Annotated in this window: 42 protein-coding genes and 1 tRNA gene (1 of these 43 only partly in view); 15 read left to right on the forward strand and 28 right to left on the reverse strand. The window is 67.5% G+C overall.

Annotated features, from left to right (window positions below; translation table 11 throughout):
- From G6O68_RS15070 to G6O68_RS15115, 10 genes are all read right to left on the reverse strand, one after another.
- A protein-coding gene (locus tag G6O68_RS15070) for a hypothetical protein (RefSeq protein WP_165249167.1) crosses the window boundary here: on the reverse strand, positions 1-1,324 show its 5' end (the start). Its footprint begins 4,661 nt before the window's first position; the window shows 1,324 of its 5,985 coding nt (coding positions 1-1,324); the start codon lies at positions 1,322-1,324; the stop codon falls past the left edge of the window.
- 102 nt (positions 1,325-1,426) lie between these two features.
- Complete coding sequence (locus G6O68_RS15075) at positions 1,427-3,652, reverse strand: prepilin-type N-terminal cleavage/methylation domain-containing protein (RefSeq protein ID WP_165249169.1); 2,226 nt, start codon at positions 3,650-3,652, stop codon at positions 1,427-1,429.
- Positions 3,653-3,807: 155 nt separating this feature from the next.
- Entirely contained in the window at positions 3,808-5,292 is a 1,485-nt protein-coding gene (locus G6O68_RS15080) for a type IV pilus modification PilV family protein (RefSeq protein WP_165249171.1), read from the reverse strand.
- Positions 5,289-6,788, reverse strand: a complete 1,500-nt coding sequence (locus G6O68_RS15085; RefSeq protein WP_165249173.1) for a prepilin-type N-terminal cleavage/methylation domain-containing protein — start codon at positions 6,786-6,788, stop codon at positions 5,289-5,291. The genes G6O68_RS15080 and G6O68_RS15085 overlap by 4 nt, the downstream gene beginning before the upstream one ends.
- A 4-nt stretch (positions 6,789-6,792) precedes the next feature.
- Positions 6,793-8,472, reverse strand: coding sequence for a type II secretion system protein (locus tag G6O68_RS15090; RefSeq protein ID WP_165249175.1), 1,680 nt, complete (start codon positions 8,470-8,472; stop codon positions 6,793-6,795).
- An 82-nt stretch (positions 8,473-8,554) separates the two neighbouring features.
- Positions 8,555-9,739: a type II secretion system protein gene (locus G6O68_RS15095; protein ID WP_165249177.1), complete on the reverse strand. Its 1,185-nt coding sequence runs from the start codon at positions 9,737-9,739 to the stop codon at positions 8,555-8,557.
- 133 nt (positions 9,740-9,872) lie between these two features.
- Positions 9,873-11,117 (reverse strand): type II secretion system F family protein, encoded by a 1,245-nt coding sequence (locus G6O68_RS15100; RefSeq protein ID WP_165249179.1) that lies wholly within the window; start codon positions 11,115-11,117, stop codon positions 9,873-9,875.
- 65 nt (positions 11,118-11,182) lie between these two features.
- Positions 11,183-12,898 carry a GspE/PulE family protein gene (locus G6O68_RS15105; protein ID WP_165249181.1) on the reverse strand — a complete coding sequence of 572 codons (1,716 nt, stop codon included), beginning with the start codon at positions 12,896-12,898 and terminating at the stop codon, positions 11,183-11,185.
- Positions 12,899-13,255: 357 nt separating this feature from the next.
- Positions 13,256-14,368, reverse strand: a complete 1,113-nt coding sequence (locus G6O68_RS15110) for a type IV pilus twitching motility protein PilT (RefSeq protein ID WP_165249183.1) — start codon at positions 14,366-14,368, stop codon at positions 13,256-13,258.
- A 307-nt stretch (positions 14,369-14,675) separates the two neighbouring features.
- Complete coding sequence (locus G6O68_RS15115; RefSeq protein WP_165249185.1) at positions 14,676-16,412, reverse strand: GspE/PulE family protein; 1,737 nt, start codon at positions 16,410-16,412, stop codon at positions 14,676-14,678.
- Between the two features lie 472 nt (positions 16,413-16,884).
- On the opposite strand from G6O68_RS15115, the gene G6O68_RS15120 reads away from it, so the two are divergent.
- From G6O68_RS15120 to G6O68_RS15130, 3 genes are all read left to right on the forward strand, one after another.
- Positions 16,885-18,126 carry a PQQ-dependent sugar dehydrogenase gene (locus G6O68_RS15120; RefSeq protein WP_240911257.1) on the forward strand — a complete coding sequence of 414 codons (1,242 nt, stop codon included), beginning with the start codon at positions 16,885-16,887 and terminating at the stop codon, positions 18,124-18,126.
- 102 nt (positions 18,127-18,228) lie between these two features.
- Positions 18,229-19,803: a UxaA family hydrolase gene (locus G6O68_RS15125; protein WP_165249187.1), complete on the forward strand. Its 1,575-nt coding sequence runs from the start codon at positions 18,229-18,231 to the stop codon at positions 19,801-19,803.
- Position 19,804: 1 nt separating this feature from the next.
- Positions 19,805-21,922 carry an ArnT family glycosyltransferase gene (locus G6O68_RS15130; protein WP_165249189.1) on the forward strand — a complete coding sequence of 706 codons (2,118 nt, stop codon included), beginning with the start codon at positions 19,805-19,807 and terminating at the stop codon, positions 21,920-21,922.
- A gap of 8 nt (positions 21,923-21,930) precedes the next feature.
- On the opposite strand, the gene G6O68_RS15135 is transcribed toward G6O68_RS15130, so the two are convergent.
- Positions 21,931-23,238 (reverse strand): hypothetical protein, encoded by a 1,308-nt coding sequence (locus G6O68_RS15135; RefSeq protein ID WP_240911264.1) that lies wholly within the window; start codon positions 23,236-23,238, stop codon positions 21,931-21,933.
- A gap of 88 nt (positions 23,239-23,326) precedes the next feature.
- On the opposite strand from G6O68_RS15135, the gene G6O68_RS15140 reads away from it, so the two are divergent.
- The 4 genes from G6O68_RS15140 (at position 23,327) to G6O68_RS15155 (ending at position 27,265) form a co-directional block, all read left to right on the forward strand.
- Entirely contained in the window at positions 23,327-24,352 is a 1,026-nt protein-coding gene (locus G6O68_RS15140; RefSeq protein WP_165249191.1) for an NAD-dependent epimerase/dehydratase family protein, read from the forward strand.
- A gap of 543 nt (positions 24,353-24,895) precedes the next feature.
- The gene (locus G6O68_RS15145; protein WP_240911266.1) at positions 24,896-25,423 is read left to right on the forward strand and encodes an FHA domain-containing protein; all 528 of its coding nucleotides are present in this window, start codon (positions 24,896-24,898) and stop codon (positions 25,421-25,423) included.
- Complete coding sequence (locus tag G6O68_RS15150) at positions 25,420-25,827, forward strand: FHA domain-containing protein (protein ID WP_165249195.1); 408 nt, start codon at positions 25,420-25,422, stop codon at positions 25,825-25,827. The genes G6O68_RS15145 and G6O68_RS15150 overlap by 4 nt, the downstream gene beginning before the upstream one ends.
- Positions 25,828-26,128: 301 nt before the next feature.
- Positions 26,129-27,265: a hypothetical protein gene (locus G6O68_RS15155; RefSeq protein WP_165249197.1), complete on the forward strand. Its 1,137-nt coding sequence runs from the start codon at positions 26,129-26,131 to the stop codon at positions 27,263-27,265.
- 128 nt (positions 27,266-27,393) lie between these two features.
- Here G6O68_RS15155 and G6O68_RS15160 read toward each other — a convergent pair whose 3' ends face one another.
- Positions 27,394-29,163 (reverse strand): DUF885 domain-containing protein, encoded by a 1,770-nt coding sequence (locus G6O68_RS15160; RefSeq protein ID WP_165249199.1) that lies wholly within the window; start codon positions 29,161-29,163, stop codon positions 27,394-27,396.
- A gap of 408 nt (positions 29,164-29,571) precedes the next feature.
- On the opposite strand from G6O68_RS15160, the gene G6O68_RS15165 reads away from it, so the two are divergent.
- Entirely contained in the window at positions 29,572-30,171 is a 600-nt protein-coding gene (locus G6O68_RS15165; protein ID WP_165249201.1) for a histidine phosphatase family protein, read from the forward strand.
- Between the two features lie 103 nt (positions 30,172-30,274).
- Complete coding sequence (gene accD / locus G6O68_RS15170) at positions 30,275-31,120, forward strand: acetyl-CoA carboxylase, carboxyltransferase subunit beta (protein ID WP_165249203.1); 846 nt, start codon at positions 30,275-30,277, stop codon at positions 31,118-31,120.
- Between the two features lie 13 nt (positions 31,121-31,133).
- On the opposite strand, the gene G6O68_RS15175 is transcribed toward accD, so the two are convergent.
- Positions 31,134-31,925, reverse strand: a complete 792-nt coding sequence (locus tag G6O68_RS15175) for a PIG-L deacetylase family protein (RefSeq protein ID WP_165249205.1) — start codon at positions 31,923-31,925, stop codon at positions 31,134-31,136.
- Between the two features lie 280 nt (positions 31,926-32,205).
- Between G6O68_RS15175 and lexA the strand changes: the two genes are divergently transcribed.
- Together lexA and rnhA are read left to right on the forward strand one after the other, a co-directional pair.
- Positions 32,206-32,814, forward strand: coding sequence for a transcriptional repressor LexA (gene lexA, locus G6O68_RS15180; protein ID WP_165249207.1), 609 nt, complete (start codon positions 32,206-32,208; stop codon positions 32,812-32,814).
- Positions 32,815-32,947: 133 nt separating this feature from the next.
- Positions 32,948-33,439: a ribonuclease HI gene (rnhA, locus tag G6O68_RS15185; protein ID WP_165249209.1), complete on the forward strand. Its 492-nt coding sequence runs from the start codon at positions 32,948-32,950 to the stop codon at positions 33,437-33,439.
- 33 nt (positions 33,440-33,472) lie between these two features.
- Here rnhA and G6O68_RS15190 read toward each other — a convergent pair whose 3' ends face one another.
- The 7 genes from G6O68_RS15190 to G6O68_RS15220 all read right to left on the reverse strand — a co-directional run bounded on the left by G6O68_RS15190 (position 33,473) and on the right by G6O68_RS15220 (position 42,741).
- On the reverse strand, positions 33,473-34,978 hold the full coding sequence (locus G6O68_RS15190; RefSeq protein WP_165249211.1) for a hypothetical protein: 1,506 nt from the start codon (positions 34,976-34,978) through the stop codon (positions 33,473-33,475).
- Between the two features lie 104 nt (positions 34,979-35,082).
- On the reverse strand, positions 35,083-36,483 hold the full coding sequence (locus G6O68_RS15195; protein ID WP_240911268.1) for a sigma-54-dependent transcriptional regulator: 1,401 nt from the start codon (positions 36,481-36,483) through the stop codon (positions 35,083-35,085).
- A gap of 76 nt (positions 36,484-36,559) precedes the next feature.
- A complete protein-coding gene (locus tag G6O68_RS15200; protein WP_165249213.1) occupies positions 36,560-38,176 on the reverse strand; it encodes a sensor histidine kinase in 1,617 nt (538 codons plus the stop codon).
- A 153-nt stretch (positions 38,177-38,329) separates the two neighbouring features.
- The gene (locus G6O68_RS15205) at positions 38,330-39,802 is read right to left on the reverse strand and encodes a M48 family metallopeptidase (RefSeq protein WP_165249215.1); all 1,473 of its coding nucleotides are present in this window, start codon (positions 39,800-39,802) and stop codon (positions 38,330-38,332) included.
- A gap of 105 nt (positions 39,803-39,907) precedes the next feature.
- Positions 39,908-40,462, reverse strand: coding sequence for a hypothetical protein (locus tag G6O68_RS15210; protein WP_165249217.1), 555 nt, complete (start codon positions 40,460-40,462; stop codon positions 39,908-39,910).
- A 179-nt stretch (positions 40,463-40,641) separates the two neighbouring features.
- The gene (locus G6O68_RS15215) at positions 40,642-42,171 is read right to left on the reverse strand and encodes a helix-turn-helix domain-containing protein (protein ID WP_165249219.1); all 1,530 of its coding nucleotides are present in this window, start codon (positions 42,169-42,171) and stop codon (positions 40,642-40,644) included.
- A gap of 93 nt (positions 42,172-42,264) precedes the next feature.
- On the reverse strand, positions 42,265-42,741 hold the full coding sequence (locus G6O68_RS15220) for a hypothetical protein (RefSeq protein WP_165249221.1): 477 nt from the start codon (positions 42,739-42,741) through the stop codon (positions 42,265-42,267).
- A 475-nt stretch (positions 42,742-43,216) separates the two neighbouring features.
- Here G6O68_RS15220 and G6O68_RS15225 point away from each other — a divergent pair, with 475 nt between their 5' ends.
- Together G6O68_RS15225 and G6O68_RS15230 are read left to right on the forward strand one after the other, a co-directional pair.
- Positions 43,217-45,685: a DUF1549 domain-containing protein gene (locus tag G6O68_RS15225; RefSeq protein ID WP_240911270.1), complete on the forward strand. Its 2,469-nt coding sequence runs from the start codon at positions 43,217-43,219 to the stop codon at positions 45,683-45,685.
- A 94-nt stretch (positions 45,686-45,779) separates the two neighbouring features.
- Positions 45,780-46,391, forward strand: a complete 612-nt coding sequence (locus G6O68_RS15230; RefSeq protein WP_165249223.1) for an NUDIX domain-containing protein — start codon at positions 45,780-45,782, stop codon at positions 46,389-46,391.
- Here the strand turns inward: G6O68_RS15230 and G6O68_RS15235 are convergent.
- Entirely contained in the window at positions 46,374-47,633 is a 1,260-nt protein-coding gene (locus tag G6O68_RS15235) for an alpha/beta fold hydrolase (RefSeq protein WP_165249225.1), read from the reverse strand. The genes G6O68_RS15230 and G6O68_RS15235 overlap by 18 nt on opposite strands.
- 302 nt (positions 47,634-47,935) lie before the next feature.
- On the opposite strand from G6O68_RS15235, the gene G6O68_RS15240 reads away from it, so the two are divergent.
- The gene (locus G6O68_RS15240) at positions 47,936-48,538 is read left to right on the forward strand and encodes a LemA family protein (protein ID WP_165249227.1); all 603 of its coding nucleotides are present in this window, start codon (positions 47,936-47,938) and stop codon (positions 48,536-48,538) included.
- Between the two features lie 111 nt (positions 48,539-48,649).
- Positions 48,650-48,720 (forward strand) — tRNA-Gln (locus G6O68_RS15245).
- 3 nt (positions 48,721-48,723) lie between these two features.
- On the opposite strand, the gene G6O68_RS15250 is transcribed toward G6O68_RS15245, so the two are convergent.
- The 7 genes from G6O68_RS15250 to G6O68_RS15280 form a co-directional block, all read right to left on the reverse strand.
- Entirely contained in the window at positions 48,724-50,163 is a 1,440-nt protein-coding gene (locus G6O68_RS15250; RefSeq protein ID WP_165249229.1) for a tyrosine-type recombinase/integrase, read from the reverse strand.
- Positions 50,164-50,428: 265 nt separating this feature from the next.
- A complete protein-coding gene (locus G6O68_RS15255; protein ID WP_165249231.1) occupies positions 50,429-50,851 on the reverse strand; it encodes a helix-turn-helix domain-containing protein in 423 nt (140 codons plus the stop codon).
- Complete coding sequence (locus G6O68_RS15260; protein WP_165249233.1) at positions 50,848-51,795, reverse strand: DnaB-like helicase C-terminal domain-containing protein; 948 nt, start codon at positions 51,793-51,795, stop codon at positions 50,848-50,850. Before G6O68_RS15260 ends, G6O68_RS15255 begins: the two co-directional genes overlap by 4 nt.
- Complete coding sequence (locus G6O68_RS15265; protein WP_165249235.1) at positions 51,792-52,766, reverse strand: hypothetical protein; 975 nt, start codon at positions 52,764-52,766, stop codon at positions 51,792-51,794. The genes G6O68_RS15260 and G6O68_RS15265 overlap by 4 nt, the downstream gene beginning before the upstream one ends.
- On the reverse strand, positions 52,763-53,332 hold the full coding sequence (locus G6O68_RS15270) for a DUF669 domain-containing protein (protein WP_165249237.1): 570 nt from the start codon (positions 53,330-53,332) through the stop codon (positions 52,763-52,765). Before G6O68_RS15270 ends, G6O68_RS15265 begins: the two co-directional genes overlap by 4 nt.
- The gene (locus G6O68_RS15275) at positions 53,322-53,711 is read right to left on the reverse strand and encodes a hypothetical protein (RefSeq protein ID WP_165249239.1); all 390 of its coding nucleotides are present in this window, start codon (positions 53,709-53,711) and stop codon (positions 53,322-53,324) included. The genes G6O68_RS15270 and G6O68_RS15275 overlap by 11 nt, the downstream gene beginning before the upstream one ends.
- Positions 53,712-53,853: 142 nt before the next feature.
- A complete protein-coding gene (locus tag G6O68_RS15280; RefSeq protein WP_165249241.1) occupies positions 53,854-54,084 on the reverse strand; it encodes a helix-turn-helix transcriptional regulator in 231 nt (76 codons plus the stop codon).
- Positions 54,085-54,209 lie beyond the last annotated feature (125 nt).

Raw genomic sequence — 54,209 nt, forward strand, 5'->3', positions numbered from 1 at the left:
TCTGCAGGCCGTAGGTCGGGTCGACCTCGCTGACCGAATTGCCGAGGTTCGACGCGTGGGTGGCGTTGCTTTCCTCGCCCGTGGCCCGCCCCGCCAGGTTGCCGGCGGTGTTCAGCGGGATCCGGCCGTTGAGGCCGACGACCATGAAGGCGAAGAGGGGCTTGTAGAGCGTCCCCTGGGCGTTGCGGCGGGCGGGGTAGCCGAGGTCGACCCAGACCGAGTCGGTGATCCCGTCGCCGTCGTTGTCCACGTCGTAGGTGATCTTGCCGGTGGTCGGGCTGGGGATCAGGTCGGGGAAGGTCGCCGGGTCGTGGCCGTCGGATGCACGCGGGCGGAGGATGCGGGACAGGCTGGTGCGGTCCGGCAACTCCCAGTCGTTCAGGCCGGCCGCCGGGTAGCGGATGTTGGCGGGGCGGTGGAACGACGGGATGATCAGCTGGCCGTCGGCGCTCTGCATCGCCAGGAACCAGTTTTCCAGGTCGACGGCGTCGTAGTCCTCGTCCATCCCAACCGCGCCGGGGGAGTCCAGGTTGTACCGGAAGTTGCCGAACTTCGCGTCGACGTTCTTGCCGGCCCCGTTGAAGGCGTGCAGCCAGCGGCCGTCGAGGATGAAGCGATACTCGGTCGTGTAATTCGTGCCCAAGGTGTTCAGGAGCGCGCTGGCGGGGGTCACCGTGGTCGTGGCCACGGGGAGGTTGCTGGGGTTGAAGAGTCTGGTCGACGCGTCCGTCGGCGCGATTGCGACCGAGAGGGTGCGGGGATTGGTCGAGCCCGAGACGAAGCCGCCGTCGGCCACCACCTCGAACGTCTGGCCGATCACGCCGGTCGAGCCGGGAGGCGCGGTGCCGTTGTAGGCGACGCGGATCGTCCACCGCGTGAAGTCATACCCGTAGAAGGCCGGGTCGCCCTCGGCGAGGTTCGTCGTCAGGATGTACCGGTTCGGCAGCGCATCCGGGTCGATCCGGGTGATGTAGAACAACGCGTTGTTCCCCGGGGCGGTGCGGGCGCCGTCGGGGCGGGCCTCCAGGTAGCCGTTGCGGTTGGAGTCGTTGCCGTACATGTCGCGGGCCAGGCTGTGGCCGCGGATGGCCGAGCGGGCGTCGTTGGTGTCGCTGATGAGCTGCGACAGGGCGAAGTCCATCAGCAGTTCGCTCTGGGGCTGGATCTTCGACTGGGCGAAGCTCCGGCTGGCGATCCGCGACTGCCCGGTGAACGTGGCGAACGTCACGCCGATCACCGCCATCAGCCCCAGCACGCCGAGGACGAGGATCAGGATGACCCCCCGCCGCTCGCGACGTCGCATTCGATACGCACTGGTCGTCATGGTCGTCCCCCTTGCTCCCTCGACTCGCCGCCGTCCGGCTTCCGCCCGTGCCTGGTTTCGACGCCTTCGGGCGTCCGCGCGTTCCGAATTTCTTCGTGGACGTCAGAGCTTCTCGGTGAAGTCCTGACGGATGGTGAGGATCTTGATGCGTTGATTGGTCGGGTCGGCCACCCGCACCTGGACCTGGATCCCCCGCAGCGGGGCCGGGTACGGCGCCGGGTAGGACGGGTAGATCGGCGGCGAGAACGGCGGCCCGTGGGGGAAGCCGTCGATCGCCCGCACGCCCGTCGCCGGGGCTTTGCTGTAGGTCGTCGACCACGAGTCCCACACCCGCCGCAGGCGGATGAGGCCGGGGGCGTTGTCGCCGATGTTGCCGTCGTAGGTGGGGTACGTAGACCCGTAGAAGCCCGCCGCGACGGCCCCGTACTGGGAGTCGAACCGGTAGTCGTTGATCAGCGGCGGCATCCGGCCCTCGTGGGCGAACGTCTGGTCCAGCACGTTGTACGCCGAGCCGTTGATCAGGGCGTAGGCGTTGGGGCCGAAGGCGCCGGCGAATGCGTCGAAATTGCCGTACAGATACGGCAGGTTTTCATTCGTGCCGAGCGAGGGATTCGCCCCGACGCTGGTGGCCGGACCGGCGATCCGCAGGTCGTCGCCCCAGCCGAGGTCGGCGTAGTCGGCGAGGGCCGGGTCGAAGGCCTTCACGTCGAAGCTGCGGACGTTGGTGAGGATCAGGTCGTCCTCCCAGCTGTTGTCGGCCCAGAGGGGATTGGTCGGATCGCCGGCGAAGTAGCCCGAGTTGGCCCCGGTCCCGTCCGTGAACAGCTGCGCCTTACGCACCCCACGCCAGTCGGCCGTCATGGGGGGGAGGAGCTGGTTCCCCGCGATGTTCGCACCCCGCTCGACATGCCCGGAGAGGGTCTCGCCGGCGTTCGCCGGGATCGCGTTGGAGGGGAGCAGGCCGTTCGGGAAGGCGTGGCCGACTCCCGGCTGATTGACCTGGAAGGTCGGGTCGTTCCACTCCGGCGCCAGGGTCTCCCGCCAGGTCGGGAACTGCCACAGCGTCTGGAGGTTGCTCCAGTTCTGGCCCGTCACGGTGGGCGCCGGGGCGTTGTCGCCCAGGTCGAGCGGATTGTGGTTCAGGTTGAGCAGGTAGTTGATCGGGTCGGTGTCGAACTGGTAGATCGTCGTGCCGTCGCCGTTCGTCGCCCAGGGGGCGGGTGCGTGGATCCAGCCGGGCGAGTAGTTCGCCAGGGCCTGGGCCTGCGAGTAGGCGCCCCGGAAGACATACGGGAAGGCCAGGCTGTAGCGTCTCGGATAGAGGTTGCCGTTTCCGGTGATCGCCGGCCTGTTAAAGACGTTCCAGAGGACGCGCGTCGTCGACCCGCCCGCGACGGAATCTTCGATCATGTTGGGGTAGAGCGTCGGATACCAGTCCGGCACATTGTCGCCGTTGAAATCGTCGGGGATGCCGTCGGGGATCAAGCCGCCGGCCAGGTTCACGAAGTCGTCGGCGAACCGAGGCATGGCGAAGCGGTTGTGGCGGTCGGTCAGGTCCGCGAGCGAGTTCAGGACCACCGAGTTGTTGGCGCCGTTCGTGGACGGCAGGCCGCGTGCCGCCGGCCGAGCGGAGAGGTCGTTGACCCCCTGCCAGCTCACTTGGAGCCCACCGAGGTCGGGCGGGAAGAACGCCCAGGGAAACGTCGGCGCCCCGGAACTCGTCGAGGCCACGTAATAACCCAGATTCCAGGTGGCGGCGGCTACCTCGGAAAATGAGGGCACGATCCGGGACTGCAGCTCGGGGGCCACCAGCAGGACCCGCCTGTAGAGGTTGCCGTTGCGGAGGAAGTAGATGACCTCGGCGTACTCGCTGGTGACGGTGATCGGCCGCGAGGCGCTCCGTTCGGCCGGAGTCAGCAGATCCATGTACAGGGTGGTCGTCAGCACGTTAGCCGGCTTGGCCCACATTCGGCCCGTGAACGGGCGGCCGGCGGGGGCTTTGACGGTCAGTCGGATATAGTCGTCGATGTCCTCGCCGTCGTTGTCGGCGTACTCGTTCTCGCCGTACTCGAAGTAGCCGCGTTGGTCCTTGGGGTCGTTGGGCGGGGTGAACTTGGCCGTGGCGCCGGCGAGGTCCGAGCGCAGGGTGGAGTCGAGCCGGCGCAGGTCGTCGTCGAGCCGCTGGTACACCTGGGCGGCGTTCATCGAGCCGGTCGCGGCCTGGAAGATCTGGACGACGAGCGCCATCATCAGCAGGAGCACGGCCAGCGTGACCAGCATCTCGACGAGCGTCACGCCTCGTCGGCGGCGGCGGAGATTCGCGTTCATGCGGCGGTAGACCTTCACGACTGGGCCCCTGCACTGGGTGGCCCGCCCGTCCCCGAGGCGGGGAAGCCGCGACGGGCGGAGAGCGGGTCGGACGATCGCGGCGAAGACGAGGCGACGCGGCCGCGATCGTCGAGATCGGCGAATGGATCGATCAATCAGTGGATGACGATGGTCTGCGGGATGACGTTGACGACGTGGGGCGCGATCAGGGCCGCGTTCACGACCGCCGGGCTCGGCGTGGCGCCCGCGGTCATCGGCGTCCGGGCGCGGAGGGCCGAGTTGACCTGGACGATCATCCGGCGGAAGCCGCCGGTCACGTTGGGGTCGCCCGCGAAGCCCGGATCGACCACCGCCGGCGTCGTCTTCACGACCTGATACCAGAACGCCCGCTGCGCCGGGGTGTTGTCCCACTTGCCGCCGTTGAGCGGGTTCGGCACCCCGACGAAACGGCCAGTGTCGTCCGTCTGGACGACGGTGCCCTGGGTGTTGAGGGCGACGAGCTGCTGACGCTCGTAGGTGACGTCGCAGATCCAGTCGCCGGTCTTCACGATCGGGTCGGCCATCGTGGCGGGCCAACGCAGCAGCACGGTGCGGTCGGCCGCCGACCCATAGCCGACGGGCCCGAACGCCGCGACGTTCGTGCTGTAGCCGAAGACCGCCTCCACCACCGTCTCGTCGGCCGGCTTGACGATCGTCACGGAGGAGTCGAGCGGACTGGGCATCGATTCCAGGTCGAAGGCCCGGTTCTCATAGATCACCAGGTCCCCCTCGAAAGTGGCGGCGTTGCTGGAGCTGCCGAGCCGGCCGGTGAAGATCCAGGAGAACCGCCAGTCGTTGACCGACGCGCCGGTGCCGCTGATGGTCCGGTCTGGGAGGATCGGGCTCAGGTTCGACGGGTTGTTCATCTCGTTCCAGACCACGTCCTCCGGCGACACGAAGATCGACGGCACATTGTTGGTCGTCTGCATGAAATAGATCGGGAACGTGTTTCCAGCTCCATCGGTGTAAGTGGAGCGGACCCGGCCGTTGAAGTTCGTCAACCGCTGGAGCCCGTGGGCGCTCGGGGCGCCGCCGTCGGGATCGTTGCGGACGAAGCCGATCCCGGAGCCGAAGCGGGCCTCGGGTACCACGCCGGCCCCGGCGGGATCCTGCGGATACAGCGTCATCTTGTATCGCCAGAGCGGATCGTAGGCGAATGGGAGCCCGGCGCTGCCGCGGATATGGAAGAGGGAGTTGCCCGCGTCGAGCCCCACCAGGTCGGTCAAAGCGGCACCGGCGTAGACGTCCCCGCCGTAGCTCGCGGCGTCCTGCAGGAGCGGGTTGAAGAGGCCGTCCGGCGTCCTGACGCTGACCTGGCAAGGGTACCAGGAGCTGAAGCCCGCATAGAGGTTCAGCAGATCGGCATAAACGAACGACTGCGCGTTGACGAGGTTCCGCGCGGCCATGTCGGCGGCGGCCGACTCGAACAGGAGGGCCGAGCGTGACTGCCTCTGGGCCTCGCGGAGCCGCAGCAGGCCGATCGGGAACAGTGTGGCGATCGAGACCAGCCCGACCCCCAGGATCATGATCCCGATCAGGATCTCCGTCAGGGTGATGCCCGACCGGCCCGGCCGGTCGCGATGGTCGCCGGGGCGGATCATGGTGCGTCTCCCTGTTCGCCGAGCTGGGGCGCGTGGTAGGGCTGGTTCACGTTTGCCACGTTGAACAACGGGCGGTCGGTCGTGATCAGGTTCCCCGTCCGGGTGAAGAGCGTGAGCAGTCGCATCTCCCCCTTCAGGGACGGCAGCGTGGGATTCGAGCCCATCAGGACGTCGTACGCGTTGGGGGTGCCCCCGGCGTTCTGCCCCACCGGCATGGGGAGCAGGAAGGGGTAGCCGGAGACGAGGGGGACGGCCGACGGCGGCGTGGTCGACGTGTCCACCACCACCTCGGCCAGGTCGCTCCGCTCCGCCAGCCAGATGTGATAGAACGACGCCGCCATCCCATACGACGAGGGGCTCGAATACTGCATCGCCGGCACCACCTTCCCGGTGGAGTCGAGCAGGATGTCCACGGTCCCCGAGGAAGGGTCGACCGGCAGCCGCGAGCGCTCGCGCGTCGATAGGAATGAAGTCGTCAGGTCCACGACCACGTTCGAGGGAAGCACCGTCTCCCGCGCCCCCGGCGAGGGGACCGGGCGGCGGATGATCGTGTAGGGCACGCCGCCTTCGTGGAGGTCGCCGAATACCCCTCGAGTGACGGGGAGTCCCGCCGAATCCGCCGTGAACCCCGACGGCCAGTATTCCGGCTCCGACCATTCCCCGAGGTCGTCGATCAGGCCGTTGAGGTTGTTGTCGACGCCGTCCTGGCCGTTGTCGATGTAGCCGTCCTTGTCGTCGTCCACGCCGTTCACGACGAAGAGGATCTCGGGCTTGAAGGTGCTGGCGCCGCTCGGGGGGGTGCCGAACGTCGGTCCGTTGGCAGGGTCCATGTTGATGAACCCCTCGGGATTCGGCACGTCCACCGGCCCCACGACCGTGAAGAACGGCCCGGTGTTGTTGACCTGGATCTTGTCCCCCTTGCGGACGTTCCAGTACCAGGACGTCGGATTCTCATACGGATAGGTGTCTGAAATCGGCTCGTGAGTAAAGACGCCCTGGACGATCATCAGGACGTTGCCGTTGGGATAGACGTCGAACGAGGAGACCCCGGGGAAAGTCCCGTCCGGCGAGGGCGGAGTCACCCACGGCCACCCGCCCGTGAAGGCCGTCTGGAATCCCTGCCGGAACGCCAGGACGACCGCCCCCTCGCGGTACCCCGGCGGTTGCTCGATCGGGATGAACCGGTTCGAGGCCAGGGTTCGGAAGCGATTGATGCCGCCGGGCGAGCCCGGATCGATCCCGTTATAGGTCGTGTCCGGGAGGAAACGGATGCCGTGCGGCGTGTTGCTCCGCAGGGCCGAGTCGCGGGCGGCGATCAGGCCCCCCTGGACGATCCGGGCCGACTCGCTGACCTGGCGGTGGCTGATCGCCGGGATGATCACCGGGAGGGCGACCGCGGCGATGATGCCGACGATCAGCAGCACGACGAGCAGTTCGACCAGCGTGAAGCCGGGACGGGGCCGACGATCGGACGGCGGCGTTGTGGGGCGGTTCATGATCTCAGCCTCCCGATCCGGCGCTGGCGGTGACGGTGTGGTTGCTCACGTCGTCCTGGCCCGCGTCCCAGATCTGGAACGAAGGCCCGGTCGGGTTCAGGTTGAGGGTCGCCGGGATCGTCGGCGGCGAGCCGGTGAAGACTTCGCTGGGCTGGAACTGCGCGGCGTTGTTCTCGAACGAGATCAGGCCGGCGACCGCGTCGCGGACGGTGCCCAGGGAGAGCGGGTTGGGATACATCGCCACGCCGAGTTGCTGGTCCGGCCCCCCCGAGAGGATCAGGGGCTTGCTGGAGAAAGCCCGACGATACCCGAGCCCCGGGATGCCGCCGCGATCCCAGTACTTGCCGCCGTCGGTCGGCGAGGCGGTCGAGTACTCCATCGGCTCGGTGAGCCTGTGGAAGTAATGCTCGAAGCTCAGGACTCCGAGGCTGGAGTTGATCGGGCTCCCCGGCGGCGTGAGGGCCGGGCCGGTGAGCTGCGGATACGCGGCGTTCTGCGATTCCAGCCACCACGAGGGGGACATGAGGTTCTGGTTCGGGTCGAGCGCGTCCTGCTCGCGGGACTCGAAGATCGAGGCGTAGGGGCGGAGGAACCGGAGCGGGGCGGTGGAGTCGGTGAGGTCGGGGCCGATGTTCTGGCCGCGCTGGGAGTCGGAGTGGTAGAAGAGCGGCCAACGGAAGAACTGGAGCGGCTTGCCCCAGGCGTCGACGAACTCGGGCAGGCCGTCACCGTCGGTGTCGCGGACCTCGCGGTCGCTGAAGTCGTCCGCGTTGAAGATCGAGCCCAGGGGCCCCTGCCCCTCGACCAGCAACGCGTAGAGCATCTCCGAACGGGCCGTCTCGTGCGTGTGCTGGCTCAGTCGGGCAAGGACGTCGGCCTCGTTCGAGGAGTCCACGCCCTCCCCCCACTCGTCGATCAAGCCATTGCCGTTGTTGTCGACCAGGTCGTAGCCCGCGGGCAGGTAGCCGAGATTCTTGTAGATGCCCGCCGCCACCGCGTAGGAGGCCCCGTAGATCCCCCGGCCGGTCAGGCCGAGCTGGGGGTTCGATGAGTAGAAGACTCCGTTGTCCAGATTGCCGTCGCCATAGCCGGGCACCCACGCGCCCGCACCGTTGCGAGGCCCCTGCACCGCATGGCCCAGCGGCAGGATGAAGTTGCCCTGGGCCGTGATCGGGGTCCCCGGGTAGGGCTGCGAGGCGAAGTCGATGGGATAGTCCGTCGCGGCCGGCGTGCCCGAGAGCCCGGCCTGGATCACGAACACGTCGGGCATCTCGCTCTTCATGTAGTCGGCCGTGGCGAACGCCAGGGCTCGGCCGGTGGTCCGGACCTTCGTGGAGGGGTACTCCGAAGGGAGCAGCAGGGCCGGCGGGGTCATCCGCGGGAGGCCGTCGTCCTCGGTCCCGCCGAGGTACACCCCGCCCAGATAGCCGTGGCTGAAGTTGGGGTCGGGACGGAGCTGCATGAGGGCGTCGAGGCGGTCGTTGAGGCCCGACTCCAGCTTCAGGATGAGGGCCTGGGTGGCTCGGACCTCGGCCTGGCGGATGCCGTCGCGCGAGGCGATCAGGATGAACGTGACGAGGATCCCGATGATCGTCATGACGATCATCAGCTCGATGAGCGTGAACCCGCGCCTCGGGGGGGCGCCCCGCGGGTCGAGGATCGTCTGTCGGGGAGGGGTCGTCATGTTCGCATCCATCTCCGGCCTTCGCGACGGGCCCGGGACGTTCCCGAGCCCGCGTGGGGATCCAGTAAGCCAGGTCCGCCGATCAGTCGAGCCGGCCGCCGTGGAAGTTGGTCAGGTTGTCCTTCTCGCGGCTCCGAACGTTGGCCTCGTTGAGCGGCGTGCCGTCGGACTTGACGGTGTTCGCCGCGTCGTAAGGCAGCACGCCGGTCGTCGCGTTCGGCTTGTACTGCCCCCCCGGCCCGAACTGCCCGTCGACCCCGGAGGAGATGAGCTGATAGGTCTGGGGGTTGACGTAGCCCACCGTCGCCGCGTTCGTGGTGGAGGTCGTGTACGGGTTCGGCGACGGCGAGACCGCCAGGTTGGAGGTCGTCGGGCTCGCCGAGGTCCGCACGGGGAACCGGACGTTGAACCGCGAGAGGATCGGCGCGACCAGGTTGCCGTCCGCCTCGGTCGGGAAGTTGACGTCGTTGGGGTCGTAGGCGTTGTTGCCGTAGGAGCTGAAGTAGGCGATGAAGTTGATCTGGTCGTTCCCCAGCGAGTTCCCGAGCGAGTCCAGGTAGCCCGGGAACGCCAGCGGGTCGGCCGGGTTCACCGCCTGGAGACGTTCGGCGGAGAACTCGAAGGTCGGCGTCTCGCGATTGGCGCTCACGAAAGAGGCGGGCTGGGCCGCGTCGACGCGCGAGGCGGGGATGAACGGGTTCGTGGGGTTTTTGGCGAATCCGGTCATGCTGAAGCCGGTCTCGGTCTTCTGGGGGAGGCCGCCGAGGAAGAAGACCAGGGCCTGGTGGCCTTCGAGGATGTAGGGGGTGGCGAAGTCCCGGACGCCGTTGCCGTTGAAGTCGTACCACTGGCTGTCGGTGGCCGTCCACACGGCGCCCGAGGTGCTGAAGTTGACCTTCGGGAAGAGCTTCCGCATGTACATCAGCGAACGCTGGGCGAGCTGGCCGCGGGTCATGTCGGCCGAGCCGTTCGCCGGGGCAAGGGCGGCGGCGTCGCCGGTCTGGAAGTAGCCATTCTCGTACAGGATCACGCGGCTGGGGGGGTAGTCGCCCCTCGCCGACTTGAACGACGCGAGGGCCTGGTCGATCTGCTTGATGTTGGCCGAGGCGGCGGTGTTCTTGGCCGTCCGGACCGCCCCGTTGATCGCCGGCAGGAGGAGGGCGATCAGGATCGAGAGGACGACGAAGACGACCAGCAGCTCCACCAGCGTGAAGCCGCGCCGGTCGGGGCCGGTCGGGGTGCGTCGGCGGGTCGAGGGGCGAGTCATCGGTCCGGGCCTCCGGGGAGCCGGGGCGAGGGCGAAGGCCGTCGCGGCGGGTCCGTTCTCATATCAAAGTATGACGCTTCGCGAAAGTTTCAAGCGTCGGGCCGGATCCGCCGGCCCGACGCGGGGCCCGGCCTCAGCCCGAGAGCTTGGTGATCAGGGTGATCAGCGGGAGGAACAGGGCGATGACGATGAAGCCGACGATGCCGCCGAGGACGACGATCATGATCGGCTCGAGGAGGCTGACGAGCGACTCGACCGCCACCTCTACTTCCTCGTCGTAGTTGTCGGCGATCTTGTTGAGCATGGTGTCCAGGTCGCCCGTCTCCTCGCCGACGTCGATCATGTTGACGACGATGTCATCGACGATCCGCGCCTCGCGGAGCGGCTGGGCGATCGTCTCGCCCTCGCGGATGCTCTCGTAGATGCGGGTGAACGCCCGCTCGAACACGGCGTTGCCGGCCGTCTCGCGGACGATCGAGAGCGCCTCCAGGATCGGCACGCCGGACTGGACGAGGGTGCCGAGGGTCCGCATGGTCCGGGCCACGGTCGACTTCTCGGCGATCGTCCCCATGACCGGGATCATGAGCAGGACGCGGTCGCAGACGTAGGCGCCGGTCTTGTTGCGGTAGAGGAGCTTGATGAACATCCAGATGAACAGGGGCGTCAAGAACACGATGTAGAAGTACTTGATCAGGAAGTGGCTGGCCTCGATCAGGACCTTCGTCATGTTCGGCAGGGGGACGCCGAAGTCGTTGAAGATGGCCTCGAACTTGGGGATGATGAAGTAGAGGATGAAGCCCACGATCACGCAGGCGACGAAGATCACGACGATCGGGTAGACCATCGCGCCCTTGATCTTCCGCTTCAGCGACTGGGCCTTCTCCTTGAAGTCGGCGAGGCGCTGGAGGATGGCCTCGAGGGCGCCGCCGGCCTCGCCCGCCTTGATCATGTTGCAGTAGAGCCGGTCGAAGGCCTTGGGGTGCTTGGCGAAGGCCTCGGAGAGGGTCTGGCCGCTCTCGATGTCCTCCACCACGTCGCCCAGCGCGTTCTTGAGCACGCCCGGCTTGCACTGGCCTTCGAGGATCTTGAGGCTGCGGAGGATCGGCAGGCCGGCGTCCTGGAGCGTGGAAAGCTGCCGCGTGAAGGTGCAGAGCTGCTTGGTCGAGATCCGGCCGATCGTGAACGACTTCTTCTTCCGCCGGCCCCCCTTCTTGGCCGTCGCCGACTTGCGGGTCTTCTTGGCCTTCTCGGAGATCTTGGTGACGAAGAAGCCCTTCTGGCGGATGAGCTGCTGGGCCTCTTCCTGGGTGGCGGCGTCGATGGCGTCCTTCACCTCGCGCCCGGTGTGGTCCATCGCTTCATATTGGAACGTCGGCATCGGCTTTCTCCTGCCGCGGGCGTTGGTGCGTGGTTCGTCGTGTCCGCGTGGGGTGGTTCGGGGCGTCAGACCTCGGTCATCGTCTCGCGCATGATCTCTTCGATGCTGGTCCGGCCCTCGTGGATCGCCTCGAGTCCGGCCTCGCGGAGGGTCTTCATGCCGTACCTGCGGCAGGCCTCGCGGAACTCGTCGAGCGAGACCTCGGCCACGATCATCTCGCGGAGGATGTCGTTCATGACGATCAGCTCGTAGATCCCCTGCCGGCCCTTGTAGCCTGTGTTGTTGCAGCGGTCGCAGCCCTTGCCGTAGAACCATTTCTGGCCCGCGGCCTGCTCCGGCGTCAGGCCCAGCTCCATGATCACCTCGGGGCTGGGCATGAACTCGGTCTTGCAGTTGACGCAGAGCCTCCGCACGAGTCGCTGGGCCAGCACGGCCTCGACGGTGGCGGTGATGAGGAACGTCGGCAGCCCCATGTCGCGGAGCCGAGTGACGGCCGAGGGGGCGTCGTTCGTGTGCAGCGTGGTGAAGACGACGTGGCCGGTGAGCGACGCCTGGATCGAGATCTCGGCCGTCTCCAGGTCGCGCGTCTCGCCGACCAGGATCTTGTCCGGGTCTTGCCGCAGGATCGACCGCAGGCAGGCCGCGAAGGTCACGCCGATCTCGGGATTGATCGGGACCTGGACCAGGCCCTCGATCTCGTACTCGACCGGCTCCTCGGTCGTGATGATCTTGTCCTCGATCTTGTTCAGCTCGTTCAGAGTGGCGTAGAGGGTGGTCGTCTTGCCCGAGGAGGTGGGCCCCGTCACCAGGATGATGCCGTTGGGCTTCTCGATGACCTCCAGCCAGCGCGTCAGGGTGTCGCCCGGCATCCCCAGCCGCTTGAGGTCGAGCTGCACGACCGAGCGGTCGAGGATCCGGAGCACCACGCTCTCGCCGAACATGGTGGGCAGGGTCGAGACCCGGATGTCCACGCTGTTGCCGCCGAGGGCGAGCTGGATCTTGCCGTCCTGGGGGAGCCGACGCTCGGCGATGTCGAGGTTGGACATGACCTTGATGCGGCTGGAGATCGCCGGCGCCAGGTGTCGCGGCGGCGGGACCAGCTCGTACAGGATGCCGTCCACCCGGTACCGCATCTTGTACTCTTCCTCGAAGGGCTCGAAGTGGATGTCCGAGGCCTTGTCCTTGATCGCCAGCAGCAGCACCATGTTCAGGAGCTTGCGCACCGGCGCGGCGTCGGCCATCTCCTCGATGGCCTCCAGGTCGATGGTGTTCTCGTTCCGCCCGGCCATCTTCTGCAGGCCCTTGTCCTGCTCGATCTGCTTCACCACGTCCTGGATCGACTCGTGGTGGCCGGCGTAGATCCGCTCGATCGCGGCGGTCACCTCGGCCTCGGTCGAGACGACCCCCTTCACCGGCACCCCCAGGAAGAGGCCCAGGTCGGCCAGGGTCGAGGGGTTCTGAGGCTCGGCCATGGCCACCGTGACGCTCTTGTCCTTCTTGCTCTGCGAGATCGGCACGACCTTGAAGGCGGTCGCCATACCCTCGTTGACCAGCTCGGTCAGCTCGGCGGGGATCGTCGTCTCCCCCAGCCGAATCACCTTCATCCCGAGCAGCTCGCCCAGCGCCTTCTGGACGTGGTCCTCCTTGGCCAGGCCCAGCCGGACGATCACCTTGCCGATCAGCTCGCCGGCGCCGCGCTTCTGCTCCTCGAGGGCGCGCATCAGCCCTTCCTCGTCGAGGTAGCCCATGTCGACCATGATCGTGCCGAGCCGTCGCGCCATGCCCTCGCCCCCGATCGATTCACGCGCGGGACGTCCCCGGGAGGCCCCAGGGGGCCCCCTTCCACGCCTCGTCGTCGGACCTGTCTGTCGTTGGTGTCGAAGAGAAGAAGATCGCGAGGGGCCGGAGCGGGCCCGCTCGCTTCGCGTCGCGGATGGTCTGGGATTCTCGTGGCGGTCCGGCGGAGGCCGGCCGCGGAGGCCGGCGTCGAATCCGCCGCAAGCCCCGATCACCCTTGAGGTCCAATCGTGCTTGAACCTATTTCAACGTGTACATCTCAGATACTCGGACCCGGACGCCGTGTGACACGCCGAGCCGGGCCGTTCGCCGTTCGGAGCGACCTGGGAGGCCGCCCTCGATCACTCCTCGCCTTCCTCCTCGCCCTCCTCCTCGTCGAAGATGCCCTTCTTGGCGTTCTCGATCCGCTCGCGGAGTTCGTTGACCTTGCGCGACTTGTAGAGGACCTCCTGCTCCTCGACGAGGCCCTGCTTCCAGAGGTTGAACAGGCTGTCGTCGAGCAGGATCATGCCGTGCTTGCGGCCCGTCTGGATCGAGGAGTCGATGCGGTACGTCTTGTTTTCGCGGATCAGGTTCGAGATGGCCGGCGTCACCACAAGCATCTCATAAGCGGCCACCAGCCCCTTGGGCTTCCTGGGGATGAGCGCCTGGGCCAGCACGCCGATGATCGCCACCGACAGCTGAGTACGGATCTGGTCCTGCTGCTCCTTGGGGAAGACGTCGATGATCCGGTTGACCGTCCCTTCCGCGGAATTCGTGTGCAGGGTCCCGAAGACGATGTGGCCGGTCTCGGCCGCCGTGATGGCGGCCTGGATCGTCGCCAGGTCGCGCATTTCGCCGACGAGGATGATGTCGGGGTCCATACGAAGGGCCCGGCGGATGGCCTCCGGGAAGTCGGGCACGTCGATCCCGATCTCGCGCTGGTTCACAAGCGACTTCTCGTGCTTGTGGAAATACTCGATCGGATCCTCGATCGTGATGATGTGCCGGTCCATGTTGTGATTGATCCAGTTGATCATCGAGGCCAGGCTGGTCGTCTTGCCCGAGCCCGTGGGCCCGGTGACCAGGATCAGGCCGCGAGGCCGCTGGATCAGCTCTTCCATGACGGCCGGCAGGCCGAGCTGCTGGAACGTGAGGAATTCGTTCGGGATTCGACGGAGCACCAGCCCGATATTGCCGCGCTGTTTGAAGACGGCCACGCGGAACCGGGCCATCTCGCCGAAGGCGAAGCCGAAGTCCGTGCCGCCGACCTCTTGAAGCTCCTGCTGGCAGCGTTCCGGCGTGATGCTCTTCATCAGCGCCACGGTGTCGGGCGGCTCGAGAACCTTCGTGGCCAGGGGGCGCATGTGCCCGTGCAGCCGAAGCATGGGCTGGCTGCCGACCGTCAGGTGCAAGTCGCTGGCCCGCTGCGTGCAGACCGTTTGGAGGAGTTTGTCGATGAGGATCGTGCCCATGCCGCCACTGGCCTCCCCTGATTTGCGATGGATCGTCGACTGGTCGTCGGATCGACTTCTTGCTGGAGTTGACTTTGTCCTGAAGACCAGGCGTCCATCGAATTCCTGAGGTCCGTGCGGAAGTTAGGCGAGCGAGCCCTAAACCTCTCGGCCTGTCTCATTATTTCGATCTGGCACGACTGGATCAAGCGCGCAAGTCCTTGGAATGCTCCCATTCTCGCCGCCTCGGCTCGATCCGGAGGCCCACGGGAAGGGTCCTTGCGCGATCCTTCCGAGACCTGATCGGCTCGAATCCCGCCCGGGTAAACTACTTTTTCTCGGCGGCCGGCTGGGGAGTGGGCTGCGCGTCATGCTGAGTGATGCGTAGGACCTCGTCCAGGGTCGTGATGCCCTTGATGGCCTTGATCACGCCGTCCTCGAACAGCGTCCGCATCCCCTGCTTGCGTGCCACTTTACGGATCGCCATCGTCGACTCGCCCTTGAAGGCCATCTCGCGGACCTGGTTGCTCATGATCATCAATTCGTAGATGCCGAGCCGGCCCCGATAGCCCTTCTTGTTGCAGTTCGAGCAGCCCTTGCCCTTGGCGAAGTTCGCTTTCTTGGCCAGCTCGGGACGCAGCCCGAGACCCGCCAGAACATGGGCCGGAGGCTCGTATCGGACCTTGCACTTGGGACAGACCTTCCGCACCAAGCGTTGAGCCAAGACTGCAAGCACGGAGCTGGCTACGAGGAAGGGCTGGATACCGACGTCGACCAGGCGTGTAATGGCACTGGGCGCATCGTTCGTATGCAATGTACTGAAAACCAAGTGTCCGGTCAGCGACGCTTGAATGGCCGTCTCCGCGGTCTCCAGATCGCGGATTTCGCCCACCAGCAGGATGTTCGGGTTCTGCCGAAGCATCGCCCGGATGATGCGGGCGAAGGTCATCCCGATCTTCGCTTTCACCTCGCACTGGTTCACACCGGGCAGGTAGTACTCGACCGGATCCTCGGCCGTGATGATCTTGACGTCGGGCCGGTTGAGTTCATTTAGCGCGGCGTAGAGGGTCGTAGTCTTGCCGGACCCGGTAGGTCCGGTGACCAAGAGGATGCCGTTGGGCCTGCGGATGAGCTGCTTGAACTTGCCGAAGTCGTCGTCCGAGAACCCCAGGTCCTGGAGGCTGACCTTGATGTTGTCCCGGTCCAGGATCCGCATGACGACCGACTGGCCATGCGTGGTGGGAAGGATGCTGACCCGCAGGTCGATATCCTTGCCCGCGACGTTGATCTTGATGCGGCCGTCCTGGGGTCGACGCTTCTCGGCGATGTCGATCGACCCCATGATCTTGAGGCGGCTGACCATCGCGCCGAGCAGTCGGCGAGGGGCCGAGTCGCGTTCCATGAGCACGCCGTCGACCCGGTAGCGGATCCGGACCCGCTCGGCGAACGGCTCGATGTGGATGTCCGACGCACGGCTGCGGACGGCCTCCTCAATGATGAGGTGGACCAGCCGGATGACGGGGGCGTCCCCTTCTTCCAGGGTATTGGTCGTGCTCCGTTTGCCCCCTTCCCCGTCCTCCATGAAGTCCATCTGCGTGTCGGTCCACTCGCCGAGCATCGTATCGACCGACTCGGTCTCGCCGGCGGACCCGCCGTAATACTTGTTGATAGCCTCGATGATGGCCTCACGGGGGGCGAGTGCGACCTCGATCTCCCGGTTGAGGACGAATCGGAGCTTCTCGATCGTCTCGAAGCCCATCGGGTCGTGCATGATGACGCGGATCGAGCCGTTGGCCTCGGCCATCGGCATGACGATGTTCTCACGGGCGAGGGACTCGGGGACCTTGCTGATCACCGAGGCCGGGATCTCGACCTCGCGAAGCTCGACGTACTGGAGGCCGTGCTGCTCGGCCTTGGCCTTGGTCACGTCGGTGGCGTCGGCGTACCCGAGCTTGACGAGCGCGTCCTCGACGTCCCCTCCGGAGCGCTCCGCCTCCTTCAGTTGATCGGGGCCGATCACGCCGCGTCGGATGAGGATCTCGGTCCAATCTCGACTCTTGGCCATGACGACACAACTCCCAAGAGGGTTACCAGGCGGGCGCGGGAAGAGCGATCGGCCCGCGTCACGCGGCCGACGTCGCCGAGACGGCGTACGAAGGACCGAGCGACGGGGGCCCGATACTATGGCGTAACGTCAAGTACGGATTCAAGAAGCAAGGCGTGACGGCGACGATCGACCTCGGTCGTCCCGCCCGTGTTCCCGACGAAGGAAATGTATCGGAATCGAAGTTGCTCGCTTCAAAGTAACAGAGCGAAATTTCCCCATCAAGCAATTCCTATGGAATTCGACGACCCGAGATCCGCCTGCGAGGGCGGTGCCGACGGCTTGACTTGCGACCGCGGCCACCTCACCTTGAATTGTCGGCGCGGCCCTCGCCGACTCCACCGCCGTCGCGATTGGAAACGGGCCACAACCGGAGATCAAGCCTTTGCATCCCCTTCCCACGATGACTTCGACTCAGTCCCGATCCCGCGGCTTGCGGGCCGCCTCCGTCGTCTGCCTGGCGCTGGGCCTGACCTCGACGATCCCGGCGTTCGGCGAGGCTCCCGAAGGGACCAAGGCGAGCCGGCTGCCGAAGGCGGCGACGCGAGTCGCCTATCCCAACCTCCGCTTCGACCGACCGGTCGCCCTGGCCTACCCCGCCGAGGATCCCAGCCGCTTCTTCGTCGCGGAGCAGCATCAGGCGAAGATCTGGTCGTTCCCTTCGAGCCCCCGCGACGGGTCCGAGAAGAAGCTGTTCCTGCAACTCCCCGATCCGATCAACAAGGGGAATGAGGAAGGACTCCTCGGCCTCGCCTTCCATCCCCGGTACAAGGAAAACGGTCAGTTCTTCGTCTACTACTCGGCGAACGACGGGCCGGAACGGCGGTCGGTGGTCTCGCGATTCAACGTCTCGTCCGACGACCCTCAGAAGGCCGACCCGGCGAGCGAGAAGCGGATCTGGGTCTCCGACGTCGACAAGTGGGAGAACCACAATGGCGGGACGATCCTGTTCGGGCCCGACGGGTTCCTCTATATCACGCTCGGCGACGGCGGCGCCGGCGGCGATCCGCTCTCGACCGGCCAGAATCCCAAGGACTGGTTCGGCTCGATCCTGCGGATCGACGTCGACCATCCCGCGCCGGGGAAGGCCTACGGCATCCCGGCCGACAACCCGGCGGTGAAGTCGAAGTCCCACGCCTACTGGGCGCCGGAGGTCTTCGCGATCGGGCTGCGAAACGTCTGGAAGTTCAGCTTCGACCGCCAGACCGGCGACCTCTGGGCCGGCGACGTCGGCCAGAACCTCTACGAGATGGTCCACAAGATCGACTCGGGTGGCAACTACGGGTGGAGCATCCGCGAGGCCTTCCACGCCTTCGAACCTCAGCGACGGCAGAAGGCGGACCCCGCTTCGAAGATCCAGCCTCCTCTGGCCGAGTATCCCCACACCCCGACGGCGGATCGCCCCGACTCCGGCCTGAGCATCACCGGCGGGTACGTCTACCGCGGCGAGGCCATCCCGGAACTGAAGGGCTGCTACGTCTACGGCGACTACGACTCGGGCCGCATCTGGGGCCTGAAGTACGAAAACGGCAAGGTCACGGCGAACGGCGAGATCGTCGACGTCACTCCGCGGACCAAGCTGAACATCACGTCGTTCGACGAGACGCCGGAAGGCGAACTGCTGATCCTGGCCTTCGACGGCCGGATCCACGAGTTGGTCCCGGCGTCCGACTGAAGCGGAATTCGGGGGGCCAGCCGGAGCCGATTCGGTCCGCCCTCCGCCCGCGACCCGGCCTTCCTTGGAGGGCCGACGACTTCCTGCCGCGAGGGACAGCAGATGGCGACCGCTACGGGATCGGGACCGATCAGGGCCATCTTGCTCAGAGACGACGATGACGTGGCGGTGGCCCCCGCGCCGATCCCGGCGGCGGGGCGAGTCGAAGTTCGGGGCTCGACGATCGAGGCCAGGGCGCCGATAGCCCTTGGCCACAAGATCGCCGTCCGCGACGTCGTCGAGGGTTCGCCGGTGCGGAAGTACGGCCAGGTGATCGGATTCGCCTCGAAGCCGATCCGGGTCGGGGATCACGTCCACGTCCACAACCTCCGCGCCGACCTGTTTGAGCGCGATTACGCGTTCGCCTCGGAGTCGGCGCCAGGTCGAAACGCGGACGCTCCCCGAACCTTCCGGGGTTTCCTGAGGCCCGACGGTCGCGTGGGCACTCGGAACTACATCGCCGTCGTCAGCACCGTGAATTGCTCAGCGAGCACCTCGCGGTACATTTCCGAGCGATTCCGAGGGCGGGACTTCCGGCGGACGCATCCGAACGTCGACGGCGTCTTTGCGATCACCCACAAGGGGGGCTGCGGGCTGCCTTTCGAAGGAAGCGACCACCAGATCCTCGAACGCGTGCTGGCGGGCTTCGTGAACCATCCGAACGTCGCGGCCTACGTCCTCGTGGGCCTGGGATGCGAGGGTGCCTACGCCCAGCACCTGATCGAGACCCAGCACCTGCGGCTCGGCCCCGCGCCCGGGAAGAAACCAGGGTCTTCGAGCGCACCGCCTCGGGTCTTCACCATCCAAGAGGAGGGGGGGGTCTCGCGGACGGTCGAGGCGGCTGTCGCGGCCGTCGAGGGGCTCCTGCCGGCGGCGGCGGGCTGGCGAAGGACCGAGCAGCCGGCGTCGAAGCTCTGCCTGGCGCTCGAATGCGGCGGATCCGACGGCAATTCCGGGGTGACGGCCAATCCCGCGCTCGGGGTGGCGTCGGACCTCGTGATCGCCCAGGGAGGGTCGGCCGTGCTCGGCGAGACGACCGAGATCTACGGCGCCGAGCACCTGCTGACCCGTCGCGCCGTCTCAGAGGCGGTCGGCCGGAGGCTCGTCGATCGGATCAAATGGTGGGAGTGGTATACCGGCGTCTTCGGGGCGCAGATCAACAACAATCCCTCGCCGGGGAACAAGGCGGGGGGGCTCTCGACGATCTATGAGAAGTCGCTGGGGGCGCTCGCGAAGGCGGGCTCCAGCCCCCTGGTCGACGTGCTCGGATACGCCGAACCCGTCGGCGGGCCGGGCCTCTTCTTCATGGATACGCCCGGGTACGATCCGGTCTGCACGACGGGCCTCGTGGCCGGGGGGGCGAACGTCCTGGTCTTCACGACGGGACGCGGGAGCGTGCTGGGACTGAAGCCGACCCCCTGCATCAAGGTGGCGACGAACACGCCGATGTACGAGAGGATGAAGGACGATATGGACCTGGACGCGGGGACGATCCTCGGCGGCGAATCGGTCGAGGGAGTGGGGCGCCGGCTGTTCGACCTGATCCTGGACGTCGCGAGCGGCGAGCCCACGCGCAGCGAGCGGGTCGGGATGGGCGAGGATGAATTCGCCCCCTGGACCATCGGGCCGACCCTCTGACATGAACAACCGTGAAAGAGCCCCCGGAGGCTCCACCACGTCGGCCAGCCCCCCCGCCCCGCGGCTCGGCCTCCTGGGACGCAGCGGCTGGCCGCTGGTGATCCTCGCCCTGATCGAGCTGGCCTGGCTGGGCTGGTTCCTCTCGGAGCCGCTCCCCAACGCCCCCTCGCCGAGAGGGGCGATCACGCGCGGGATCTTGCTGCTGGACTCGGTCCCCGGGATCGTGCCGGGCGTCACCCTCCAGGATTCCCTGGTGGGGAAGGCCGTCGAGGAGCTGAGCCACCTCGGCAATCTCCCGCAACGCGCGCCGATCGTGGCGGCCGCGGCGCTGATCGCGCTGGCCGCGATGGGGATCGGCGACTGGCTCCTTCGGAAAGCCCGGATGGAGGCGGCCTGCGGCGTCGCGACGCGGCTGGCGATCGACTACGCGCTCGGGACAGTCGTGCTGGGCCTCGCGACGTTGGTCGTCGGCCGGTTGTTCATCCCGAACGTCTGGCTGGTCCGACTGGCGCTGGCGGGGGCGGCCTTGGCGGGCGCTTACGCCTCAAGGTTCTGGCGATGGGATCTCCCACGCCTCGATTCGAGCGCGGCGATCGCCGGTGCGGTCGTCTCGCCGTTCGTCGTCATGATGCTCCTGGGCTCGATGCTTCCGGCGATCGATTTCGACGTTCTGGAGTATCACCTCCAGGGCCCCAAGGAGTACTACCAGAACGGCCGAATCGCCTTCCTGCCTCACAACGTCTACACGAACATGCCGTTCGGCGTGGAGATGCTCCACCTCCTCGGGATGGCGGTCTCGGGCGACTGGTGGTGGGGCGGGCTCGTCGGCCAGTTCCTTGTCGCCCTCTACGCCCCGTGCGCGGCGGTGCTGATCGCCTCGACCGCGAGTCGGCTGGGGACCTGGCGAGCGGGATGCCTGGCGGCGATCGTCTACCTGACGACCCCCTGGATCTATCGCCTCGGAGTCATCGCCTACGTCGAAGGCCCCCTGTGCTGCTTCCAGGCCGCCTTGTTGTGGGCCTTCGTGCGGGGCCGTCAGGATCCCAGGCCTTCCACGGGTCGTCACTGGGCCATGCTCGGCTTCCTCGCGGGCGGGGCTATGGCCTGCAAGTACACGGCGATCCTGCCCTCGGCGATCCCGTTCGGGATACTCGGCCTGGTCGCCGCCTGGCGCGACCGCTCTCCTCGGGCGGTCCTCGCGTTCATCCTGGGCTGGGCCGTGGTGATGGGCCCCTGGATGTTCAAGAACGTCGTGGACACGGGAAACCCCGTCTATCCGCTCGCTTCCCGGATCTTCGGCGGCCGCGATTGGACCGACGCCCGCGAACTCCAGTGGAATCGGGCGCACGGCCCTCGGCCGATCACCATGCCGCTCTTCCGGTATTCGGTGAGCGAGATCGTCGGCCGTTCGGACTGGCAGTCGCCGTTGTATGCGGCCTTCGTCCCCCTGGCCTTCCTGAACCCCAGGTCACGTCGAGTCGCGGGCTGGTTGTCGCTCTACCTGGCCTGGATGTTCCTTACGTGGTGGTTCCTGACGCACCGGCTCGATCGTTTCTGGCTGCCGATGCTCCCCACCGCCGCCATCCTGGCCGGCCTTGGGGCCGACTGGACGAAATCGCTCGCCTGGCGATTCGTGAGGGCGGGAGTGCTGGCGTTGGCCGTCGCCACGAACCTCGCCTACACCTCCACCGCCCTCGCCGGGCTGAACGAGTGGACGGGCGACCTGGACTTCTTGCGCGCCGACATCCCTCGGCGCCTGAACGGCCCCCTCGCGGCGATCGACGCCAATTTGCCCGAGGACGCGAGGATCCTCCTGGTGGGCCAGGCGGCGGTCTATCACCTCCGGCACCCGGTCCTCTACAACACCGTCTTCAACCCCGAATTGATCGAGACGATCGCGGCCGGCAAGTCCCCCGTCGAGTTCCGCGAGGCGCTTCGCGAGCGCAAGGTCACGCACGTCTACGTCGACTGGAAGGAGATCCGGCGCCACCGCGACCCGGCCGGCTACGGATTCACCGACTTCGTGACGGCGGCGCGATTCAACGAGTGGGTCGCCGCCGGCGTCCTCGGCAGGCCGAAGGCCGTCGGCATGGAACAGGACCTCTACGAGGTGCTCTGACCCCGACCTCAGGGCGCGCCCGCCTGCTCCACGAGCTTGAGCGCCTGCTCGATGAGGATCTCGCCCGTCTCCTCGCCCAGCGACGTCCGCGAAATGTACTCATATCTCGGGAAGCTGTGGAAATCCACTCGCGACAGGATGTAGCCGAAGGCGTCGTTGGTCAGTCCGAACAGCATGTTCTGCGCGCCGCCCATCTTCCGCTTGAGGTAGAAGCCGACGTTCGGCAAGGCCTCTCCGGGTACGGTGAGGATCCGGGCGTCTCCCAGTTCGACGAGATTGAGCCGGGTCGAGATGGACCGGTCCCCGTGGGGATAGTTCAGCGGCGAGCCCAGGACGGCCCCCCACATCAGGTCGGACGTGACGGGGAACTGGACGATGCTGGAGTGGCAGGCTAGTTTCGGGTCGTCCTGCGGAGTCGCCTCGGCGACGATCCGGATCGCCTCAGAGGCCATCAGGCGGCCGATCCGCAGACACTCCTCCCAGCTCCGCGCGTCTTTCCAGTAGCCCCGGGCGAGGTCGCTCGGCTGATCCAGGAGGCGGTTGTCCGCGGTCACCATCCCCCCCTGGGCGCCGTTCATGAAGAGGGCGACGCCCCCGGTCTCGGCCTCGATCGTCTCGCAGAGCGGCCCGACGAGGTCCGGGCTCAGGATGCCGATGTCGTTGCCGAGCACCTCGGGATGGATCGCGTAATTCACCAGGGTGGCGATCGATCGGCCGTCCGGCGTGCTCGCGCGGATCACGCTCATCCGGCGGTCGTAGAGGTCCGGTGCGTAGTAGTTGTAGGCGATCTTCCCTCGGGCCTCGCCGGTTGCGACCTGGAGTCGGGCCGGTTCGAGGCGATCGAGCGCCTGGTTCAAGGCCTCGGCGGCCCGGTCGCACACGGAGTCGATATACGCCAGGTCCCCGGCGTGCCCCCCCTTGCCGTCGGGCAGCGCGTAGCAGTCCGGGGCGCTGTGCGTGTGAGTCGAGCCGATCAGGACGTTCGATCCCGGGATCCGGGGGACCTTGGCTCGCACCCGATCGCCCAGGACGGAGGGGAAGCCGAGCAGATCGAGGGCCACGACGCCGACCGTGACTTCCCCCTTGCGGAGGACCAACGCCCGCGCCGTGAGATCGCCTCGTTTCTCCCGGGCGGGCTTCGTCGGCCCCATGCCGCCGGAGACGGGGAGGAGCGGATCGGGGGTGATGACCCGGACGGCCGCGCCTGCTAGAATCTCGCACCGGGCCGGCGAGGCAGCCGTGCTCAAAAGCATCGGGATGCAGGCCGCCCACGCGACGACGCGTGGGTCGAGAATGCGATTTCCGAATCGGGTCATCGCGTTTTCTCCCAGGGTTTGAAATGATGCGTCCGCTTCGACGAGCCCATGCTACTAGGCGCCTGAAGCGAAGGATAGAAGGAGTCGCATGAGCGGGCTATCCACCGTGACGGGCGGCGCGGGATTCATCGGCAGCCACCTCGTCGACCATCTCACGTCTCTCGGACGCCGGGTCCGAGTGGTCGAGCGGCCGGGGGCCGACGTGGCCCATCTGCCGCCCGGCGTCGAGGTGATCTTCGCCGACATCCGACGCCGCGAGGGGCTCGATCAGGCCCTGAGCGGCAGCCGGTTCGTCTATCACCTGGCGGCGAATCCGAACCTCTGGGTCCGAGACCGCCGGGAGTTCGAGGCCGTGAATCACCAGGGAACCGTGAACGTCCTGGAGGCCGCCCTTCAGGCCGGCGCGGAGCGAGTCCTGCATACCAGCACCGAGAGCATCCTGACGAAGGCTCGGGCTTCCGGCCCCATCGACGAAGACGTCCGGATCGAGGAGAGCGACGCCGTCGGCCCCTACTGCCTCTCCAAGCTGCGGGCCGAGAACTACGCGATGGGCCTCGCTCGCGCCGGGAAGCCCGTCGTCGTCGCGAACCCGACCATGCCCGTCGGCCCCGGCGACCGGGGGTGCTCGCCCCCCACCCGCCTGATCCGCGACTTCTGCGGCGGGTCCCTGCCGGCGGTCATGGATTGCACCCTGAACCTGATCGACGTCCGGGACGTGGCCGTCGGCATCGCTCGCGTCCTGGAAGTCGGCCAGCCCGGTCGTCGACACCTCCTGGGAGGGACCAACCTCGCGCTCGTCGATCTGCTGCGCATCCTGTCCGAATTGACGGGCGTCGCGATGCCACGCTGGCGAGTTCCTTATGGAGTCGGCCTGGCGTTTGCGTATCTCAGCGAGCTGTGGGCCAACCAGGTCTCCGGCGTGGCGCCGAGAGCGAGCGTCACCGGGCTTCGGCTGACGCGTCGAATCATGCATTTCGACGCATCGAGAACCCTGATGCAGATCGATCTCACTCCCCGACCGATTCGAGAGTCCCTGGCCGACGCCGTGGATTGGCTCCGCCGCGACGACGAACTCGGAGCTCTGAAGCTCCAGCAAGCAATCCCAGGATCCTGACGGTTGGAGTGCCGACGTCGACTCGATCGGAAACCGACGGAAGCTCAGCCGCGATTTCGGCGTTCTTTCGAGGAGCGAAATCCCCCCGTCCGCACTCACCCTTCCGCTCGCGACGAACCCCAACCGAAGTCGTCCGATCTCCTCGAAGGAAATCATCCAAAAAACCGATCGATAACCTAGGTGGGAATCTGGAGAGGACTGATGGTTTGCAGGCTCGAATTCGACAAGATTCCGATCGATTAGGCGCGTTTCTAATCACAACCTGACGCCTTGACGTCAGATTGCAAAAAACCGAAAGTTTTCTTGTCGTCTTCAGCTGGCGATCACGGTTTCCTAGGAGATACGAAGAAATCCCTGTCTCGCCCATAGCGAAAGGGCCGGCTGGGTGATGATGAATGTCGACACGCTTGGGTCGGGGGTTTTTCTGGTGGATCGGCGCGACTTCCTTCGTTTATAGTGGATTCATGCCCTGTCCTGGGGAGGAACTTCATGATCCTTCGCCATGGCGTCGTCCGAGGATCAAGCCCCATGATCGCCCGTCTCGTGGCCCTCGACGAAGGTCCAGATATCAGCCTGGATCGCGCCATGGTCGTCGTGGGGAGACATCCTGCGTGCGACGCGCGACTGGATTCCTTGAGGGTCTCCCGCCACCACTGCTGCATGACGCACGACAGTGGGGACGTCTTGGTCCGGGATCTGGGCAGTACCAACGGTATCCGGATCAACGGCCAACGCGTCGAGATGGGCCGGCTCAAGGCCGGCGACGAGCTTTCGATCGCTCACATCCGCTATCGCCTCGACGACGGCCTCGGCCATGATCGGACGCTCGCAGAATCCTCTTCCGCCGAGGCGCTCGATCTCGCCGCCTCCCCCGACGGCACTTCCTCGGTCGAGCCCTGCCCCCCCTTCCCGGCAGAGGAGAACGCGTTGGCTGCCGCGGTCCGGAAGATGCTGCCCTCTTCCGTGGCCGAACGATGTCGAATCCAGGTCATCGTGAGGATGGACGACGAGTCCGACGACTCGACCCCGGTCGGGATGTCAAGTTCCCATGCCGAGAAGTCTTCGGAATGACGCTCAAGCTGCGCCCCCTGGTGAAAGGCAACGGCCCGACCGTGGTCCTGCAGCGGCCGATCTATCTCGTCGGACGCCATCCGGAGTGCGACCTCCGTCTCGATCAGCCGAAGGTCTCTCGTCGGCATTGCTGCCTCGCCCTGGCCTACGACCGCCTCTTGATCCGGGACCTGGGCAGTCGCAACGGAGTTCGGGTGAACGGCCGGGACGTCATCGAGTCGCAGCTGTTTCGCGGCGACGAGGTCGCCATCGGCCCGCTCATCTTCCTCGTCGAGGAGGAAGCCCCCCCGGGCGGTGCCCCCGCCGCTCCTTCGCCCTCCAGGCAGACGACCCCGGACGCCGACGCCGACGCCGACGCCGAGAAGTCGCCCGAGATCGACCTTGTGCCTCTGGACGACGTCTGAACGCGATTTCCCGCGTCCGAGCGGCCGGCTGCGACGCAACCTCGGGAACTGGAAGGTCCCGCCGGCACTCGGTTCGATGTGCGAGGGGGTGCATCGTGTGGATTTCCGATTTGGCGGTGTTATAGTTCGAAAAACGGTCTAGCATGAAGGATTGCCCCGCCTGGACGACCGCCCGTCGCGGTCCCGGAGTGGGACCAACGGCGATCCCCCGCGTTGTTGCGTATGGGGCCGTGCCGGACTCCTGCTAAGCGTCGATCGACCTCGCTTCGCCGCCGCTGACATCACCTCGAGAGGCAAAAGCATGATGAAACGAACGATCCCCGCCCTGGGACTGGCGCTCGCCCTGTCGTTCTCGCCCGCGGACGCCCGGGCCCAGTGGGGCTACGGCATGTACCCCGGAGGCTACGGGGGCTACGGCTGGGGCGGGTGGGGCGGTGCCGGCTCGACCGTGGGCGGCAGCGTGGCCCAGGGCCTCGGCATGTTCAACATGGGCGCGGGCGTCTACAACGAGAAGACCGCCGTTGCGAACTCGATCAACACCGACACGGTGATGCGCTGGAATCAGTACGTCTACGAGTCGCAAAAGGAAGCCACCCGGCAGTACTACGGCCGTCGCGACGCGAGCATCGCCCGCGACAAAGACGCCTTCAACGCCCAGATGGATCGGATCCACACCAATCCGAGCGCCCGCGACATCCAGCAGGGCGATGCGCTGAATGCCATCCTCGATCAGCTTTCCGACCCGCGGATCCCGCCCTCGGCCCTGAGGACCGTCGACGCCCCCGTCGACGCCCAGCTCATCCGTCAGATCCCGTTCGTCAACGCCTCCGAGGCGATCACGATCAGCCTGGCGAAGCTTCGCGACGCCTCCGTGTGGCCCGCCCGGCTCCGCGATCCCCGCCTCGCGCCCGAGCAGAAGGACTTCGAAAAACTCGTCACGCAGGCCCGCAAGGAGAACGAGGCGGGAGAGATCTCGAACGAGACCCTTGAACAGCTCCGCGGCGTGGCCCAGCGTATCAAAAGCAAGCTCGCGGAGATGCCGCTCGAGAACAAGCGCGAGGACATCGACGCCCAGAACTTCGCGAAGACGCTCGTCGCCATGGTCCGACTGCTGGAGAAGCCCGAGGTCGAACACGTCCTCAACGAACTGAAGAACATCGAGAAGACCAACGTCGGCAACCTGCTCGGCTTCATGCACACCTTCAACCTGCGCTTCGGCCCCGCCAACACGCCCCCGCAGCGGTCCGCCTACTCCGAACTCTTCCCGACGATGGACGGGGTCCGCGACAAGCTGCTGGCAGAGCTGAAGCTCGACAACAACCAGACCCCCTCCTACAAGGCCCAGCCCCACGACTTCTTCTCGGCCATGGGCGACGAGTACATCGACCGCAAGAAGAATCCGGCACCCGCTCCCGCCCCGCCGACCCCGCAGCCCTGACGGTCGACATCGAGCCTTGACGGAACACGTAGGCCCCGCTCGCGACCCCTCGGCTCGCGAGCGGGGCTTTTTCGCACCTTCGACCCCGCGGGTTTTCGACCGCCAGTCCCGGCCTCGCCGCAAGCCGCTCAACGTGATTCTAACGCCATGCCGAGGCGGGCCCTCACGAGCTGAGGCAGGTGCTTGACCGGGATCGTACCCTCCGCGAGGACGGCCTCATGGTACGCACCCAGGTCGAAACGATCGCCCTGCTCGCCCTGGATCGAACGCCTGAGCCGGGTGAAGGCCGTACGCCCCACGAAGTAGGTCGAGAGCTGACACGACGACTGCTTCGAACGGATGATCTTGCCCTGGGCCTCGCCGTCGGTCTGGAACGCACGCCCGACTAGCAGCTCGCGCGCCTCCTCGTCGGTCATGGCTTGGCAATGCATCCTGGCGTCCAGGATCGCGTTCACGACGGCCCGCAGGTAGAACTTGAGCTGCTGGAGCCTCAGCGCCAGGTCGCCGCCACCGAACCCTTGATCGAGCATCATCTGCTCGGTGTAAACCGCCCAGCCCTCCGCGAACGTGCCCGACGAGAGGAGACGTCGGATGCGGCTGGGACAGCGGTTGCTGTACTCGAGCTGGACGTAATGCCCCGGATAGGCCTCGTGGACCGTCAGGATCTTGAGCATCGGGCGGTTGTACTCGTGGAAGAAGCTCTCGGCGCGTTCGCGACTCCAATCGGACGGCGGCGCGCTGATCGCATACTCGCTCGACCCTCGCGCGTCGAGCGGGGGCGCCGGGTTGAGATAGGCGACGGAGTTCCCTCGCATGAACTCGGGCATCTCGATGATTCGGAGCTGATCGGGCTCGGGGAGCGTGAGAATCTTGCGGTCCTTGATGAACTCCCGGATCTCCTGAACGGTCGCCCGCACATCCTCCACGAGGGTCTCGGCGGTGCCGTGGTCGTCGCCGATCCGGGCGAGCACGCGACGGATCATAGCGCGACGGCCCGCATCGTCGTCGACCGGCACGACCTCGCCCGGGAAGTAAGTCGCCCAAAGCTGCCTGGCGAGAACGGCCATCTCGATCTCGACCCGGCCCGCCTCACTCTCCGCCTCGGCGAGCACCTCGTCGGCCGACAGCCCGGCGTCCAGTTCGAAGTCGAGCTTTTTGACGAACTTGTCGCGGCCGATCCGCCAGCTCTCGTCGCTCCTGGGGAGCACCTCGTCCCGGAGGAAGGCGAGATGAGCCCCCAGGGCCTCCACCACCTTGGCGGCGGGGACGGCGAACTCCCCCTCCCCAGGCTGCTCGCCCGCGAGCAGGAACAGGTCTTTCTTGTAGAACGAGACGGCCCCCTCGGCCTGTCGGATCGCCGTCTCGACCTTGACCCGAGGCGAGACGCCGATCTCCCGGCGCGCCGTCTCAAGCACGCGAGGGATCTCCTCCATCCTCCTCAGGGCGTTCCGCCGATTCACCTCGCGCGGCAGCGAAGATTGCGTCAGCAGGAGATAGACGCTCTCCGCCGCATAATCGGTGTAGACGCGTGGATCTTCCCGGTAGGGATCGAAGGTCTCGCGCTGCCAGATCGTCCCCTGCAGATGCCTTCGGAGGACGTCGTAGTCGACCTGGCCGGCGGCAGAAAGCCGATCCGCCCGGAGCTCGCGAGACAGCCTGGCAAGAGTCTCTCGCTGGAAATCCAGGAGCGCCCGCCGCGCCTCGGCCGACACGTCATCGAGTCGATCGTCGTGGGCATGCTCGCCCAGTCGCGTCGCCGTCAGCGGTTGGCGACGGAACGTCTCCTCCATGTAGCCGTCGAAGAAGGTGTTCAGCCGGGTGTCTTCGGTCTCGGGAGGAGCCGCGCAGACGCCGGGAGCGAGGAACAGGATGAGCCACGCCGCACAGGGCCGATTCATGAAGAACTCCCTCCCGGCGGGGTCGGCGAGCCGCCTCCGCCCGGCGATGCGGAATCTTGTCAGGGCGGGGAGAAAATGGTAGAAAGAGACCATACGATGCGGCCTGTTCCTGCGTCAACCGAGACGAATCGCATCCCTCCCGTGCATCGATTCGATTTCCGAATCGTTCGACCTCCGGATCTCCCGACCGTCCAGCCTCCTTCTTCGCGAAACCGATCGAAGTCGAGACGATGAGGGGTCAGGCCACTCCCCCTCGGCGCCTTTTTGGCGATCCAAGTTCGAGGTCCTGGGGTGGAATTCCGGCTCAACCGAAAGGTGCAAGAAAGGATCGACCAAGGCGACCGGCCGCCAACTGGCCGTGATCGCACCAGCCTGGGTCGATCCCGACGAGAAACGATGGCCGTGTCGATGTCATCGCAGGTCCTCCTCATCCGCCCCGGCGCCACGCTCTACGATGAGCAGAACCGGGTGCAAGGCGTGCTCGACATACCGCTCAGCGACCAGGGGCGGATCGAGGTCGCCCGGCTGGCGGATAACCTGGCCGCTCGGCAGGAGCATGGTCGGCTCTCCGCGCTCTACTGCGGCCCCGGCGAGAGCGTCGTCCGGACGGCCGAGATCGTCGGCAAGGCCCTCGGCCTCCGCCCCAAGCGGATCGACGACTTCCGGAACCTCGACCAGGGTCTCTGGCAGGGACTCCAGATCGAAGAGATCCGCCGCCGGAACGTCAAGCTCTTCCGCCAGTGGATCGACGACCCGAGGACCATTCGCCCCCCGCAAGGGGAGACCATCGAAGAGGCGATGGAACGAATTCGAGGGGCCTTCCGCCCGCTCTTCCGTCGCCATCCCGAGGAGGCTTTCGGCCTGGTCGCCGGCGAGCCGATCGGACGTCTCATCGCCGGATACCTGAAGCGAACCCCCCGGGTCCAGCTCGACGAGTTCCTCCCTTGCTGCGGCTTCGAACGCATCGAGGTCCCCGCCGAGCTCCTAGGCGGCCCCGGCTCCTCTTGACAAGATCGTCCCGCCCGGGAAGTGTGGGATCGTCCCGCCGATCCGACGCATGCCGCGTGCGTGGCAAGACCTTCAGATCGATCCCTCAGGAGTCAGACCGCTCATGGCCGCCAAAGGAGGACCTCTGCACGCCTGGCATGGCCACTTCGAAGCGAAACGCGTCCCGGAAGGCGTCTGGATGCGTTGCGACGGCTGCGGAGCGACCCTCTTCCGCAAGCAGGTCGAGCAGAACCTCAGCGTCTGCCCGGAATGCAACCACCACATGCCTCTCACGGCCGTCGAGCGGATCCGCCAACTCCTCGATGAGGATACCTTCGAAGATTGGTTCCCGGACCTACTCCCGGCGGACCCGCTCGAATTCGACGACCGTCGCCCCTACCCCGAACGAGTCAGGGCCGAGCAGGCCCGCACCGGCCTCAAGGAGGCCGCCCTCGTCGGCCAGGGCTTCATCAAAGGGCGACGCATCGTCTTCGGGATCACCGACAGCGGCTTCATCATGGGGAGCATGGGCTCGGTCGTCGGCGAGAAGCTGACGCGGGCCATCGAGGAGGCGACCCGCCAGAAACTCCCTCTGGTGATCGTCTCAGGCTCCGGCGGCGGCGCCCGGATGCACGAGGGAATCTACTCGTTGATGCAGATGGCCAAGGTCTCCACGGCCCTGGGCCGCTATCGGGCCGCCGGCGGCCTCTTTATCAGCGTCCTGACCCATCCGACGATGGGCGGCGTCGCCGCCAGCTTCGCGTCGCTCGGCGACATCATCCTCGCTGAACCCAAGGCGCTGATCGGCTTCGCCGGGCCCCGCGTCATCGAGCAGACGGTCCGCGTCCAGCTCCCCGAAGGATTCCAGACCAGCGAGTTCCACCTCAAGCACGGCTTCGTGGACCGCATCGTCCATCGACGCGACCTGAAGAGCATGATCGCTCAGCTGATCGACTACACGACCACGTGATCGAAGGCCGTCCTCAGGCCGTGCCGCTTGCGACCCGCCCGCCGCGACCGTCCTGCCCGAGCAATTCGAGCAGGAGGTTGTCGTGCGGGTACGGGTGCCCCTGGTACTGGCGGAACGCCTCGGCCCTTGCCACGCCGATCTCTTGTCCCCGGACCCCGCCCCACCTCTTCTGACTCTCCAGATACTCGTCGATCCCGTGCTGGCGCATCAGCCAGTCTCGCTGGCTGGCATGGCAGGCCAGCATCGCTCGCTTGACCTCGAAGACATCGGTCACGTCGACATGGAAGTCGACCGGCGCCGGTCGGCCGTCCCGGTCGATCCCTTCCAGGGCGTCGACGAAATAGAGGTGCGGGATGTGGTCCAAAGCCTTAGCCGGCTCCCACTGGCGGGTGGCATAATTCGGGCAGCCCGCCGCGAAGCAGGCGTCGCGCACCAGCAGGCTCGTCATCTCGTGATCGCAGATGTAATCGATCGGCGGAGCAGTCAGGATCAGGTCGGGGCGGACCCGTCGGAGCACCTCGGTCACCCGGCGTCGCGATTCATCGTCGTTGAAGATCGCCAGGTCGCGGAACTCTAGGCAGAGGTACTCGGCCTCGATCAGGTCGGCCGCGGCCTTGGCCTCGGCGCGGCGGATCGCGGCGATGGCCTCGCTGTCGTGCTCGGCGCTGCCGCAGTCGCCCGGGGTCATCGTCGCGATCGTGACCTTGCAGCCCGCCCGCTTCAGGAGGGCGAGCGTCCCCGCGCACTGGAATTCGACGTCATCGGGATGGGCGTGGATTGCCAGGACGCGCTTTTGCGTGTGCATCGTTGATCGATCCGAATACGCTCGAGTGGGAAGTCACGACGAGCCCAGGATACCCCGACGACGTTCCTAAGACAATTGACTACCTACTGTTGCGTGATGAGAGCGGCGGTCGTCGCGTGGTATCGACCCGTCAAAGGAAAAATGTTCTGGCGTGCGCTAGACGACCTGTGTACATTAGCTACAAAGGGTCAGATACTGATCGTCCGTGTGCTAGTTCTACTTCCACGAAGCATGCGGGCTTGCCGGCCCTCACCCGGATATGTCATGAACGGAGCCTTCGATGGCCGACCTTGACTCGCTCACCGCGCGGCAGCGTGAGATCTACAATTTCATCCGCGGAAAGATTCAGGGACGAGGATACGGCCCCACGGTTCGGGAGATCGGCCTTCACTTCCAGATCAAGAGCCCCAATGGAGTGATGTGTCACCTGAAAGCCCTGCAGAAGAAGGGGCTGATCCATCGCGAGCCGAACATGTCCAGGGCGATCCAGCTCCTGGAAGATCCGGCTACCTTGCAGCCGCTCGGGGGGCTGAAGCTGGTGGGCCGGATCGCCGCCGGGCAGCCGATCGAAGCGATCGAGCAGGACGAGGAGCTGACGTTCTCGGACTGGGTCGAGGACGGCGCCAAGTTCGCGCTCCGGGTCACGGGCGACTCGATGATCGAGGAGCACATCGCCGACGGCGACTTCGTCATCATCAAGAAGCAGGACCAGGCCCGCGACGGTCAGATCGTCGCCGTCCGCGACGAGGACGGCGAGGCGACGCTCAAGCGGATTTTCCGCGATCGCACCCGCGTGCGGCTCGAGCCCGCCAACCGCGCGATGAAGCCGATCTTCCGCGATCACGTCGACATCCTGGGGATCCTGGTGGGGGTCGTCCGCAAGTACTGACCTCCGCCCCGGCTTGACGGCGTCCGGTGTTGCGTCGATCATCGGAGTTCCGGCCGGGAGGAGTCTCCCGCTGCCGATTTCTTCGAGCCGCTCGCTTCCTGCGAGCGGCCCCCTCAAGGATCGAATCGCGACTATGGAACCGGACGCCTCGGCCCCCGCCGACCTCGTTAAGCTCTTCACCGACGGCGCCTGCAGCGGCAATCCGGGTCCAGGAGGCTGGGCCTACATCCTTCAGCACCCGGCCAGCGGTCAGGTCCGCGAGGGCTCCGGGGCCGAATGGGAAACGACCAATAATCGGATGGAGCTCATGGGCCCTATCGAGGGTCTCGCCTCGCTCAAGCGACGATGCCAGGTCGAGCTGGTGACCGACAGCCAGTACGTCGCGAAGGGAATCAAGGAGTGGATGCCCAACTGGAAACGGCGAGGATGGCAGCGGAAGGACGGCAACGTCCTCAAGCCGGTCATGAACGTGGACCTCTGGAAGCGGCTCGATGAGTTGCTGGCCGGCCATCAGGTCCGCGTCACCCACGTCCTCGGCCATCGCGGCCATGCCGAGAACGAGGCCTGCGACCGCATGGCGGTCGAGGCGTACAAGGAGCTGAAGCGGAACGGACGCCCCATCTGAGGCTGGTCCGCCCCGCTTCAACGAGTTCAGGTCTCAGCCCAGAACGTTCGCGACCGCCTCGCGGGCGCGGATCATGAGCGGGCTGTCCGGTCGATTCGACCCCGGCAGGTGGTACATGGCGGCCGCGGCCAGCCTGGGCCGCCACCTGGGATCGGTCGTGTTCAACGATTCCTCCCACACCGCCGCCCCGTACTTGTAGTCGTGGCTGTCCGTCCCCTTGTGGAAGATCATCCGCGACGCCACGTCGAACAGCGCGTGCGACGAGCCGCCCTGCGACAAGAAACTCAGGGCCTCGGCCGCGGCCCGGCTTCGGTCCTGGCCGACGGCCTCGAAGATGCCGTCGATCGTCTCGGGCTGAGTCGAAATCGATGCGTCGTCCGGGATGGCATCGATGCAGACGGGATTCGGCGACTTGATCCGCTCGCGATAGAGCGGCTGCCAGCCCACCGCCTGGAGCAGCGCCAGCTTGCGCGTGGTGTCGTCGCCGCTCGCCCCGTAGATGTAGTGAAGCGAGTTGGCGGCCGTCGTAGCGTGGATGGCGATGATGCCGGGGTTCCGCATCATCAACTCGCTGGAGAACAGCAAGGCGGCGTCCCAGATCGATCCCGGCGCGACGCCCCGTTTCAGCAGTTTGACGACTTCGGCCGAAGCCTCCTCGGGTGAAGCGTAGCGGAGGAGCGCCAGCAGGCCCAAGGTGGCGGCCGGGTCGGGACGGCCCTCCTGCCAGTCGGGGCCGATTTCTCCGGCGTTCTTGAGGTTCTCTTCGTATGGGCCGATCGGACCGGGGCGGTCGCCTCGGAGGTCGAGCAGGCCGTAGGCCAGCGAGCGGAGCACGGGCTCGGCGTGCTCCCAGCCGACCGCCTGGAGCGTCCGCCAGCTCTGGGCGGCGAAGATGGGCTTGTGGCCGATGTCGCGCTGGTCGCGCACGGCCATCCTCCAGAAGGGTTCCATCGCCTCGGCGGCCCCTGCTCCGCGGCAGAGGCCCGCCACGGCCACATCGGCCCCGTCCACGTCCCAGGCCTCCATGGCCCGGACGAAATCGGCCCTGGCCTGATGCGGCTTCGGAACGCGCGCCTCGTCGACCGCGCCCAGGGACCAGTCCCCTTCGGCCACGTCCTGCGCCTGGGACGATTTGAAGTTGTCGAGCGCCCAGAACAACGGCAGCAGTCGCTCCGAGGTCGCCGACGACTGGCCCAGCATGTGGGCCGAGTTGATCACGAGCACCGCATGGAACTTGAATCCGACCGGGCGAGGCTGGACGTTCCGCACGCCGGCGAGGAACAGCCCGCCCAGCAGCGATCGGTACGAGAGCCCGCCCTTCAACTCGGCGACCGCCTTCTCGAAGACCTTCTCCCGCGGTGTGTCCTCGATCCAGCGGACGACGGGCTCGATCTCGGGGCGGAGCCGCACGACCTCCGGCCGGACGACGGCCTCCTCGGCCGACGTCGCGACCTGGCGCGACAGCTCCCAGCTCCCCAACGAAGCGCCGGCGAGCGTCGCCGAACGCAGGAAATCCCGACGCGGCAAGCCACGATCCATGGTGCACCCCCCTGCCCTCGAGTTCGAGCCATGCGACCCAGGGTCATCGTAGGCTTCGGGCGAGGTGAAGGGAACGACCCACCGGGAGGCCGTCGTCGGTCGTCTCACATCTGCTGGAGCTGATTGATCTTGTTGTAGAGGGTCTTGAGGCTGATCCCCAACTCCTTGGAGGCGGCCGGTTTGTTCCCGCTGTGCTTCTCGAGGACCACCTGGATGTAGCTCATCTCGATGTCGCGCAGGGTGGGGTTGCCATCGGGGATCGCGAAATGTGGCGCGGCGATCGGCTGGGCCGTGCCGGGCTGGACCCGGTTCCGGGCGGGGAACTGCGTCGGCAGGTGTTCGGGCCGGATCGGGCCGTTGCCGGCGAGGATCAGGGCGCGCTCGACGGCGTTGGCCAGCTCGCGGATGTTCCCCGGCCAGTCATGCGACGTGAGGACTTCGACGGCCTCGGGCGAGATCGAGGTCTCCGTCAGACCCCTCCGGGCCGCATAGCGCGAGAGCATGTGGCGGGCCAGTTCGGGGATGTCGTAGCGACGCTCCCGAAGCGGCGGCAGGATGATCTCGAAGGTGTTGAGCCGAAAGAAGAGGTCCTCCCGGAAGTGGTCGTTGGCGACCATCTCGCGGAGGTCCCGGTTGGTGGCGCAGACGACGCGGACATCGACCCGGAACGGCTCGTTCTCTCCCACGCGGCGGATCTCGCCGGACTCCAGGAAGCGCAGCAGCTTCACCTGGACGCTCTTGTCCAGCTCGCCGACCTCGTCGAGGAAGAGCGTGCCGCCGTTGGCGACCTCGAACAGCCCCTTGCGGTTCGACTCGGCCCCGGTGAACGCCCCCTTGCGGTGCCCGAAAAGCTCGCTCTCGACGAGGTTCTCGGGCAGGGCGCCGCAATTGACGGGGATGAAGACGCGCTGGGTGCGGTCGCTCCGCTCGTGGAGGTTCCGCGCGACCAGTTCCTTGCCCGTGCCGGTCTCGCCCAGGATCATGACCGTGGCGTCGGTCGGGGCGATGGTCTCGATCAGCCGCTTGACCTGCTGCATCGCCGGCGTCTCGCCGATGAGCAACGGCGCGCCCTCGGCCGCCTTAAGCCGGCTCTCCAACGCGACGGTCTTGTTCGACAGGTCGCGCCGCTCGGCGATCCGGTTGAGGATCACCTCCAGCTCGGCCCACTTGCAGGGCTTCGTGAGGTAGTCGAACGCCCCCAGCCGAAGCGCCTGGACGGCCGTGTCGACCGTGGCGTGGCCGGTCAGCAGGATGACCTGGGTCTCGGGGCTGAGCTGCTTGATCTGCGTGAGGACCTCGATGCCGGTGATGCCGGGCATGCGGATGTCCAGCAGGGCGGCATCGTAGCTGCCGCGCTCGAGGGCCTTCAAGGCGGCGGTGCCGTCCGGGCAGACGGTGACCTCATGGCCGAGGCGGGGCAGTTCCATCTGCATGAGGTCGCGGAGGTGCGCCTCGTCGTCGGCGAACAGGATCCGCAAACCTCCGCGATGCGACTTGTCGATCATGACTTCCTCCCTGACCTCTTCCCGGGCGTTGTATTCGATGTCTGCCTGCGACCGCGAGCGGGGCGTCTCGGCCCGCTCAAGCGGCGTGGACCGGGGCGGCGAGTTCGCGCGCGGCGGCCTCGGCTTTCTCGGACGGGTGGATCGGCAGGCGCACGCGGAAGGTCGAGCCTCGCCCGATACCCGGACTGCTCGCCGTGATCTCGCCGTGATGCTGGTTGATGATCCGGTGGGTGATCGAGAGGCCCAATCCGGTCCCCTTGCCGTCTCGGCGACGGGTGAAGAAGGGCTCGAAAATGTTCTCGAGCACGTCCGGCGACATGCCGCAGCCGTCGTCGGCGAGGACGATCTCGGCCATCCCGCGGTCGTAGCGGCAGTCGATCCGCAGCACGCCCCCGGCGTCCATTGATTCCAGCGCGTTGACCGCCAGGTTCAGGACGACCTGCTTGATCTCCTGGCCGTCCACATGGGCCAGGACCGCCTCCTTGGGCTGGAACTGGATCGTCTTGCCGCGGTACTTGCCGATGTGGCGGATCATGTCGACCACCCCCTGGATCAGGCTGGGGAGGTCGGCCCGCTCGCGCTTGATATCTCCGCAACGGGCGAAGTCGAGGAGCTTCTCGGTGATGCTCTTACACCGGAACGCCTCTTCCTGGATCATCTTGAGGTAATTGCCGATCACCCGATGGTCGGGATCGTCGGCCGACCCCGCCAGGGCCCCCAGGCGGTTCTCCAGGGCCTCGGAGCAGAAGGCGATTGAGGCCAGCGGGTTGTTGATCTCGTGCGCCACGCCGGCCGCGAGGAAGCCGACGCCCGCCAGGCGTTCGGAGCGGACGAGCTGACGGCTCCGCTCCTGCACCTGCTCCTCAAGCTCCGCGTAGGTCATGCTGATCCGGGCGGTCATCTCGTTGAAGGCGGCGGCCAGGTCCTGCATCTCGTCTCCGGAATTCAGGTCGATCTTGTAGTCGAACGAGCCCCGCGCGACCCGTCGGACCCCGCGCTGAAGGAGCCGGACCGGGTTCAACACCCAGCGATGGAAGAGGGCCATGAGGCCGCAGAGCATCCCCAGGACCATCAAGGCCGAGGTCCAGACGATCACTCGGCTCGCCTGATACTGGGTCTTGGACATCGAGAGGATCTCGAAGAAATCCTCGTGCAGCTCCTTCGGCAGCAGCATGACGATGTGCTTCAGTCGCTCGATCCGCGACGCCAGGTCGGTGGCCGGTTCGAGCTGGGGGAGCATCTCGGGATGTTGCGTCACGTAGTATGTGGTGCCGTGGAGCACCGGCTCGGCGGGCGGCTCGGTCGGCCTGAGGTCGCGTAGGACCTGGGCCAGGCCGTCGTCCATCAAGAAGGACAGCCCCAGTTCGTCGAGCCCGCTGTTCGCCCGATTGCCGCGCATCGTGTTCTGCTTCAGCTCGTGGAAATACGACACCAGCGAGGCGCGGGCGGCCTCGGCGGTCGCGATGAGTTCCGCCCGCTCCTGCTCGCTCTTCTCGCGAGGCGCGTGGAGGCGGAAGACCGACTCGATGAGGTCCTTCGACGCCCCCAGCTCGCGGAGCTGATCGGTCAGCGTCAGGTTGCTGACGTGGAAGGAGTGCAGCCCGAAGATCGAGCCGCCCATCAGGATGAGCATCATCCCGACGACCACGCACAGGCCGACCATGAGCTTGATGCGAATCGGCCATCGGACCATGACGACCTCCTTGTCGTGCTGGTGGGCTGGGCAATCCAGGCCGCGGCCCCGCCGCCATTCCATGGGCGAGCCGTGACCTTATACCAGATCACCCCGGATCGCTCAAATCCGACTGAAGCGACATCGCGAAGAAACCGAAGGGCCGGTCCCGGCTCAGCGAAGCACGCCCAGCCAGTGCGCCGCCACGGCGACCCCGATCGAGGCGACGAGGCCGCCCCCGAGCGCGTACCGCACGTTCCGCACATGCCGCTGGAACGCGATTTCACGCTCCGGGGAGACGGCCAGACGCTGGAGGAACGCCTTGCGGCTGGCGATGCTGCCATGTCGCCATGACCGGGATTCGACGTCGATGCCGTTCTGATGGGCGACCGACGTGAGCGCGTCGGCGAAGATTCGGACCCCCGTGGGGCAGACCCCGCGGATCGGCAAGTCGTCGGCCTTGGGGCCTTCGAAATCGAAGTGAGGGGGGCAGTCGGGGGAGCCGCACGAAACGACTTTGCAACCGTACACGTCGGCCTGCCGCTCGAAGCGTCGCGAGAGGTGCCCGAAGACGACCCCGAAGAAGACACCCACCGCGACGAGGACGACCAGCCCCTCGATGACGTCGCGAAAGGCCGAGGGGGCGGTCGGATCGGCCGTCGTCAGCGTCGCGATCCACGTCTCCAGGCCGGCGAACGCGTCCGAGGCCATCGTCAGGACGGCCAGGCACCCGACGAAGAAGAACAGGAAGTACTGGAGGTGCCGGTGAGCGACGTGCCCGATCTCATGGCCGAAGACCGCGGCGATCTCCAGCGGAGTCAGGGAGTCGATCAGGGCATCGGAGAGGAGCACGTAGCGGAACCGGGGGAGGATTCCGGTCACGCACGCGTTGACCATCAGATGATCCGTATCCCACACGAGGATGTCCGCGCACCGGAATCCGGAACGTCGCGAGACGGCCTGCAGGCGACGCCGCAAGGGGCCGTCCGGCAGCGATCGCGTGGGCCAGGCCATCCGGATGAAGATCGGAGAGACCGACAGGACCAGGACGCCGAGCACCGCTAGCTCGACGGTCTCGGCGAACGGGTCTTCCTGCCATCGCGGCCAGAGACGGCCGACGACGTCGTTCCGGACGACGAAGATCGAGACGATCGGGAGGACCAGGGCGAGCGACTGACGCTCGCGGAGATAGAGATGCCGCAGGACGCTCCGGCCCGAATGCATCGCCGGCAGTCCCTGGATCGCACGCTCGCCGTAGAACGCGCCCCACCACGAGAGGACCTGCATCACGAGGAACGGGGCGATCAGGAGGGCGTCGTCGACGAGGATCGAGCCCCGCCAGCCCCATGTCCCCAGGACCACGCCCGGCCAGTCTTCCTGGTGGATGATCCAGCCGAAAGCGGCGACCGTCGCCATCCCCATGACGCGCGAGCCGTGGAAGAAAGCCCGGCGGACCCGGGCGGCGGCGAAGCCTCGCCGACGGACGCGGAAGGCGGTCCAGAGTCCGAGCCCGAACGAGGCCGCGGCCACGGCCGCCATGATCGCGACGACCCGGCCGATCGCCTCCCGGGGGTCGTCCGGCGGCGCGGATGGGGCGTCGACGCCGAAGGCCAGGAAGAGGGCGAGCAGGAGGGGGATCGGTATCATGGGCGTCCGTGGGCGATGCCGAGCGCCGCCGGCCCCTGGGCGGACGGCCCTGGGGGCGATCGCGCCCGTCGTCCGCGAAATTATCCGAGCCGAGTCCCTACGCCGTCAAGGGGACGGATCGAGGCCGGGCTCGTCGCCAGGGGCTTCCTCGAGGGCGGGCCCCCACCCGCCTCGCGGCCCATCGGACGACTCGTGACCGGTGGGGACGGGCTTCCGTCGCTCCTCGCGGGCGGCGGGCTCGGGGTCCGGCGGCGTGTCTCGCTCCCCTCGATCGCCGTCGAGGGCGATACGCGAACCGGCGTCGGACATCGCCGAGCGTACGGCGGAAGGCAGGCTGTCGCGCACCTGCCGGAAGGCCGTCTTGAGATCCTCGCGCTCGGCTTGATAGGCGTGGATGCTGCGCTTCTGGTCGTCGATCACGTCCGCCTGCACGGCCAGCCGGCGGGCGTCGTCGACGGCCCGTTCGGAGAAGTCCTGGTTTTGGTTCCGGTAGGCGAGAACCTGATCCTTGAGCTGGTCGTTCTCGGAGCGGAGAGCCTGGATGTAGCGCCGACTCTCCTCGATTCGCTGACGCGAGCTGAACTGGCTGCACCCCGGCCCGGCCATGGCGCACGCCAGGGCGAAGGTCGACCAGGCTCGTCGGCGAGGCGCAGAGCTCATCCGTGCCGATTTCCTCCAGGAATGCCGCGGGCCCCCGCGTGCGGGACGCGACGCGACCCGCCGCCGCGCGAGAATCGGCGGGGGCGGGTCGTCGTGGGTGTCTCGCGAGGGCTTCGCGTGGCCGTCTTATCGAATTCCGGCGGATCGGGCAAGCCCGACCCGGCCGGTCGACGGGGCGATCACTGGAAGACCAGCCCGGCGATGGACTTCACCAGGCCGGAGGCGGGGCCCCCGTCGTTGAAGTGGTAGAGGTTCGTGACGAGGTCGTAGGCCAGGAACGAGGAGACCAGCACGAACACGCTGGCGACCGCCAGGAGGCCGACGGAGAGGCCGTCCCAGTCGACGGCGGCCTCGCGAGAGATCACGACGCCGGGGGCGGAGGCGGAGCTGCTGGGCGTGTCGTCGGAGGCCCAGGCGGTCGCCATCTCGCTGGAGACCGCGTCGTCGAACCCGTCGTCCTCGTCCTCGTCGTCCTCGTCGCTGAAGGACGCGGGGGCCATGGCGGTGGCCGCATTGATGTCGACGTCTTCCTCGTCGATCGCGAACACCTCCGAGGCGCTGTCGCTGTCCTCCAGGTCGAAGTCGCTGCCGGCGTTGAGCTGCACCGTCTTGTCGTCCGAGTCGTCGTCGAGGGCGGCGTCGACCTCGAAGTCGGTGTCGTCGAAGATGTCCTTCTCGCCCTTGCCGACGGCGGGCGGCGGCGTGGCGGAGAGGGAGGGCTTAGGCTTGCCGGGGGCCGCGGTCGGGGCGGGCCGCGACCTGTTGGCCGGCATCTCCTCGTCGCTCAGGGGCGCCAGCTCGATCGACTCCCCCCCGCCTCCGCCGGCGTTGAAGGAGCCGAGGAGGTTGATGCCCGAGTCGCTGGGGCGGGAGAGGTTGATGCCCGAGAGGTTCGGGTCGGCGGCGGTGACGTCCGAGTCGCTCGGCTTCAGGGGCGTGGCCTCGAACTCGTCGCTGGCGTCGAGGGCGCTGAGCTCGAAATCGCTGCCCGACTCGGGCTGGAGGGCGTCGACCAGCTCGCTGGACGGGTTGAGTTCGAAGTCGCTGTCGGACGTGCCCGCGGCGGGGACCTCGGCCGAGGAGCCGAGCATCGGCCCGGGGCGGACGGAGCTTTCGGACGCGCTCGACGAGGCGAACAGCCCGTGCTCGGAGGTGTCGTCCTTGATGAGGGTGACGTCGGAGTCGCTGGGGAGGCGGTCGTACGGCGAGGCCAGGCGGACGTCGGAGTCGCTGGCGCCCTTGATGTTGTCGGGGACCAGCCGGACGTCGGAGTCGCTGGGGAGCTTGCCGCCGGACGACATGCCGATGATGACCGAGCTGGAGCCCGTGACCGGGTTGGGGGGGACGGAGAGGTCGTCGATCATCAGCTCGTGGTCCGAGCCGGCCTCTTCGGCCGGTGCGGTGCTGCCGAAATGCATCGTCTCGGCGCCGAGGTCCGCCTTGGCGACGCCCAGCTGGAACTCGGACAGGTCGAGCTCCTCGAGGTCGCCGGCCGTGGGGGTCGGGACTTCCAGGTCGGACAGGCGCAGCTCGGCGTCGCTCCCCAGGCCGTGGCGGCGGGCGAGTTCGTCGATGTCCACCACCCGGAACCGCCAGGTGCCGCCGTCGAGGAACGCCCGGACCTCGCGCTGTTGGGCCTTCGCCTTGAGCTCCTCGGGACTCATCCCCAGGACGCGGGCGGCTTCTTCAAGCGTGTAGAACTGAGCCATGGACAGGGTCCTCGCGATCGATATCGGCCCAGGGGGGCCGTGGGTGGGTCGATTCCAAGTGCGCCGAGGACCGCGGCCGACTCGCGCGCCCGCCTAGCGGTCCTTCGTGGTGCGTCCGGGCTGCGACAGCGCCTTCACCGTCGCTTCGATGGCGCTCGGTTCGGGCGCCATATTGTTGTAATGTTCCAGCTTCAGGTCCCACTCGTACTGGCGTGCGGCCTCCAGCTTGAGCGACCCCTTCGGATTCGAGGGGTCGAACCGATAAACCGCCAGCGCCTGGGCCTTCGCGTCGATCAGATAGAGCCACTGGCCGGGCATCGTGGGGGAGGTCGTGACGAACGCCATGGTCCCCCCCGCCTCGCCCGCCCCCGCCGGCCGCACCGCCAGGGCCCGGCCGGGATCGAACGGCTGCGTGGGCGGCTGCGGCCGTCCCTGCCCCGTCCGCTCCTCTCCCGCGGTCTGGGCCGAGAGCTGCGGGCCCCGCGCCCCTCCGAGCCAGGAGACGGCGACTCCCAGGATCAAGCCGGGAACTCCGAATCGCGCCACCCCATTCCAGTCGCGAACCTTCATACGACACCCCTCCCTGAGAATCCCGGCCGGCCCTCGTCCCGAACGCCGCCCCCCACGGATGAGTCGATGCGGCAAGGCCGCCCGCGCACGACGTGGGCTTTTCGACTTCAGTCTATCACACGCTTTCCGAGAGTTTCGACGGATCGGGCCACGGAAGCGACGAGGCTTCGCCGGCCGCGGGAGATGTGTCGATTCCGCGACCGGTGCTCGTCATCCTTATTTTTATGATTTCGGACCCTCCGAACAAGCCCTGCCTCGCCTCCCACCTTTTCCAGCCGCGCGAGCTGCGAAACCGGGATTGCACAAATGCTTGAAAAACTCGCCGATCCCGGGTAGCTTGTTAAACAATTGCCGTAAGGCTTGCGGGGATCGACGTCGCCCCCACGCCGCCGCCCTCCCGCACCGCCCCTGGCCACATGCCGCCACCCACCGGGGAAAGCCCCGTTTCCCCGCCCCGATCCCGAGGACCCCCGCCATGATTGGAAGCCGAATCCGAGACGCCCGCCGGAAATGGATGCTGCTGGCCGGACTCCTCGCGTCGTCGGCCTCGATCGGCCGGGCCGACGAGTCGATCGACGCCCTCGTCGGCGCCCCGGCGTCGGTCGAGATCGGGCCGGCGGACCCGGTGCTCTCGGGGCGTCGCGCGACGCGACGGCTGATCGTCACGGCCACCTACGCCGACGGGACCGTCCGCGACCTCACCCGGGCCCTGGAGTGGTCGAGCGGGGACGAGGCCGTCGCCGTGGTCTCCGCGACCGGCCTGGTCTCGCCCAGGGCCGACGGCAAGGCCGTGATCACCGCCCGGCGGGGGAGCGTGGAAGCGACCACGACCGTCCGGGTGGAGGGGATGACGCAGCCTGCGCCCGTGAGCTTCCGTCGCGACGTGATGCCGGTGCTCAGCCAGGCCGGCTGTAACATGGGGGCCTGCCACGGGACGCCGACCGGCAAGGGGGGGCTCAAGCTCAGCCTCCGCGGCTACCTCCCCGACGAGGATTTCATCACCCTCAGCCGCGAGTCGGGCGGGCGTCGCATCAACACGTTCGACGCCGACGCCAGCGTAATCCTGCGCAAGCCGCTGGGCGAGGCCCCGCACGAGGGGGGCATCCGCCTGAAGCGCGACTCCAAGAGCTTCGAGTACCTCCGAGACTGGATCGCCGAAGGGGCCCACGACGATCCCGCCGCGGTCGAGCCCGTCAAGCTGGAGATCGTCCCCGGTGCCCGGGTCCTCAACGCCCCGGCCAAGAACCAGCAGATCGCCGTCCTGCTGACCATGGCCGACGGCTCGCAGCGCGACGTGACCTCGATCTGCTACTACGACTCGTCGAGCCCGGACGTCGCCGAGGTGGACGCCGAGGGCTACGTCACGTTCAAGAGCCGGGGCGAGGCGGCGATCATCGCCCACTACCTCAGCCTGGTCGCAATCGTGCGGCTCACCCACCTCGTCGACGTGCCTGATTTCCAGGTCGCCGACGTGCCGCAGGACAACGTGGTCGACAAGGCGGTCTACGCCAAGCTCAACCGCATGCGGATCGCCCCTTCCGAGCCCTGCACCGACGCCGAGTTCATCCGCCGCGCCTACCTCGATGTGATCGGCGCCCTGCCCCGTCCCGAGGAGGTCGACGCCTTCCTCAAGGACAGCCCGGCCGATCGCCGCGCGAAGCTCATCGACGCCCTCCTGGAGCGGCCCGAGTTCTACGACTTCTGGGCCCTCAAATTCGCGGACGTGCTCCGCTCCAACGGCCGGCTGATCGAGCCCAAGGGGGCCTACGTCTTCCACCGCTGGATCCGCTCGGCCCTCGAAGCCGGGGTGCCGATGGACAAATTCGTCCACGCCTTGATCGCCTCGGACGGCTCGACGTTCGCCAATCCGGCGACCAACTACTACCGGATCAGCCGCGATCCCGAATCCTCGGTCGAGACGACGGCCCAGCTCTTCCTGGGCGTCCGCATCCAGTGCGCCAAGTGCCACAACCACCCGTTCGAGAAGTGGACCCAGGACGACTACTACGGCTTCGCCGCGTTCTTCTCGCAGGTGGGCCGGAAGCCGGGGGCCCTGCCGGGCGAGGAGGTCGTCTATCCGACCGGCTCCGGCGACGTGAAGCAGCCCCGGACCGGCAAGGTCATGCCGCCGAAGGCCCTCGGCGGACCGGTCATGGACGACGCGGCCGTGGACCGTCGCGAACGACTCGCGTCCTGGCTGACGTCCAGGGAGAACCCGTTCTTCGGCAAGAGCCTGGTGAACCGGATCTGGTATCACCTGATGGGCCGAGGCATCGTCGAGCCGGTCGACGACTTCCGGGACTCGAATCCCGCCTCGAACGACGAGCTGCTGGAAGGCCTGACGCAGGAATTCGCGGCGGGGGGCTACAACCTCAAGTCGCTGATCCGGACGGTCCTGCAGAGCCGGACCTACCAGCTCTCGGCGGCGACCACCTCGCTTAACGCCGACGACTCGATCTACTTCTCGCACGCGACCACCAAGCTGCTCCCCGCCGAGGTCCTGCTCGACGCCATCGCCGAGGTCACCGGCTCGCCGAACGCCTTCCCGGGACTCCCCGCGGCCGCGCGAGCGACCCAGATCCCGGACGGCAAGATGGACGACCCGTTCCTCAAGACCTTCGGCCGCCCGGCGCGCGAGCTGGCCTGCGAATGCGAGCGCGAGAGCGATTCCAACCTCTCGCAGGCCCTCCAGCTCATCGGCGGGGCCACGGTCAACAACAAGCTCCGCAACGACGGCGGCCGGATCGCCGCCCTGGCGAAGAGCGGCAAGCCCCCGGAGGCCGTCACCGAGGAGCTGTACATGGTCGCCTTCAGCCGAGCCCCGAACCCCTCCGAGATGGAGGCGGCCGTGAAGCACCTGAAGGACGCCAAGGACCTCCGGGCCTCGATTGAGGACCTGGCCTGGGTGCTGATCAACTCCAAGGAGTTCCTGTTTCGCCACTGAGCCCGGCGGCCCGCTACCTCCTCTGCTGCTGGAGGATGATAAAGTAGCCTCGGATCCCGTCATGAACCGACGTCCCGATCGCGAGGCCAGAGAAGTGAGTGCGAAATCGAGCGAACGCGTCCTGGTCGTCCCCGCCGCCGAGCTCGACCGGCTGGGGCGGTTCCAGGGCTTCGAGGCCGACGCCGAACGTTACCTCGAAGCCCTGCTCCGCCCCGAGCTGACCTCCTTCCGACCTCGCGGCGAGGTCGAGGACGACCCCGGCCTCAAGCAGATCATCCCCTACGTCGTCCTCCGCTCCCGGGACGCGGTGTTCTGCTACACCCGCGGGGGTTCGCAAGGCGAGTCCCGCCTGCATCGCCTCCGCTCGCTCGGCGTCGGCGGCCATGTGGACGAGGCCGACGCGGACGGCCGTTGCGGCTTCGAGGCATACGACACGGCCATGCGCCGCGAACTCGACGAGGAGGTCGAGATCCGGAGCCGGGGCGTCCTCAGGCTCGCCGGCCTGATCAACGACGACTCGACTCCCGTCGGCGCGGTCCACCTCGGCGTGGTCCACGTCTACGAGTTGGAGAATCCCCTCGTCACGCCTCGCGAGGCCGGCCTCGTCGACTCGCGTTTCACGCCGATTGCGGAGCTAGCCCCGGCTCGCGAGGAGTTCGAGACCTGGTCCCGGTTCTGCATCGACGAGCTACTGGCTCGGGGCTGACTCGTGGGGCCGCGGCGTCTTGCGGATGGCGACGTGCTGGTCCGGAGCGTTCGGGAGGTCCTGCGGGCTCGGAGCCGGCCCCGCCGGGACACCCTGGGCGCTCGGCGCCGGCCCCGGCTGTCGCTCGTCGAGCCATCGGATGACGGCCGGGAAAATCTCGCGAGGCGCGTGACGACTCCAGACGAGGTCGCAGTGCCCGTACCGGCCGAGACTCCCCTGCGACTCGCCGAAGACGAGAAGGGTCTTGTCCGGACTGCCGATCCGGTCGAAGGTCATCCGGGTCGAGGGCACGTCCGAGATCAGGTCGCTCTCGCCGGCGACCATCAACGTCGGGACGACGACCTCGGGCAGGTGCTCGACGTAGTCGACGCGCCCGTCGGCCGATAGCAGATGCCCGAATCGCAGGTAGGACGCGAACTGCCGCAGCGCCCCGGGGCCGGGATCTTCGAGCGTGTATCCGTAGAACCGCGAGACGGTCAGCGGCTCGACGTTCTCGGCCGTGTAGTAGAACCGATCGATCTTGTCCATGCCGGGCATGCGGAAGTAGGTCAGGGGCCGCCCCAGGCGTCCCGCGCTGGCCACGTTGAGCAACAGACGGATCCCCGCGTTGGCCTGGATCATCTGCTTCTGCGGGGTCGTGGCCTGGATGATGGTGCTCCCCATCCCAACGAAGTTGGCGATCCGGTCGGGCTCGGGGCTCAGTTCCTGGAAGGGGAACATGATCATGCCCCCCAGGCTGTGGCCGATCCAGTTGACCTGCCTCCGGCCGGTTTCGCGTTCGACGTGGGCGAGGATGGCCGGCATGTCGAAGCGGACCACGTCGTCGACCGACCAGCCCGATTCGCCGCGCTCGCGGAACGGGGTTTCGCGGAGGAACCGATTGAACACGTCGCAGGAGCCGAGTCGCGCGTTCTCGCCCGACGCCCGGAGGTCGAACAGGAAGACCTCATAGCCGTTGGCGGCGAGCTGGGACGGGAGGTGGTCGTCGGTGATCGTCCAGAACGTCGCGTTCAGGCCGAGCCCGTGGCAGAGGACCACCGGCAGCTTGCCGGGATCGGGACGCGCCGGGCGATACCGACGAACGCCCAGCCGCCAGCCGTCCGTGGTCTCCGCGAACTCCTCGGTGCAGGGTCTCAGGTCGGCCGAGGGGGCGAACCGACGCATCGCGGCGCAGCCGGACAGCCCTGACAGACCGAGGCCCAGGACGGCGGCCGCCCACTTCCTGCGGGACAGTCGGTGCATGCGTTTCGGAATCCTTACACCTGCGACGTGGCCCCGGTCATCCCGACCGCGAGCCGGCGGATTCTACTCCGGAGTCCCCCGCGAGGGAACGCGAGACTCGATGGGAAGCCTGCCGTCCCCGTCGCGAGGCCCGCATGGTCAGGCAAATCCCCCCTCTCTTTCCTCGATTCGCGCGAAGCCGGAAGAGTACCGACTTGAACAGCGGCGAGCCCGGCCGCAAGATCGGTAGCCGCGGGGATTGACCGGGGCGTCGGTCGCCCGATCTCCCCGCGCGAACCGGGCACGAACAGGGGAACGCAGCGATGTTTTCAGGGATCTGGGGCGTCTTCCTGGTGGTGGGCGTCGTCGTCCTGGCGGTGCTGGGCTGGATCGCCATGGCTTTCAACAGCCTGGTCGCCCTGCGAAACCGCTTCAAGACCGCGTTCAGCCAGATCGACGTCCAGCTCAAGCGACGCTACGACCTGATCCCCAACCTGATCGAGACGGCCAAAGGGTATCTGAACCACGAGCGGCAGACCCTCGAGGCCGTCGTCCAGGCCCGGAACTCCGCCCTGGCGGCCAGCCGGACGGCCGCGGCGAACCCCGGAGACCCCTCGTCGATGGCCGGCCTCGCCGCCGCCGAGACCCAGCTCAACGGCGTGCTCGGCCGCCTCTTCGCCGTCGCCGAGGCCTATCCCGACCTGAAGGCCAACCAGAACATGATGGCCCTTCAGCAGGAGTTGAGCGCGACCGAGAACCTGATCGCCTCGTCGCGGCAAGCCTTCAACTCCAGCGTGCAGCACTACAACACGGCCCGCGAGAGCTTCCCGACCAACCTGGTCGCCAACGCCATGGGATTCGCCCCCGCCCAGCTCTTCGAACTCGGCTCCGAGAAGGAACGTCAGGTCCCCGGCGTCAGTTTCTGAACCTCCGAGCCGACCTCACTTCGAATCCCGGCACAAGCCGGGCTTGCAAGAACGGCCCCGGGTTTCTATCATGCCCAAAGACACGTCGGGATCCTCCGACGCCCGCCGATTTGGGGATTGGTGTAACGGTAGCACGGCTGACTCTGGATCAGTTAGTCTAGGTTCGAATCCTAGATCCCCAGCTTTCAGGAAACCCGGCGAAAAGCCGGGTTTTTTGTTGCGCGACAAGCACTTGCGTCGTGCCCATCGCGGTCCCGGTCGGTGTCAGGAGATGACACGAAATGCCCGGTAGTGCCGCCGGTTGGTGCTACCGTAGCTACTACTGAAGCGGCCCCCGGCAGGGCCTCGACCGCACCGTGTAGGTCGAGCAAGGCGGCGTCGGTGTAGACGTTGGCGGTCAGCTTCGGGTCGGCGTGCCGCATGAGCTTTTGGGCGGTCGCCAGAGGGACGCCGGCGGCGGCGAGGTGAGTGCCGAACGTCGTCCGGAGCGCGTGGATATCGAGGATGCGACCTCGACCGTCCGTCTTCGGGATGCCGGCCCGCTTCAAGTCGCCGTAGAACCGGCGAAGCAGGTCGGCGGGGATGTCGAAGACCGGATCGGTGGGGCGGCGCCCGGCGACTTCCAGCCGGAGCATGGCGGCGAGGTCGCCCCGGAGCGGGATGAATGCCGCCTCGCCGTTCTTCGTCGCGGCCCCGCTCAGGACCATGCCGGGGCGGTCGCCGTCGAGGTCGAGGTCGGCGACGCGGACCTTGCGTGCCTCGCCGACCCGGAGTCCGGTCCCGGCGAGCAACGCATACAGGGCGGCCCTGGACCGGCCGGAGAGCCGCACGGCGGGACGATCGCCCCGGTGGGCGTCGGTCGCCCCTCGGATCCACGGCGGGCGTTCTGGGGCCTCCTGCGCGGCCTGGATGAGCCGGAGCAATTCGGCGCGAGACAGGGCGCGACGGACGCGGCGTCGGTCGGAATCGATTCGCGGCTTCGACATCCGATCGAACGGGTTGGAGGCGAGTCGCCTGACCTCGACCAACCAGTTGCAGAACGCGACGGCGGCCGTCTGGAATCCGACGCGGGATCGCGCCGACCGGGCCGGCTTGCCGTCTTCGCGCGGTCGGGACTGATCGGCCAACCATAGCTCCAGATCGTCGCGGCGAAGATCCGCGAGCGTGCGCCAGCCGAACGCTTCGGCGAGGCGTTCCAGATAGCGGCGCGTCAGGGCGGCGTGCCGCCCCTCGCCGAGAGTCGCCGCATAGTCGACGATGTGGCCCCGGATCGGCGCGGCGACGTGGTCGGCGACCGCCAGTTCGGCCCGCGACATCACCCCGGAGCGTACCCGCTCGGCCCGTCGTTCCAGCTCGGAGAGGAATTGCTCGGCGGCGGCCTTGTCCCGGCAGCCGGTCGAGGCGGTGCGGACTAGGCCGTCGGCGTCCCGGTACTTGGCGTAGTAGCAGCCGGTTTCCTGATTGATGACCTGCCGGCCGTCGTCCATGATCCGCACCGGAGCGGTCAGGGGCCGTCGGGCACCGCGCGGCGTCCACTTCGCCGTCTGGGTTCCGTCCCGATTGCGGACGATCGTCGCGCCCGTCGGGATGGGTCGTGGGATGGTCTTTCGGTAGACGCTTCCCATTCGTGCCTCCGTGCCGCCGGGTCGAGGGTCTTCACCGCGTGCGGCGGCAGTTTGCACGCGGTGTCTATGCGTGTGCGGACGGCGGCGTCACCCTAATCGTGACATGGGTGTCACCCCTTCTCAACTGAATTCAGGTCGGCTGGGGGAGAGGCGGGGGCGCGAAAAGGGGTCGAAATTCCACCGTTTTTCGCGGTGAGCGATGGTTGGCGGTCAGCGGGCCGGACGGTCCCAACATTCGCCCCTCCCTACCCGCCCGTCGCTGCGTTCAGCCTTTCTCGGCTTCGTCCAGCCACCTTGCGGCGATCGGGTTGAGTCGCCGGAAGACCTCGACCGGGAAGACTGTGTAGAGAGTCGCCTTGCCCCGCACTCCGGGCCGCACGACCCGCACGACACCACGTTCGGTGAGAGTTTGCACGGCTCGGATGGCGGATCGTTTCGACATGCCGCCGCGCGTGGCGAGGTCGGTCAGACCGGCCCTCGCGGTGCCGTCGGGTCGAGTGTCCCGGAGCAGCAGCAGGAAGACCGCCAGCTCGCCCCGCTTGAGCGTCTTCACCCCGTGGTCGGCGAATCCCGCCAGCGTGGCGAACCATGCGCGGTAGTAGGGTTGTTTCGACCCGGCCGGCGACCGGCGCGGGCGACCTGCCGGAGCCTTCGTCCGCGCCCCCCCTGGTTCTCGATCCTCGGTCATGAGCGGCCCCCCATCCAGCGGCCGCGCTCGCCGTTGACGTGGTCCTTCGGCGTCGTGCGGCCGTTGCTCGGCGGCGGCGAAGGGGATGCCGCTTCGATCCATTCGTCCGGCGTGAAGCGCTGGACGCGGCGATCGAAGCTCAGGGCGATGTCTTTCGGCTCACCATATCGGGACTTGGCGTGCGACAACAGCATCGACCGAACGCTCGCCGTCCGGTCGCTTTCGTCGGTCGCGGCCAACAACAGGACATCATCGGCCCCGAATTCCAGCTCGCCCGATTCGCGCAGGCTGGCGAGGCTCAGGTGCCGCCCGGCGTAGGATGAGCGGCCGGAGTCGTCGCGCGACCGGCTCACGGCGGCGGCGGCGAGGACGGCGATGCCACCTTGGTCCGCAAGGCGGCGCAGGTCGGACACGAGCATGTTCATTCTCTCCCTGAGCCCGCTCGACTTGTCGGCGGGCGCGATTCGTTGAATGTAGTCGAGGACGATCAGGTCGGCGCGGAAATCGGCCCCCGCCCGCGCGACGGCGTCGAGGCGGTGCGGATCGTCGGCGAAGGCGAGGCGGTCGAGCCAGCTTCGCATCCGACCCGCCGAATCGGAGAGCCGGACGCGGTCGGCGTCGGCGACCTGCCGCCGGCGGATGTCGCTCAGGGGGACATCGCTCAGGCGGGACAGGTGTCGGGACAGGAGAGCGGTCGGCGGCATCTCGACGTTCGCGACAAGGATGCGCATATCGGGATTCGTCGCCAGCATCCCGCCGACCCATTGGTTGACGAGCGAGGTCTTACCGCCGCCGGGCGGCCCGCCGATGAGGATGATTCGACCCGGCGCGACCTCGACATGATCGAAAACTGGATCGCCCGCCTTCCAGCCGGGGGGCGGCCTCTCGCTGGTGACATCCTCCCACCAACCGCCGTACAGGTCGGTGCCGGTGCGATGGCTCATACGGCCCCCCCTTCGCCGGGGGGGCGGCCGTGGTGGATTCCGCACGCGATCTGCCGCGCGACCTCGCCCGGCGGCAGGCCGGTGTCGAGGGCCGGGTCGGTCACCAGGGCGGCGACCAATGCCTCGACCGTCCCGAATCCGGCGAGGTCGGCGGCGGCGCTGAAAACGACCTTGTGCCGCTCGCCGACGGCGACGGCGGTCGGGTCGGTCAGTAGGAGCCGGGTCGAAGGGTTGATCCGCCCCCCGCGCGGTGCGCCGGCGTGCCGCTCGCACCGGGCCTGGTCGTCGCGATCGACCTGCCGCGCCGCCTCTCGCCAATCGTCCACCAGCCTGAGCGGCGGCGCTTGCGCGAAGGGGGGATCGTAGGGGATCGGGTCCACGGCGAGGCGACGAACGCCGGCCGGATCGAGGTAAAGCAGGTCGTCGAGGTCGAGGCGGACCTTGTGCAGCCCGCTCCGGGAGTGTCGGGAATTGGGCGCCCGCCAGAGGCGCACCGCGTCGTAAAAGCCGGTGTCAATGTCGACGCCGACCTCGCCCGCCAGCCGCACCGCGAGAGCGCCCGCGACCCGGTGGGCGGCGGGCGACGGCGCGATGAATCCTCCGGTCGGTACGCTGACGTGGTATCCCTTGCCGCCCGAGAACGCGACGACGATGTCGCAAGCGTAACGGTCGGCGAGGTAATACGACAGCCGCCGCGCGTCGCTCAGGGCGGCGGCCGGGTCGGTGCGGTCGAGGTCGAAATTGAGGGCGGGGACGCCGACCGGCCCGGCGTAGGCGCGGGTCGAGCCGGTGGCGGCGACGTGGTCGCGAAACGCGACCGGGAACGCAAAGGCGCTCAGGAACGCGGGCAAGGCGGGTTGAACCGCCGGGTCGGCGTGGCAATAGGCGAGCATCGCCTTGCGGTAGCTCACGACCTCCCGGCGGTTCTCCGTCGCGCCGACGACCCGAAAGCCGATCGGCGCGGTCGTCATGGTCGGGCGGCCCCCCTCTGGCGTCCGTCGCGCCAGTCGAAACCACCGGCGTCCCGCGAGTCCCCTTCGCCGTCGTCGGGGCCTCCGGTCAACTCGGCGGCGTCGAGGTCGAGGGCGCCCGCCGGCGTCCCGTCAGAGACGACCTTGAAGGAGCCGACGCGGTTGAACGTCGCGCCGTCGTCGCCCGTCCGCAAGGCGAGCTTGACCTCGACGACCATGCCGGAGCGGGGGGCCTGCCGCAACTGCGCGGGCGAGACGATCCCCAGCTTGGCGAGGTCGCGTTTCGTGCTCGGAAGGGCCGGCGGCGTCAGCCAGAGGTCGTGCCAGATCCGCCGCCCGGCGTGCGAGGGCGGGTCGATCACGTCGAGCGTCAGCTTGTAGGAGGGCGTGCCCTTCGCCCGGCTGGTCGCCAGTTCGCCGTTCGTCACCAGGGCGCGGTAGGTGCCAGCCGGGAGCGGTTCCAGCTCGCCCGCCGCTTCGGTGCTGTTCCAGAGGTCGTCGAAGTTGCCCCCGCCCGAGCCCCCGGTTAAAATGTCGTCGAGTCGCGGACGATTGTCAGTCGACATGGTTCGTGGCCCCTTCGTTCTGCCGAAGAACATCCGCCCGGCCGGGAGTGCCATCCCGCCGGGCGTCTTCGTTGGTGGGTTCGGCGTCGTCGACATCCGCCTCCGTCGGGATCGGAAAGGCGGCCTTGTAGGCGAGGGCGGCGGCGGCGTCGGACACCAGCCGCCATCGGAACAGGAACGGCGAATGCCGCCCGCCGACCGTCGTGGGGACGGGGGGGCCGTCTGTGCGGATCACGCCGGCCCGGCGCAGGTCGAGGAACGCGGTCCCGACGTAGGTGCGCGACCCGGACTCGGCCGGCGGCAGGTCGTCCAGGTCGGTCGCCGTGCAGACGCCGACCGTCAGGAGCCGGTCGATGATCGCGTGCGCGGCGATCCTCATGTTCCGGCGGCAGCCCCGCCGGTGCTTGTCGTGGCCCCGCTCGCGGGCGACCGCGCCGTCGCCGTCGCGGCGAGGTTTCCGCTTCGGCGGTGCGGCCGTCGGGGGGCGGGTCCGTCGAGGACATGGTCGGGCGAGGTCGTCGTCATCGGCGACCTCCTTCCCGTCGGGTCGGCCGGCAGCCGTCGGCGATGAACGCGTCGAGCGCGGATTCATCCCAGCGGCGAAGCCTGCCGAGTCGGCAGCCCATCGGGATCGCGCCGGAGTCGGCGGCCCGGAAGACCTGCCGTCGGCTCATGCCGAGCTTGGCGGCGACCTGGACGGCGTCGATGAGCCGTCGCGGTGCGGCGGTGATCTGAGTTTGAGCGGCGACCATGCGGAAACCCTCTCGGTTGGAGTGCGGCGACGGCACCGTGCCGCGCCACCCAAGAGGTATTTTCCAACCATCGTCGGAATCTCATTTGTTCCGACGAATTGATTCCGCGTACCCGTTCACAGTCG

Origin of the sequence: Paludisphaera soli (assembly GCF_011064595.1) — a bacterium.
In the GTDB taxonomy this organism is placed as follows: domain Bacteria; phylum Planctomycetota; class Planctomycetia; order Isosphaerales; family Isosphaeraceae; genus Paludisphaera; species Paludisphaera soli.

What these genes read in the sequence shown, in the direction of transcription:
- G6O68_RS15075 (WP_165249169.1), bottom strand. Translation starts at nt 3,652, where the DNA reads ATGAACGCGAATCTCCGCCGCCGCCGACGAGGCGTGACGCTCGTCGAG.
- G6O68_RS15080 (WP_165249171.1), bottom strand. Translation starts at nt 5,292, where the DNA reads ATGATCCGCCCCGGCGACCATCGCGACCGGCCGGGCCGGTCGGGCATC.
- G6O68_RS15085 (WP_165249173.1), bottom strand. Translation starts at nt 6,788, where the DNA reads ATGAACCGCCCCACAACGCCGCCGTCCGATCGTCGGCCCCGTCCCGGC.
- G6O68_RS15090 (WP_165249175.1), bottom strand. Translation starts at nt 8,472, where the DNA reads ATGACGACCCCTCCCCGACAGACGATCCTCGACCCGCGGGGCGCCCCC.
- G6O68_RS15095 (WP_165249177.1), bottom strand. Translation starts at nt 9,739, where the DNA reads ATGACTCGCCCCTCGACCCGCCGACGCACCCCGACCGGCCCCGACCGG.
- G6O68_RS15100 (WP_165249179.1), bottom strand. Translation starts at nt 11,117, where the DNA reads ATGCCGACGTTCCAATATGAAGCGATGGACCACACCGGGCGCGAGGTG.
- G6O68_RS15105 (WP_165249181.1), bottom strand. Translation starts at nt 12,898, where the DNA reads ATGGCGCGACGGCTCGGCACGATCATGGTCGACATGGGCTACCTCGAC.
- G6O68_RS15110 (WP_165249183.1), bottom strand. Translation starts at nt 14,368, where the DNA reads ATGGGCACGATCCTCATCGACAAACTCCTCCAAACGGTCTGCACGCAG.
- G6O68_RS15115 (WP_165249185.1), bottom strand. Translation starts at nt 16,412, where the DNA reads ATGGCCAAGAGTCGAGATTGGACCGAGATCCTCATCCGACGCGGCGTG.
- G6O68_RS15125 (WP_165249187.1), top strand. Translation starts at nt 18,229, where the DNA reads ATGGCGACCGCTACGGGATCGGGACCGATCAGGGCCATCTTGCTCAGA.
- G6O68_RS15130 (WP_165249189.1), top strand. Translation starts at nt 19,805, where the DNA reads ATGAACAACCGTGAAAGAGCCCCCGGAGGCTCCACCACGTCGGCCAGC.
- G6O68_RS15135 (WP_240911264.1), bottom strand. Translation starts at nt 23,238, where the DNA reads ATGACCCGATTCGGAAATCGCATTCTCGACCCACGCGTCGTCGCGTGG.
- G6O68_RS15140 (WP_165249191.1), top strand. Translation starts at nt 23,327, where the DNA reads ATGAGCGGGCTATCCACCGTGACGGGCGGCGCGGGATTCATCGGCAGC.
- G6O68_RS15150 (WP_165249195.1), top strand. Translation starts at nt 25,420, where the DNA reads ATGACGCTCAAGCTGCGCCCCCTGGTGAAAGGCAACGGCCCGACCGTG.
- G6O68_RS15155 (WP_165249197.1), top strand. Translation starts at nt 26,129, where the DNA reads ATGATGAAACGAACGATCCCCGCCCTGGGACTGGCGCTCGCCCTGTCG.
- G6O68_RS15160 (WP_165249199.1), bottom strand. Translation starts at nt 29,163, where the DNA reads ATGAATCGGCCCTGTGCGGCGTGGCTCATCCTGTTCCTCGCTCCCGGC.
- G6O68_RS15165 (WP_165249201.1), top strand. Translation starts at nt 29,572, where the DNA reads ATGTCATCGCAGGTCCTCCTCATCCGCCCCGGCGCCACGCTCTACGAT.
- accD (WP_165249203.1), top strand. Translation starts at nt 30,275, where the DNA reads ATGGCCGCCAAAGGAGGACCTCTGCACGCCTGGCATGGCCACTTCGAA.
- G6O68_RS15175 (WP_165249205.1), bottom strand. Translation starts at nt 31,925, where the DNA reads ATGCACACGCAAAAGCGCGTCCTGGCAATCCACGCCCATCCCGATGAC.
- lexA (WP_165249207.1), top strand. Translation starts at nt 32,206, where the DNA reads ATGGCCGACCTTGACTCGCTCACCGCGCGGCAGCGTGAGATCTACAAT.
- rnhA (WP_165249209.1), top strand. Translation starts at nt 32,948, where the DNA reads ATGGAACCGGACGCCTCGGCCCCCGCCGACCTCGTTAAGCTCTTCACC.
- G6O68_RS15190 (WP_165249211.1), bottom strand. Translation starts at nt 34,978, where the DNA reads ATGGATCGTGGCTTGCCGCGTCGGGATTTCCTGCGTTCGGCGACGCTC.
- G6O68_RS15195 (WP_240911268.1), bottom strand. Translation starts at nt 36,483, where the DNA reads ATGATCGACAAGTCGCATCGCGGAGGTTTGCGGATCCTGTTCGCCGAC.
- G6O68_RS15200 (WP_165249213.1), bottom strand. Translation starts at nt 38,176, where the DNA reads ATGGTCCGATGGCCGATTCGCATCAAGCTCATGGTCGGCCTGTGCGTG.
- G6O68_RS15205 (WP_165249215.1), bottom strand. Translation starts at nt 39,802, where the DNA reads ATGATACCGATCCCCCTCCTGCTCGCCCTCTTCCTGGCCTTCGGCGTC.
- G6O68_RS15210 (WP_165249217.1), bottom strand. Translation starts at nt 40,462, where the DNA reads ATGAGCTCTGCGCCTCGCCGACGAGCCTGGTCGACCTTCGCCCTGGCG.
- G6O68_RS15215 (WP_165249219.1), bottom strand. Translation starts at nt 42,171, where the DNA reads ATGGCTCAGTTCTACACGCTTGAAGAAGCCGCCCGCGTCCTGGGGATG.
- G6O68_RS15220 (WP_165249221.1), bottom strand. Translation starts at nt 42,741, where the DNA reads ATGAAGGTTCGCGACTGGAATGGGGTGGCGCGATTCGGAGTTCCCGGC.
- G6O68_RS15225 (WP_240911270.1), top strand. Translation starts at nt 43,217, where the DNA reads ATGATTGGAAGCCGAATCCGAGACGCCCGCCGGAAATGGATGCTGCTG.
- G6O68_RS15235 (WP_165249225.1), bottom strand. Translation starts at nt 47,633, where the DNA reads ATGCACCGACTGTCCCGCAGGAAGTGGGCGGCCGCCGTCCTGGGCCTC.
- G6O68_RS15240 (WP_165249227.1), top strand. Translation starts at nt 47,936, where the DNA reads ATGTTTTCAGGGATCTGGGGCGTCTTCCTGGTGGTGGGCGTCGTCGTC.
- G6O68_RS15250 (WP_165249229.1), bottom strand. Translation starts at nt 50,163, where the DNA reads ATGGGAAGCGTCTACCGAAAGACCATCCCACGACCCATCCCGACGGGC.
- G6O68_RS15255 (WP_165249231.1), bottom strand. Translation starts at nt 50,851, where the DNA reads ATGACCGAGGATCGAGAACCAGGGGGGGCGCGGACGAAGGCTCCGGCA.
- G6O68_RS15260 (WP_165249233.1), bottom strand. Translation starts at nt 51,795, where the DNA reads ATGAGCCATCGCACCGGCACCGACCTGTACGGCGGTTGGTGGGAGGAT.
- G6O68_RS15265 (WP_165249235.1), bottom strand. Translation starts at nt 52,766, where the DNA reads ATGACGACCGCGCCGATCGGCTTTCGGGTCGTCGGCGCGACGGAGAAC.
- G6O68_RS15270 (WP_165249237.1), bottom strand. Translation starts at nt 53,332, where the DNA reads ATGTCGACTGACAATCGTCCGCGACTCGACGACATTTTAACCGGGGGC.
- G6O68_RS15275 (WP_165249239.1), bottom strand. Translation starts at nt 53,711, where the DNA reads ATGAGGATCGCCGCGCACGCGATCATCGACCGGCTCCTGACGGTCGGC.
- G6O68_RS15280 (WP_165249241.1), bottom strand. Translation starts at nt 54,084, where the DNA reads ATGGTCGCCGCTCAAACTCAGATCACCGCCGCACCGCGACGGCTCATC.